This window comes from Polaribacter sp. WD7, from assembly GCF_003335085.1.
GTDB lineage: Bacteria > Bacteroidota > Bacteroidia > Flavobacteriales > Flavobacteriaceae > Polaribacter.
Map to the genome: position 1 here is coordinate 1 of NZ_QPEJ01000016.1, position 57,671 is coordinate 57,671.

Genomic DNA, 57,671 nt, shown 5'->3' on the forward strand with positions numbered 1-57,671 from the left:
AGGAAACTGCTGCTTGTCTTCGAAGGTTAATACCTGACTCTGTATAATCTAATCCTAATTTTAAAACAGGTAAGTCTCTAAAGCTTTCAGTAGCTGCGCTTTTAGATAAAGTCTTACCATTTGTATTAGATTTAAAGAATATAGATTCTGTACCTTCTACTACGTATTCTCTTTGGCTATTGTTAAATGTTACTGTACCTCCATCTGAATCACTTCCTATAAAGAAACCTTGTGCTATTGGTATGAACGCTGCTGGTTCTGTAAAGGTAAAATCTGTTACAGGTTCTACGTTTGGTGAACAAGAAACATCTCCATCTGCATCAAAGAGATTTAAATAATCTACTTCTAAATCTGCTCCTGCTGTAACTTCTATTCGGATGTTGCTCGATTGCACAACACAGCTGCTGATTGTAATCTCCTCAAAAGCACGCTCTTCTTCATTAACACCTGGTGTAGCAGGATCATCATTAACCAATACTGCTGTCCCCTCCAATACAAAGGTGCTTGTTCTTTCCAATTCATTTAGTGAATTGGTATATTCTCCAAATTGTAACGCATTGTTTTCAAAAATTTGGATGCTAACATCTGCACTTGCTCGGTATCGGATGCGCAATGAATCTGCTGCTCTTGGTATAGCACTAAAGGTAACATTAGAGCCTACAGCATCTAATAACGCTACAGATATGTTACTACCGTCATCTGTTACGTTTTCTACTGAACCGTTAACTATGGTAGCTGTTTCTGCTTCGATATCTACATCTACAGGACCACCACCACCTGCGGCTGCCAATGCACTTACACTTGCTTGTATTGTTCTAGTAGCATATCCTCCAATATAACCTGCAAATCGATGTCCGTCTATTGCTTCTGCTGTGCTTTCTTCACTGGCATGTTCCCAGAAATACAAGACTCCTGTAGTGGCGTCTAAATTATCTTCTATAAACTCTTTAACGCTTATAGCAGATGCATATGGATTGGCTACTAAGAATGACTCACTACCTCCAATTGACTGTGTAAGCGTTCCATCTTTTGGGGTTCCCATAAACGTATAGTTTTGTGGTCTTCCTGGACCTTTAAATATGAATCCTGCTATATTATTTATTGGAGGAGTACTTCTGTTTTGAAACCAGTTTGCTCTTCCTGCTCCACTAGGAGCAAAAGTAAACATCCAGTAATCTGCTAAAGAAATTGGATCTGTAGTGTTCCCATCAAAACCTCCTATAAAGTTAATATCTTTTGCTATACCTGTTGCGCCTGATCCGTTTATTACTCCTGTAAAATTAGTAGCAGTAGTTCCATCTTTTAACACATTAGCGATACTATATTGTGTAGCGCCTGCTGCATTTGTTACAGGAGAACCTATGTAGTTGTATCTAAATAAACTAGGTACGGTTGAATTCTGGTCTACCAATAATCTTCCGCCTCCAGATACCAAACTTGCAGATTCGTGCGTTTGTACCAACTGCGCTCTACTTGCTCCTGTAACATCTATCAAACGAATATCTCCGTTTAAGACAATATCATTGGTAACAACTAATAAATTATCGGTAACCCCTAAGGTATTGCTCGCATTTACTTGTAATCTTCTTGCACTTAATCTACTTGACGTTTGATTGAAATCTTGATCAACAATAACAAAACGAGATCTATCAGGAATACCATTGTTCCATACCCCTCCAACTCTTGTGGTTACATCTACTCTGTGCAATCCTAATAATGTATTGGCATCTGTATTTGAATTCACAATCTCAGAAGTTAATGGCGCTAATGCATGTCTTCCTGTAATACCATCATTTGTATCTGTAAACGTTGGTAACGCTGGGTCTACAAATACGACCCATTCTGATGGAGTATACGTCGTATTTGGTGTTAACGTTTCATCTATTCTTACAAATGAAGTGTTGTTACCAAATTCTGCAACTATATCAAAACGATTGGCAAATGAGGTAATATCTGTTAAGGAAGATAAGGTAATAATATCATTACCGTCTGAAATATTGGTTAACGCATTGTTTTCTATAACATCTGCAGTAATAGTTGGTGTAGCAGCTGTTATATTGGTAATCGCATTTGCTGTATTACTAAATAGTACAGATTGTCCTGGTGCTAGTACATTTGGAAATGTGAACGTAACATCTGGTAATACTCCTGTTTGGTCTCCCGTTCTATCTTGGTATAATTGAATGTTGATAAAATTAGGGTTGATACTTGCAGATGTACTTATGTTGGTTACTTCTATCCAACGTTCTGAACCAAATTGATATACTTGCGTAATCATAGGAACTCCATTGGCCCCTGCATCCCTATAATCTAAATCTCCAATAGAATTAAAGTCACCATCTTCGTCTCCAAGATTTGCAGGAGAAGGAGGATTAATTCCGTCGTTTACTGTACTTCCCGTAATACCAGAATCATCATTATCATCAAAATTATCATCTAAACCATCACCGTCACTATCAACACCAGATAAAACATTATCTGTGTCTCCGTTTTCAGCAATATCGTTTAAAGCATCATTATCAGAGTTGGTGTCTATATAATCTGGATTATCGGTACCATCTGTATTCTCTGGGTTTATACCAAAGAAACCACCATTTTCATAATTATCATCTAATCCGTTGTTGTTTACATCTGTAATACCTACACCTACACCACTTGGAGCAATATAGTTTCTAGTAGGTTGCCCTTCTATATTATCTGGAATACCATCATTATCTGCATCAATATCTAAGTAATCTGGAATTGTATCTGAGTCTAAGTTTCTTGGTGATTGCCCTAAACCAGCAGAACTTGGTACTCCAAATGTACCCGTAGTTGTACCTACAGCTCCGTCTGCTCGACCATCTCTATCTGCGTCAGTTCCACCAGATTCTATTACGTCTGTTATACCATCATTATCTGAATCTAAATCTAGTGAATTTGGAACACCATCTCCGTCTGTATCAGGTGCATTTGAAGTTCCATCAAAATAAGTAAATACACTAACTGGACTCGGAAAACTTGCTAATAAACATTGATTAAATGATAATGAATAAAAACGTTCAAACGCTCCAGCAATACCATCATTAACACCCATTGTAAAGTTTAATTGTGTTATATCTTGTTTTTGAAAAAATATTCTATGCGAATTAACAAGACTTATAGGATCTGCACCATTTACTACAGAACCAGTACCATCTGCAGTAAATTGAGTAACTTGATCTCCTAGTAATGCAGAAGTTGCTTGACTTACTAAGACATTAGAAGTTAATGCTTGAGAATAACCTACAATTCTATTCACTCTATAAAATTCAGTTTCAAAACTTTCACCATCAACATCTTGAAAAAAACCACCTACGTTTGGAACAACTATTGGGGTGTTTGTGTCTGCTACTACAAAGGTTACATTAAAAGAAATTGTTCTTGCTCCATCTAAAGTATTGTCATAAGAAACTCTTGGTTGAAATGCGTTAGGTAATCCTCCACCAACATTACTGTTAATATTTACCAATGTAACTCCTGTACTTTTTTCTATAATGGTAACTCTAGCATCAATATCTGTTGCAACATCATCAAATCTATAGATTGCGCCAACTTCTCCTGCAGTACCACTTTCTAATGCTACAGAATTGAACACATAATTTGAGCCAGTACAAGTTGAGGTTCCGTTTCCTGGAAAAAATTGATAAGCTTCCTCTATGTCTGTAATACCATCATTATCATCATCTAAATCTGTGGTATCTGAAAAACCATCATTATCAGTATCTATTTCTCCAAAAATATCTCTATAATCTACGTCACCACCAGAAGCAAAGTCTGCATCTTCATCACCTAGATTCGCAGGAGCTGGTGGATTATGATTATCGTTTACTGTTGAACCAGAAATTCCTGAGTCATCATTATCATCAAAAGCATCTACTAGCCCATCACCATCTAAATCTGTCAAAGCAAAAGGGTCTGCATCTCCATTTTCATCAACATCATTAATTCCATCGTTGTCAGAGTCACCATCTATATAATCTGGATTATCTGCTCCATCAGTATTTGTAGGATTTAAACCAATTAATACTCCATCTTCGTAATTATCGTCTACACCATTATTATTTGCATCGGTAATTCCTGCTGCTACTCCACTTGGGGCCACCCAATCTGCAGTAGTTTGGCCTTCTACATTGTCTGGAATTCCGTCGTTATCTGCATCAATATCTAAATAATCTGGTATCGTATCTCCATCTGAATTTATTGGCGTATTTCCAGTTCCTGCAGAACTTGGTATACCTAATATATTTCCTGAAGTTCCTACAGCACCATCTGCCCTACCATTTCTATCTGCGTCTGTGCCTCCTGTCTCTATTACGTCTGTAATACCATCATTGTCTGAATCCAAATCTAAAAAGTCTGGAATCCCATCTCCATCTGTATCTAGACTTGCCATAACACCATTTACTATTGTAGATCCATTAGCAGCAGCATAAGCTGGGTCTTGGTAATTTGGAATTCCACTTCCATTGTCTGCACTTGGGTCTGCAGTAAGACAATCTAAAGGTATGTTAACAATTGCAGCATTCGCTCCTGTTCCGAATACTGGAAAAGTACCGCTTTGAAAAACTGTACTTGCGTTCAAAGAAATTCTGTAAAAAGACGTAGCATTTTCATTACTGTTAGCACCTGTTCCTCCTGTACCAGCACCATCAAGACCATCTCCATTTGTATCTGAAAGTGTAAAGACATAAGTTCCTGCAATAGTTACAGGAAAATTTAAATCGATAATATCATCTGCGTCTGCATAAGGTCCGCCAGATTGCGAAAATCCATTGGGACCTGTTAACGTCCAGCTATTTTCATTTTCAAAAGCACCTAAATCTATAAAAACATTAATTGTTGATGAAGGAATAGTTTTACCTGAACAGTTTTCATCAAAATCTAAAATTCCATCATTATCATCATCTAAGTCTGTAGTATCTGGGAAACCATCATTATCCGTATCTATTACACCGGCAAGATCTCTATAATCCACATCACCACCGGAATTGACATCACCATCAGAATCCGTAAAATTGTCTGTTTGCGTATCGTCAAAAGCACCGTTTACGTCTGTATAACCTTGGTCAACCCCACCTGTTTCGATGGCGTCCACCAAACCATTGGTACCTACAGTTCCTGTAACTTCTCCTGCTCCGTCATTTGCCAAACCACTACCCGATTCTACGACATCAAAAATACCGTCATCATCAGAATCTAAATCCAAATAATCTGGATCTCCGTTATTATCTGTATTTTGAGGTGTTAAACCATTTGAGTCTGCTCCATTAGAATTTCCGTTTGGAGTTGCATCGTAAGCATCGTCTAAACCATCTTTGTCTGCATCGTTTCCAGAAGGCGGTATATAACCAGCAGTACTTTGCGCTTCTATATTATCTGGAATACCGTCGTTATCTGCGTCTAAATCTAAACAATTGATAACTCCGTCACCATCATCATCACTAATTACTATATCATAAGCCAATTGAAAATTTAAAAATGTGTAAGATGACGCAGTTGCTTGTCCTTCAAAAGTACTGTCTAAAATATAATCGTTGGCTGTTGCTGCTGTTGGACTTGTGAATTGAACAACACCATTTACTAAAAACTGAATTTGTGTGCCAACTCTACGAATAGCAACTGTAGTACCATCTGTAGCATTATTAGGTAATGTTGCTGCAACACCACCATTTTGAATGACTTGAATAGCTTGTGTATTCCCTCTAAATCTTAGTGCATATTCTACATCTAATCCTGAACCTGTATTGGTACCAAAAGCATCAATACCAATAACTGCATCTCTTTGTGCTTCTGTAAATGTACCTTGAAGGGTAAAACTAACTGTAAAATCTCCTGTAACACCTTCAGAAGAAAATCGGGGAGAAACTATACTGTTGCTGAAACCAGCTACTCCTGCAGTATTAGAAAAAGTGACATCATTGTCATTAATTGTAAAACCATTACCACCCTGTAATGATAGAGACAAATCTCTAGTAACCGTTCCAGTAAAAGAGTTACACCCTTCTTCTGTGTCTAAAATTCCGTCATTATCATCATCAATATCTACATCATCTAGAATACCATCATTATCAGTATCGTTTGGATTATCTCTATAATCTACATTTCCGCCTGAACCATCTGCAATAAAATCGCCATCGTTATCGCCTAAGCTGATATTGTTTGGCGTGTCAATTTCATCGTTTACATCAAAACCATCATTATTATTTCCTCCTTCAAAAATATCTAATAAGCCGTCTCCATCAGTATCTGCAGTGCTGGAAATGGTATCTGGTCTTGTTCCGTTTTCTGCAATATCATTAATTCCATCGTTATCTGAATCTGCATCTATATAATCTGGATTATCTGTATTGTCTGTATTCTCTGGGATTAATCCAAAAACACCGTTAATTCCAGTGGTTTGATATGCATCATCTAATCCGTTATTGTCTGCATCTATCATTGCAGTACCTTGCCCACTAGGAGCAATATAATTGAAAGTACCTTGTGCTTCTATATTATCAGGAATACCATCATTATCTGCATCTATGTCTAAATAATCTGGAATACCATCTGTATCTGTAGAGGTAGGTGTAACTCCTACTCCAGCAGAAAAAGGAATACCTGTAGCACCTGGAGCACCATCTGCTTTACCATCGTTATTAGCATCTGTACCCCCTGCTTCTTTAACATCTGCAATTCCATCATTATCTGAATCTAAATCTAAGGCATCTGCAATACCATCTCCATCTGTATCTCTACAAGAAGGGATATAGCTGATATCATCATATACAATATTTTCTCCACTACCACTTATAGTGATAGTGACCTCAGAGATTGGAGTAGCTATATTATAATAACCAAAGAAATTATAAAGCGAATTACCTACTGTAAGCGTGGAATTATCTATAGTATTTGTTACTTGAAGTGTACTTCCAGCATTTGCATCTACTGAATTCCATATTGTTACACCATCTATAGCAATGGTAAAGGTAGAAACACCATCACCCGTATCGTGTAAATCTCCAATATTAATACCAAAACCATAAACTGGTGTTGTAAAATTAATAGTAGTGGTATTATTTGCTGCAAGAGCTACTTGATTGGAACCTGAGTTTGGATTTGTACCAAACGAGGCACCAGCTATGGTTCCTCCGCTTAACGTAAAACCAGTGAATGTATTGCTCGCTACTGTTCCAGATCTGCCTTCAAAATTTTCTATAACCTCATTGGTTACATTGTCTAAATAATTGTTTTGCCATGTAGTTCCGTCAATAATTAAATTGGCATCCGTAAGTGCTAAAGCCTCAGAACAACCTTCAACTGAATCTAGAATCCCGTCATTATCGTTATCCAGATCACAGACATCAGAAATACCATCTCCGTCTCTGTCAGGAGCTCCTGTAGTTGCTGCATTACAACCAGGTGGCAATACTGTAATTTGTAAGTTACCTTGTTCTGAACTTACCCCTAAGGTATCTTCTACTCTAAAAAAGATTGAGGCGTCTCCTGTATATGTGGGTTCTGGATCAAAAACAATACTACCCGTGTTGGTTACCGTATATGTACCTACTCCAGGAATTACCAAAGGTGAACCTATACTACCTAGATTACTAATATCATTTGGATCTGTTAAAATTATAGTATTTGGATCTAAATTACCATCAGGATCATTTGATCCTGTTAATATATTACCGGTAAAATTTTGATCTTGATCTACTATATTTCCTAAATTATCTTGTACTGTTGGTGGGTTATTGATAGTGGTTGTAACTGGAGTACCAAAAACAACTTCACCTAAAAAACCAACAGAAATATTTCTTGTAGTATTAGGAGTAGCATTATCTCTACCCAAGGTAAAATCTACGATACTTACATTTTCATAATTTATACGTACTACAGATCTTGTATTACTCGCACTTACTCCTGTGTCCGTAACATTTGCACTTGTAAATCGAATAGAATTTGGAACTATAGATCCTGGTGCAACACTAATAATAGTTCCAGGAGGAGTAGCACCCTCTAACTGGTAACTATTGGGCACAATGACTTCTGCCCATTCTTGGGCATCTAAATCTATAATTTCTAATGTGTAATTGTCTAAAGGAAAAGGAACAGCTTCATTTAAGTTTGCATCTGCACTACCCGCAACAACAAACTCCATTTGCCAACGCACTGCTTCTCCAGCTGTATCGTATGTAATTGAAGGTTCAAATCTGTTTAGTAAATTTTGAGTAATATCTATACTCTCAACCGTAGGAGTACCTGTAAATGAGACTATTCTAAGAATAGCGTCTACGTTTGTTGGTGTGCCATTAGCAGAAAGTTCTACATCATCAACTATGTATACAGCACCTGGTTGTAAATCTGTACCTTGTACAAGTCTCTGTGTGTTTGGAAATATTGGATTTGATTGCCCAAAAAGATTTAAACCACCTAATAATAACACTGAAAAGCTAAAAACAATATTCTTTACAAGAATTCTTATTCTTTTATTATTTGTCCCCATTTTATCAAATTTGTAATACTATATAGCTACAACAAAATTTATGCTATAGATTTCTTTTTATTAATAAGTTGATTGGGTTTCTTTTATATTTAGAGCTACTTTTTTTGTTCCACACACAAACAAACAAAATTGACACCATACTAATGACATATTATTTGTCTGCAATACATGACTTAATAAAATAAATAAACACTAAACTCAAACGAAATATTCCCCCAAATACCTTCGTTATCAAATAGATAACTATAAAAAAATTATTTTTTAATCTAACAAAAGTACACATAATTTTTAAATTTAAAAAGTTTAACTTTAAAAATTCATATATTTTTGGTATAACAACTTTTATTTTGTCGGATTTTTTTTTAAAACCTTATAATTTAGTTAAAATAATAGTGTTGTCTGTTTTCATTTTTTTAATGCCTGATTATGGTAATTCATAAAAAAAACTCCAACTTTTTTAAGTTGGAGTTTTACCTGTAAATAATTGAAAAATTTATTTTCTAACAGACTTTACAATTGCTAATGCATTTTTAACATCTTGCTCTAATTTTGCATAATCTTTATTCGCAATAATTTCTTTAGATATTAATTTAGATCCCATACCAACACAAGTTACACCAGCATCAAACCAACCTTTTAGGTTTTCTTCTGTAGGAGAAACTCCTCCTGTAGGCATAATACTTGTCCAAGGTTGTGGACCTTTGATTCCTTTTACAAATTGTGGGCCGTAAATATCTCCTGGAAATAATTTTACGATTTCACAACCTAATTCTTCTGCTCTTGCTATTTCTGTTAAAGTACCACATCCTGGAGACCATAATACTTTTTTACGATTACAAGCAATTGCAATATCTTCTCTTAAAACTGGTGTTACAATAAAGTTTGCACCTAAAGCCATGTATAAAGAAGCTGCTGCACCGTCTGTTACAGAACCAACACCCATTATCATACCAGGTAATTCTGCAACTGCGTACTTTGTTAACTCACCAAAAACTTCATGAGCAAAATCTCCACGCGCTGTAAACTCCATTAAACGAGCACCACCATCGTAACAAGCTTTTAAAACTTTTTTACTTAATTCTATATCATTATTAAAAAACAAAGGAATCATCCCTGTTTCTTTCATTGCTGCTGCAACTTCTATTCTTGAAAACTGTGCCATATCTTATCTTGCTACTCTACCAGAAGCATCACCTCCCATTAATTTTTCTACCTCAGCAACAGTTGCTAAGTTTGCATCTCCTTTAATAGTGTGCTTTAAACAAGAAGCAGCTACAGCAAAGTCTAATGCATTCTGGTCATCTTCTGGGTATTTTAATAATCCGTATATTAAACCTCCCATGAAAGAATCTCCACCACCTACTCTATCTACGATATCTGTAATTTGGTACTGACGTGTTTGGTATAATTTTTTACCATCATATAAAACACCTGCCCATGTGTTATGAGAAGCAGAAATAGAACCTCTTAACGTAGTAATTACTTTTTTAGCTCGTGGAAATTTTTCCATCATTTGCTCACAAACAGATAAGAAAGCCTCTGCTTTTACATTATGGCCTTCTGTTTGTACAGAAATTCCTTCAGGCTTAATACCAAAATGCATTTCAGCATCTTCTTCATTACCTAAAACAATATCACAGTAAGACGTTAATTCAGTCATTATTTTTTCTCTATGAGCAGCATCACAAAACTTCCATAATTTAGCTCTATAGTTTAAGTCAGTAGAAATTGTAATTCCTTTTGCACTTGCAGCTTTAACAGCTTCTAAACAAACATCTGCAGCACCCTGAGAAATTGCAGGAGTAATACCTGTCCAGTGAAACCACTCAACACCTTCAAAAACAGCATCCCAGTCTATCATACCAGACTCTATTTCTGCAATTGCAGAATGTGCTCTATCGTATACAACTTTAGATCCTCTAGATACAGCTCCTGTTTCTAAGAAATAAATTCCTAAACGGTCTCCACCATATACAATTTTATCTACACCAACACCTCTTTTACGCATTTCCATCATTGCACACTCTCCAATATCATTCTTTGGTAAACGCGTTACAAAATCTACATCTACTCCGTAGTTTGCTAATGAAACTGCTACGTTAGACTCTCCTCCTCCGTAAATAGCATCAAAACTATTTGCTTGAGAAAACCTTAAAAATCCTTGTGGAGCTAATCTTAACATGATCTCTCCAAATGTTACTACTTTTGCCATTTTTAATTTAAATTATATACACTTAGTTAATTAGTTAAACGTTTAAGCAAATTTTTAAAATAAAATCAAAACTACAGAAATGAACTATTGTTTTGATTATATCAAATATCGATATATATTTGCTTTAACGATTAAGCAAAGGTATAAAATTTTTTATTATCAAAAAGAAAACCACCATAAAAGATATTGCAAATGTTCTAAACATTTCTCCCGCTGCTGTATCTAAAGCATTACACGATGACTCTAGAATTAGTGTTAAGACAAAAAAAGCAGTAAGACAAGTTGCAAAAAACTTAAATTATCAACCCAATCATTTGGCTAGCGCTTTAAGAAGTGGCAAAAGTAATTTAGTTGGTGTGATTGTGCCTAGAACTAATAGTAACTTTTTTTCCTCTGTAATTCAGAACATAGAAGAGGTTTTAAATAAAGAGGGTTACAACATTATCATTACCCAATCTAACGAATCTTACAAGAAAGAATGCGATAGTATAGATACTCTTTTGTATACTCAAGTTGATGGTATTATTGCTTCTATGGCTAATGAAACAGTTAACTTGAGTCATTTTGAAAAAGTAAAAACAAAAGGAATTCCGCTTATACTTTTTGATAGAGGTGAAAATGATTTGAATGTAGATTATGTTGGTATTGATGACTACAATAGTAGCCACTTAATTGTTGAACATCTTGTAAAACAAGGCTGTAAAAGAATTGCTCATATTGGGGGTTATAAACATACGAGAATATACAATAATAGAATAAGGGGATATATAGATGCTTTAAAAAAACACAATTTACCTCTGGACGATGAACTTCTTTTAGAAGGAAACCTAACAATTAAAGACGGTAAAGCAAAGATGCTGCAACTACTATCTTTAAAAAACAGACCAGACGCTGTATACGCTGCTAGTGATTATGCTGCTTTAGGCGCACAAAGAGTGTTGAAAGAAAACAACATAAAAGTACCTGATGATGTTGCTTTAGTAGGTTTTAGCAACGAACCCTTTACTTCTATGGTTACTCCTTCTATTACTAGTATTGAACAACATAGTGAAGCCATTGGTAAAAAAGCAGCCAATGCTTTTTTAGAACATGTTAAAAAAGATGTTGTTACACAAACATTAACGAAACACATTTTAGATGTTGAACTTATGATAAGAAATTCTTCTCAAAAAATAAAATCTCATTAAATAAGTTTCTATATTTTTAACGAATTGGTAAAACTATTCTGTTTTACAGTAGACCTACCCTTTTAGAGCTATAGTTCTTATTTTGTGTAGTGATGAACATCATATCTATATTATTTATAAAAACATAGACTAAAATTTCCATTAACAAAATCATTAAAACTATATATTCCAATAAAAATCAAATATCTAACCAAGATTTTTTACTTTTGTATGTAACCAAACTATCTATTACATGAAACAGCTTATTATTTTACTTTTACTAATCATCGCTTCTATTATTGGGTTTGGCAAGTATCAACAGTATAAAAGGTACACCTCTCCAAAAGTAACGTATCAAACTGAAAAAAAATTAGATTTTGAGTATCATAATCAAGAATTTGTTCTAAACTATTACAAGGCAATTGAAGATTTAAACAGTTATGTAATGTTACAATGGTCTGCCAACAGTATTGATGTAAGAACTCCTGAAGATGATGATCATGAAACTAAATTAGCCGTAACTAGATACTCAGAAAAACTAGGTCGAATTAAATATTATGAAACAAAGTTATATACATCTGCCCTTTTAAAAAAGGATGGATTATCTAATAAAGAAATTAAATTCTTGGAAGAAACTGGCACAGATTTAAATAGCTATAAATATCAACAAGAGGTTATGAGAATTAAAAGTATGTTTGATAACGAAAGGAAACTTTCTTACGGACAAACTGGTGCATTAATTTATGAAGTACAAAAAAAACTGGTAAAAAAAGGATTTAATATTACTGTTGATGGTATTTATAGAATTGAAACCAAAAATGCTATTAAAAGTTTTGAAGAAAAAAATAATCTCTTTGCAGATGGCCTTTTGGATATTTTAACCTTAGATGCATTATTTAAATAACAATTTATTATTATTTGTTTAGGCATAACGCATTTGTAATTTACACTCAACTATCTTAAGGAACAAGTAGGCTTATTTTAGTTACTACTAAGAAATTATATTTTGTAATCTATTATGTATTTTTAAAATACTAATCTAAGGGAGTTTGATATAAGTCTTCTATTATACAAGTGTTATTTAACTGAAAAATAGATAATTACCATTTATAACATTGCTGAAATTTAAATGTATTTAAATTGAAAGTAGCTTACGAAGTAAAAGTATAGTTGAGAAAATCTCATATCTATAGTGAAATTTCTCCATTTGAGTCGAAATAATATACTTTTTAAACAATAAAAACAGTAATTAACTGTTAATCAATATTTTTTATACCGAACTCACGTTATGTAAGTAAACTCTACCATTGAAATTAGTAAAATTTGTTTTGAGCATAAAAAATTCTGCTTCTAAGGTAGATTTTGATATGATTTTTTCATCAAAAAGCTACTATTACTGAAACTTTGAAACTACTTTAAATATTATATACAACAAGTATTTTATATTCCTAAAACACTTTTTTGTGTTAAAATTTTAAAAAAATGCGTTCAAATAATTTGAACGCATTTTAAGTTTGTATTATTTCTTAATGATAATCTATATTACTCTTTTACAAATTTAGCAGTACCAACTTTTCCTGCAGATTGATATCTTATTAAATAAATACCAGAACTTAAACCTGATATGTCTAAAGTATCTGAGGTATTATTTAGTGTAAACGACTTTACTCTTCTTCCTAATACATTAAACATTTCAACATTAGAAATTAAACCTTTAGCAGAAATATTTAATACATTGTTTGCAGGATTAGGAAACATTGCAAAACCTAGTTCTAAATTATTCTCCACACTTGCAGTAGCTTCTCTGTATAAATAAATATTATCTACATAAACAGTTGATGGTGGTGTAGCAGAATTGGTATAAATTATCAATACTTCTTTTATTTTATTTCTAGGATCTGCACCTAATGGTAAATCTAATGAAACCCAAGTTTGAGCATCTGTTGGTGCAGTTGCAACTTCTTTAATTATAGCACTAGATTCTCCTGCAGAACCATCTGGTTTATCATGATTTGACAATTTAATTTTAAAAACTTGACCTGGTACATAATCTCCTGCAATCCAAAAATCCATATGAACATTTGTCATTTCTGTAGCATCTACAACACCTTCTGCATTACCAATGTTAAAACCGATAAAATCAAAACTTCCTCTTGTTATTTTTAAAGCATTATTGCCAGCAAATGAACCTTCTTCAGCTTCTGCTCCTTCATCCCATGGAACACCATTTAAGCCAGTAGCAGTTCCGTATGAATCTCCATAAATAGAAATTACATCACTAGCATTTCTAGTTGGCGGGGTGTTAGGTGCATCTGTTGGTTCTGGATCTGCTACTGCAGGAGCTTCTACAACAGAAATATCATCTATACTGATTGTACCTTGACTGTGCGCTAAATCAAAGAAAATTCTACCATTTGTAGCAGTAATATTAGCTGGCGCACGAAGTACTTGTGTATACGTTTGCAAAGTAGTAGTCATTGGTATATCTCTTTGGTCATTTGTAAAAGGATTTTCATTTAATCCTAAACCGAGTCTTACCAACCTACCTTCTGTGTCTGATTGTGCTGTAAATGTAACTGTATAAGATGTATTGGCTACTAGAGTTATATTTTGCTGTAAATTAACTTGCCATGATTGTTCACTTGGTAAAGCACTTGCTACGTTTGCAAAAAAGAAACTATTACCACCTTCTGTTCTTATTTCTGGAGGATTTGAATGATTACTAGTCCAGCTAGTAGCACCATTAGAGAAATCTCCATTAGTAATTAATTCTTGAGAAAACCCTATTGAAGTAATCAACAAGGTTAACAATAAAGTAATTTTTTTCATGATTATGTATTTAAAACGTTATACAACAATATTAACTCTATTATGTTTAATATTAACTTTTAAGACCTCAACAAAAAACATACAGATCTAAAAAAACAAATTATTTACAATTGAAACACACAAAAACAAGTAATAGCAAAGGTTTTGGTTATTTGTATATTTATAAAAATAAATGTTAAATTTTTAAACTATACATAATTGTATAGGTGATGTATAGGTGTAAAAAGACTTAAATATGAATACGTATAGCTGATAAATTTATAAATCAAAAAAAACTCTGTAAATACTAGTATTTACAGAGTTTAACAATATAACAACTAAACTTAAAATTATTGAATTTACTTTAAAACTTCAGCTTTTCATGTTTATTCCATAGGCCCCAATACGCTCCAATATCACCTTCATCACCAACTTTCCAAGATTCATCAAAAGAAGAAAAATAAAACACATCAACATTGTCTCTAGAAGACCAAGCTTGTGTATTTATAAAATACTTAATTGCATTTTCTTCATTTGAATGTGCCTCACCTTCAGAACCTTCTTGACTAGGCCAACCTGTTTCAGTAATAATTACCTTTTTACCGTTAGCAGCACTTTTAGCTTGATCATACATATTCTGCATATGTTTTAAAGAATATTGTAGAGGGCAACCTTCCCAAAATGGATAACAATTAGACAAAATAACATCACTTACTTCAACTAATTCTGGGTGTTTTGTAAATTCATAATATGCATCTACATAACCTACAGTTATCTCTGGTATTTCATTTTTTACTCGCTTTATAAAACCAAGTAATTCCTCTAGAGTTAAATCGTTTCTATATAATACTTCGTTTCCTACAGCAGCAATATCTACATAACCTTCTTTAGCTAATTGTAGTAAAGCTTTAATTTCTTTTTCATTTTTTTCTGCATCATTACCTAACCAAGCACCTACCATAGTTTTTAAACCATGTTTTTTTGCTATTCTAGGAATATGTTCATTACCTTCTATACAAGAAAAGGAACGAATCCATTTTGTATAAGGCTTCAGAATTTGAATTCTTCTTTCTACTTGTTGCTCTGTAATGATATCTCCAGGTTTTTGACCATCTTCATACATACTAAAACAAATACCATGCATACCTTTCTGCAGTGTTGTGCGCCAAAGTAGCTTTAATTCTTCTATTGAATACCCACTAAAATCAATCCCTGTATTTGTTTCATTACCTTTAAAATTTAAAGAAAAATGATGCCCTTTTCTATATGACATTTATATTTATTTTAATTTATAACTCGCCTCTTCGTTCTACTAAAACTTCTTTAATTTCCTTTGCTCTCTTTTCATTTAAGCTATATTTCCACATTACCAATATTGCTAAAGCTGCTGTTGATGAGGGTACAATAATGTCTGCAATTCTAAGATTATTCATGGTTTCAATAGTTTGTGTTGTAGCACTAGGATCAAAACCTACAATACTCAAAATAGCACCTCCTAAAACCAATGCTATAGATTGACCAATTTTTACCATTAACCAATAAATTGCTCCAAAAGTACCTTCCTTTCTTGGCATACCGTTTTCAAGTTCATCTAAATCACAAACATCTGCCGTCATAGACATCATTAAAGTGAATAAGCCTCCCATACCAAAGGCAAAAAATGGAATTGGTAAAAATATTAACCATGGTACACCATCTCCAACATCTATACTAAACCAAGACATACCTATTGAGTTTAAAGTTGGGTCTAAAAATTCAAAAATTGATGCAATACCATTGTTTAAATTTTCTCCTAAAGAAGTTTGATTAAAACTGTTATTTAACTCTTTATCAAAACCCCACCACTTTAACACATAACCTATAATTGACAAAAAAGTAGAAATTAAAAATGCTTTTCTTTTTCCCCATTTAGTTGCCATTCTAGAAATTATGGGTATAATTAAAATTGCAGTTATTAAAGCATTGATTGTGTTGAACCATGCTGGCCAAGTACCTGCTAATTCATAACTACCATTATACATATAAAATACAATAATAAATACCCCAAATGCTGCTACCAATTGAAAACCGTTAAAAACTAGAAAAGTTGCTCCACAAAGTTTCATAAAAGGTTTATTTTTTGAAACTTGTAGAATACCTCTCCATAATTCTTTCATGTTTGATCCTAAAGTTCTAAAATTTATCTCTTGTCTATTTTCCATATTTGCAGCATCTATACCTCTACAAAATATAGCAGGTAAAACACCAAACACAATACACAAACCTCCAACTATTAAAGCCATTGTTCTTACCCCTTCTGTTTGTGTATTAAAAATTTCTTTATCAGGAATAATAACATATAACCAAGGCACTATCATCCACGCTATTTGCCCCATAATATTAGAAAATGCCATTAAACGAGTTCTTTCATCATAATCTGAGGTCATTTCGTAACCAAGCCCCACTAAAGGAGTTGCAAACATTGTATTACCTATTAAAAACAATAACTGAATTATCATCACGTGCCAAATAATGTAAGATTGTGATGCATTATCATCTATCTGCCACATTAAAAAGAATAGTATACCGCTTATGATGGCACCAACAAAAATATAGGGTCTACGTCTACCCCATTTAGATTTTGTATTGTCTGAGATAAACCCCATAATTGGGTCTGTAATTGAATCAAAAATTCTTGGTAAACCACCCAATAAACCTGCCCATAAAGGGTCTATACCCCAAGCAGTTAATAAAAAGAATTGAATAAAGACACCTAACGTTCCAGGTAAAATATTTAATATAAATTGACCTGCCCCAAATGCTGATTTTTGAGCAAAAGGAACTTTGCCTTTTGTAGATACTGTTTTTATTTTTGACATAATAATTGGTTTATTTTAATACAATAGTTTGTAATGCCTGAGCATCTATACTTATAATTACCTCTTTTTCATTTACTTGTAATTTGAAATTCTTTTTTACTTCACCTTCATTAAAAACCACTACAACAATAGAAGTATCTGGATTTTGAGCTGCAGTAACTTGTAACTCTTTATCTGTCTGATGTACTCCAATTATTTTAGCCTTTGGTCTTATAAATTTGCTAAAGTGAGCCATTGTATAATATAATGGCGTAAAATATACTTCATCATTTTCTGGATCTACAAGAATTGGAGCTACACACCAGTTTTTAAACCAATTGGGGCCTCCTTGTTTATCTAAGACCATATTCCAATCTATCCAACCATCTACCCAATTGTTTAAACACCCAATAATATCTCTGGCATATCTATTTACAGGGGCATATTTGGGGTGTAAATATTTTTCTTCTTCAGATGCCCAATCCCATCCCCAATCTGTAGCTTCTTTTTTCCAATACCATGCATCATCTTGCCATTTTGGAACTTCAGAATCTACGCATCCTTCTGTTTCTATTAAGAATTTATTTGGAGCTTTGTGGTGTGCATATTGCAAATCTTCTTCAAAAACAGCATAGGTACTCTCATACCAATGAATTGCAGTACCACTATAGTATTTTGATGAATTTTCGTCACGATACATTTCATCTACCCATTCTTTAAGTCCTGCTCTATTTTGATCATAGCCTAAAATAATTTTATCTGCATACCCTTCTTTTTCTAATTTAGGGCCTAAATGAAATTCTACAAAATCTGTCATTTCTTTAGGTGAAAAATGCATGCTCTCCCAATTATTTCCATTTCCATGAGGTTCGTTTTCTACTGTAAAACCCCAAATATCTATGCCTTCTTTTTGATAAGCGTCTAAATATTTTGCAAAAAATAGTGCCCAAGTATCATAATATTTGGGTAGTAACTTGCCTCCTATCCAATTTTTGTTGTCTTTCATCCATGGTGCAGCTGTCCATGGTGATGCAATTATTTTAAACCCTTCTTTTGATACTTTTAAAGCATCTTTTATCATCGGAATTAAATCGTCTGCATCGTCTTTAATCGTAAAATGTTTTAAATAAATATCATCTTCTACAGGAGAATAGGAGTACTGAGATAGCGAAAAATCACAAGAATTCATATGTGTTCTTGTTAACGAATAATTAGCACCTTCTTGAGAAAAATACGCTTGTAATATGGTATCTCTATTTTTTTTACTTAATTGATTTAACAAATAAGCAGAAGACTCTGTAAAAGCACCTCCAAAACCCGTTATGGTTTGAAAAGTAGTATCTGAATTGATTTCTATTGTTGATACATTCTGAGTAGATTTAAATTCTAAAATCTTTGTAAGCTTATTACCTGCCGCAGATGTTTCAAAAACCTCTACAACTAATTTTTGTGCATTATTGCTACAACTCATTACCATTGCTAAAAAAAATATCGAAAAAAAATAATTTGTTTTCATGGATTAATTTTTACCTATTGTACTCGGTATTGGGTACTAGAACTGTTTTCATTAATTCATTTTTATCTCCGTTAAACGATTTTGTAATGGGTTTACCGTTTCTTGTTAATCCTTTAAAAACTCCTTTATCAAACAAACTCCATATAGGGTATTTAGCTTCGTTTTTTAAGTTTATTAAACCAAAATGATTTTCAGATCCGTTTGGGTTTTGCGCATCTTTCCACTGCTCATCAAAAGCTTCAAAATAGAAACAAGAAATTCCTGCTTTACGGGTCCATTCTCTAAGATGTTTGTAGTACAAACCTTGTTTATATTCGTCAGAAGCTCTAGAACCGTTTACGCCATAATGCCCGCTAGAAGTGGTTGCCCAACCTGTTTCACCTATATGAATAGGCTTATAAACACCTATGCTTTTCATATAATTTTTAACGCTGTCATACTGTTGCATTGCAAATTCTTTTGCTCGTAACATAGCATTGTCTATTTTTTCTATATCAGATATGTTTTGTTGATTATCTGGTATTTTCCAAAATTCTGGATTATAATGAGAGTTGTGATATGCATAGGTATGCATAGAGACATAGTCTACTGATTTTATTAAGTTTACCAAATCTTCTGTGTGGTATGAAGCATCACCCCCTCCCCAGGAAGAAAAATCATCAGAACTGGTAATCCAAAGATCTTTTGGTAATTCTCCTTTTTTCTTTAATTCTTGCAAATGGTTTACCCATTTTAGGATTACGTTGGGTTGCACATAATAACTTGTAGCCCATTTTACCATAGCTTCATTACCTACAGCTATGATTTTTACAATATCTGAATATTGATTTGCCAGTGCTATAGCTCTTTTAATTTCCCCTTCGTTATTTGGACTTTCTATATCATGATTCGGTTCTAAACCTGTCCAAGCATATAAACAATCTATCCAAGCTCCTAGCATTACATACATCTGAAAATTTGGATCTTCTTTTTTAATAGCTGTTATTGCTTTTAAAACATTAGATGCATGAGGTAATTGAGGTTGCACATTGTATGTTCTTATTATTCTAACTCCCATAGCATAAAGAAGTTTCATATCATCTTTTAACTCTTCTATTGTGGGCTGAATGTCTCTAGAGTTTTCTCTATAACCTCCGTAGGAAATTGCTAAGTAGTTAGGATTACCTAAAATATCTGCTGCTGTCATTTCAACTTTTTGGTGTTGTTTTACTTTTTCTTTAGAGTTGCATGCAAACCATAAAAAACAAACAAATGCAGTTATTAGTACTTGAACAATTGCTTTTATAATTTTTGTTTTCATGATATTGTATTGATTACTGTCTTATAGAAACAATTATTTTTTTAATATCTCCTGATCTTTTAAATAGCTTATTACTATTATCTGTATCTAGTTTTAAATCATTTATTTCAAAACTTTTACCACCTGTATGGAATATATGTAGTTTATTTTTATCAGATAGTTGATATAAAATTGGTACCTGACAATAGGTAAATGCTAATGAATTTTTAGGAAGTGTTATTGTTTTTTTATTATTTTCTACGTTAACATAATTAAAATCTTTTGGCTTGCTTAAAAACTCTTCTTTTCTTAATAATCTCGGGTTAAACGTAACTATTCCGTTTTTTACAAATACACCCAACTCGCCAATTCTAGATAAAATATCTTCTTTTACTTGTCCTGTCATTCCTGGTTGTTGTGCACCTTTTGTTGCAGGTGTGTGCGAATAAGGATCTGTAGGAAAAGCACCATACAGTTCTGGTGATTTATGCACTCCTATTCCTTCATTAATTTCATAATAATGCTCTAACAATCGCCCAATAATCTCATCACTTTCATTGTTATGAATTGCCAACCAACAATTTTCTTGAACAGCCAACAATAATTTAGAAACCATATGCCAATATATAGACCCCAACCCTTCATAACCAAAGAAAGTACCTGATCTTCCTGTAAACGATTTATGATCAAACATTTCTTCATATACATTTAAAAGCAACTCTTTTTCTTTTGCAACTAAAGGTTGATATTCTTTTGGTAAACTCTCTAAACCATGCTTTAAAATTTCTGCGTTATTAAAGTTTCCATTAAAATGATAATTGCCTGCTACATCTTTTTCTATAATTTGATTATTTCCTTCAGATAGCAACTGTTGCAATAATTTAGATTTATTAACAGCTGTTTGAGGAACATTATTTTTATCTAAAAATCTACCCAAATTTTTGTTTGGGTATAAAATGTAACTGTATTGATCTTCTCTAAACAACGCACTTGCTTTTAAACCATCTAAGGCTGCCAGAGCTTGTTGTGAAGATAAATGACCAGAACTTAAAGCTGCTACTTGCCCTTCTAACATTTCTGACAAGTATGAAATAGATACTTCTTGATCATTTTCTACCGTCATTAAATTATAAGCATGATAAAGGTTATCTTTTCGCTTATTAGCATCTATAGTTTGTGATGTGTATTTTTTGACAATGTTAAAAAAGTGTATTAATTCTTTTTTAGAAAGCAATGTTTTTTTATTCTGAAACCCTTTTTTGTAAATTTTTTCTCTGTATTCGCTTCCTGCTTCACCCACACCATCTAAAACAGATTTTCTATCTGCGTCAGCGATATTTTTTGACAAGATTTCTTGGTTCTCTATTAAGGAAGTCAAAACTTTATTAAAAAAAGTGACCAACTCATCAGATATTAAGATATTTTCTACAGCTGAGTTAGAAACAACTTCTTCAAAAAACACAATAAAACGATGTAAATAACAGAGTGTTACCATAGAAACTCCATTACCAACTAAAGCATTATTAGCATCATTCCATTCTGGTCTTTGTGTATTCATCCAAATACCTCCTTCCGGAATAAAATTTGACACTTTTGCTAATACAGTTGCCAAAAGTTTTTCTAGCATATTTACTCTATAAATATGACTGTTAGTATCTGTTAGTAAAGCCCCATCCGCACCTATTTTTGCTCTTAATTTGTCTATTTTATGATGCAATTTATCATCAAAATCTATGGTGTCTTTAGGATTTTTGAGAGTTTCTTGGTAGCTCTTAATTTTATAAGGCACATTTGCATACACAAATACTTCTTCTGTAAAATTTTCAGATAATTTGCCTGGATAATAATTTTCTATAAATTCTAAGAATTTTAAAAGATAGATAATTTGGTGATCTCCCCAATAACCAATATAAGACCAAGGATCTTCTGGTTCTATAATTTCCCAGTCAAAACCACCTTTGGTAACTCTATAGGGATTGTAGCCATCAAAAGTAGTTGCATTTAAAAACTTATAAATCATTCCCTCTATAAACTCAGGATAAGAATGAGCTAAAGCTTCCCAGTTTTGGAAAATATCTCTCCAATTGCCTTCATAATCTAAGATTTTAGACCCGTCTATTTCACTCTGAGTATTGATCGAAAAACGATTCCAAGGTCTACTAGGATCACCATGTCTACGACTAAATTTTAACGGTAGATACTCAAAACACAATCTTTTAAAATCTTTGTCTTCATTCGTTTGTGCTTTATTTTTTAAGTAATCTACCGTAAATTTTTCTGGTAATTTTGTAAGTTTTTTTTGCTGATTTTTAAACACTTCTACATTTGCTGCAAACAAGTACTCTTTAAAATCTTCTTTTTCTATGGTGTATCCATCATCAAAAATACCACCTCTCATAATATTAAAAAGTGTGTTTGCAAAATGACGTGTATTTCTAAGTTGAATTTCACCTAATTGCAATCCGTCAGAAGCACCTACCAATTCTACCAAATGCGATGTACCTTCATCTATACTTTCTTGAATTAACTGTGATAAATTTGCTTCTTTACGAATAAGTTTAGCTAAACCATGATAATCATTTAGATCTTGATTTACATTAGCAACCAACATCCATGAAGATGATAACTTGCTTTCTAAAGAGATATTTTGTATTGTAAAATATGCTCCTTTTTCTGCTTTTACATCTATTTCTTGTTCAATGTCCTCTCCTTTTCTAAATGCATTTAACTGTCTTGAAGAACTTAAGTATATTGGGTTTTTAACTCCTAAAGACCAAACTAAGTTTGCTTTTAAAGCTTCACTTGGTTCTGCTTTATCTACTATAATTGCACTCAAAGCGTAAATGCCAATACCGGTATCTGTTTCTACTTCGCATTTTTTGTAAGCGTCAACTAAATTACTTCTAATACCCTGTATTGCAGATGTTACACCATAAGGTAAAATATTTTGAATACCATCTAAAATAGTTATCTCTACTTTACTCTCTGAATTATTAACTAGCTCAGATTTCTTTATAAAACCATACTCATTAGATGTATTCCAATGATACCTGTATGTAAGCTGTAAATCTTCGTTTACCTCTTCAAAAATAACTTTGTTTCCGTAGCTATTTTTGTATAAATTTCTTCTAATTTTATATACTCCTTCATATTTATCAGAAAATGGTTCCCAAATAAAGATTTTATTGTCTTTATGGATTTGTACAATGGTTTTACTGCCTGTTATGTCTGCAGATTCTGTAATTTTATCATCTGTATAATATGGAAAAAGAGCACTTTCTGCATCTTTTCTTCCAGCAGTTAACCCACCATTACTTGAAATAAACATCCAATGATTTGAGTTACTTACAAGGCTCATAAAAAAAGGCCTCATTGTATTACTATTGGAAATTTTGTAATACACTTCATTATCAAATTCCACGAGTTCTCCTTTAACTTCTAGAGCTTGTGTATTTGCAATATTCTTACCTAAATAAATGGTTTTCTTAGTCATTATAAAGTTATACTTAAAACATGCCTAGACATGAAAACAATATTGTTGTTTTAATTTTTGGTTATAGTAATCCGCAGAATCAGATTACTGATTTTGAAAAATTTATATTCTGAAAAAAATTGGTTATATTTTTTTAATACTTCTAACCTATATTTTATTGATACACTCTAACATAGTCTACTAACATTTTTTGAGGAAAAAGAGTCTCATCATTAGGAGAACCGGGTAAATTACCACCAACGGCTACGTTAAGAATAATGTAAAACGGTCTATTAAAAACCCATTCACCTTGGCCATTTGTTTCGTCTTCAACAGTTTCAGGTGTTATTGATTGATATAAATCTCCGTCTACGTAATAATTAATTCTATTGGGACTCCATTCTATTCCAAAAACATGAAAACCATTATCAAATCTATCATTTTGAAGTTGGTATTCTTTAGATATAGATTCACCTCCAGAATATCCAGGTCCATGAACAGTACCAAATACTATGGTTGGTTGATTTCCTAAATATTCCATAATATCAATCTCACCAATTTGTGGCCATTGTAACGTACCCCCTTCATCATCACCCAAAAGCCAAAAAGCTGGCCATATTCCTTTTCCTGTAGGCAACTGTATGCGCGCTTCAAATCTACCATGTTGTTGCTCAAACAAACCTCTAGTATTAATTCTTGCAGATGTATAAGAAGACCCCATAAAAGCCTCTTGGTTTGCGGTAATTACTAAGGCACCATCTTCTACAATAATATTCTCTGGTCTGTTTGTGTAATATTGTAATTCATTGTTACCCCAACCAGGAATGCCCTGTTCAGACCCATCACCTAAGTCAAAAACCCATTTTGTTGTATCAACAGCTCCGTTTACATCAAATTCGTCTTGCCAAATTAAATTATTAAGTGTAGTTACAGTTTGTGTAGTATCTGTTTCACAACTAACTAAAATTAAAACACTTGCGAATATGAATGTTTTGATATATATCTTGTAATTGAATATGTTTTTCATTTGTAAAACTTTAAAAGGTTATTAATTTCTGTAGAAATAAATGTTATCAATTAAGAAAGAGCCTCTGTTAGATACTAACACAAAATATCCTATGTTATTTAAATTAGGAGAGCCTGAGCCACCACCACCAGTTGGTAGTGTAAAAGCATTTAACGGAATATCTAAACCTACCCATTCTCCTTCTCTTAATTGACTGGTTGCATTAAATCCTCCTGCAGTATCATCTGTTCCTCGTAATCCATTATCTGTATCGTTAGGACCAAAATCTATAAGTTCTACTGTAAGGGCGGTTCCTGGAGGGCTTGTTAACTGAACATCTACATGAATATGTGTAAAACTAGACACATCTACAGTTCCGTCCCATCCTATACCTACAAAATTTAAATTACCATAAATTATATGTTGATTATTGTTAAAGCTAGAGGTTTCTATTTGTACACCGTTACCATTAAAAGTCCCAGGATCTAAACCTGTTACACCAGAATAAGTATCACTATAAAGAGATAAAACATTAGCTGCTGGACGCGTTGGGATTGGAGCATTTTCAAACGGACCTGTAGCCGTTATTGTTAAAGATCCTGCTGCATCTATATCTCCTATTGCTGCTGTTATGACGGCAGTACCCTCATTTAAAACAGTAATTTCTCCTGTTTCTGAAACGGTAGCAATGTTGGTGTCTGAAGAGTTAAATGTAAAATAATTAGTAGATAACTCTACTGTTTGGTTTACACCTGATGCTAAATTTGCTGTATATGAGATACCTGTAGTTTGAATACTAGAGCCAGAAAAGGTTTCTACAGTTTGATCTACTCCATTAAATATAGCTGGTTTTAATTGACCTAATGTTCCTAGTTTTTCAAACTGCATTTCATCAAACCACATGGTAAATCCAATGTTATCATCAAAAGAAGAACCTAAAGCAGGATCATCATTTTGCAAAATATCAAAGGAACCTGCAGAAAATAAAAACATTCCTTTTTCTTGGGTTAATCTTGATGCATCTGGAATAGGAATGGTTATTTTTCTCCAATCTGTTGACAATTGAAACCTTGTGCTAACAGGAAACTGATCTAATTCAAAATCTGTACCAAAACCAACTTCTACTGTAGCTGTTACTGTACCTTTTGCCCAAAATGTTAATGCATCGTAGCCAGATAAATCTCTACCAGCACCTCTATCTTTAAAAATACCCCCAATAAAGTTACCATTAGGATCACTAGGTGTTGGCACATCTATTCTTATAGAACTAGTACCTTCAAAAGCAACATCATTATCTGTACCAAAACCTTCTGTATTTGCACCAACAGCTGGGTCAAATGAAATAAAGAATTCATCTGTAAGACCTACAGGGTTATCTGTATATATAAACGGTGTTGTTGGAAAAGTCGCAGGAACTGCATTATCCGAAATCTCTCTTTCACAACTTGTAGCTATTACTAGAATTAAGCTTAAACAAAATGTGATTTTTAAATATTTATATTTTCTTGTTTTCATGTTGTTCTTGTTTATTTTCCTATGTTGATGTGAATATATGTTCTAATTTCCCACTCTGAACCGTTTGGAAACCCTACAGGACTTAATATTGGTTGGGTTGCAAATGCACTAGCTGTTGTAGTTGGTGAATATCTTGGTGAAAATTCATTAAGAGAACGCCACGTGCCCATTATACCAACCTTAGTATCTGGTAAAATAAACCAATCTGGCTTACCTAATGATGTAGATACATCTAATACTAACTGTAAAGGAAATGTGAGGTTAAAGTCTCTATGATAGTCAAAAGGTCCCCAATCGTTAACTTTAACCATTCCTGTCAATTTCATTTTATTGAAAATCATTCTTAAGTCTGCTCCACCTCTGTAAATTGTTCTCTCACTATCTCCATTAGCTTGACCAGTTCCATAGTAAAAGTTAGCTATTAGACCTAGATTTGAATGTACCTTGGATACCATTCTAGAATGAATTTCCCACAAATCTTGTGCAGGTGCAGATTGTGCAAAAGCAAAGAAAGATCTATCTGGTAAAAAACCTATTGCAGCGTCTTGAGTGGTTGGTAAATGACGATAAACAAAACCTAAATTAAATGCAAATTTTGCATCTTCTACTCTATCATTATCCCATTGATACATGTAAGTTGCTGGGGTAGGATCAAAAGTAAATAAAATTTCACCTCCTGTAGTTTCTCTGTTTCCTCCTCTAACAGAAAAAGGATCATCTACCCAGTTTCTTAACCTACCTGGAGCTGCAACTGTATTAGATATAGGATCTACTAAAGGTTGTTGGTACAAGAAGTTTGGTGCTATTTGAAATTTTCCCCCAAAATTATAAGCTATTCCTGAAAGGAAATTTGCCATGTTACCACTACCTGAATCTTTTAACTTCCAACCAGTAAAAGTTAATGTTGGATCTACACCTCCATTAGCTACCAAGCCCATTACAGAACCTTGAGCATACCAATTAAAGCCTCCTTTTGTGTAAGTTACCTTAGCTTTACCACCCCAATTGTCTTTAGATTGAATTCTATCATTAACTACTTCTCCATTATCTCTTACATCTTGATAAACTCTTCCGTTTAAGGGTCTACCTCCCCACATTGCTCCTAAAATCCATCCAAAATGATTGCCTTTCTTTTCAAAAGCTATTGTTGCTCTTTCTGTAGGTAATGCCGGAATTACACCCGATCTTGCTTGTGCTGGATCTAGAATACGATTTCCGTTTTCATCTACACCGTTACCGTTTACTATATCTCTGTGATATACTGCAGAAAAGTCTAATTTACCTAGTTTTCTTTGATATTTTAACAAAACTGCTGGGTTTGCCCCCCACCAAAGTTGCGGTCCAAATGCAGCCTTTAAGCCTTTTAAGGCTCCTTTACCGTCTACTTCTACACCTAAAATCTCTCCATTGTAAATATCTAAATTAGGACCATAATTTGCTTCTGGATACAATCCAAAAAAATCGCCTTCATATCCCCAGTGATAATGACCTGTTCTATAAAAACCTCTCATATCAAAATCTTCTGCATTCCACTCAAAAGAAGCGTTGTATACTCTTAATCTATTATTATCTGTAAGTGTTATTGGTCCGTTGGGTGAGTTGACTTGTATAGGTCTACCAACATTTTCATAAAAAATTTCATTTATAGGATTACCTGCTACATTTCCTAAAATATTAAAATTTACTTCTGCTCTCATATTGTTGGTTGGTTTACCCTGTATACCAACAAAATAAGATTGCATATGATCAAAGCCTTGTCTATCTGGAAAAGCTTCACCTGTTCCATCTGACAACTCTGGTGTTGTTATTAAAGAACCACCTGTATTAAAAGTTGTAAATTTTGCTTGTAAATTACTAATTTGTAATTTTTGACCTCCACCAACTGCTGCCTTATCTCCTCTTGCTCTTAAAACAGCATCCATAAGATTGATTTTATTAAAATGATTTTTAAAATCTTCTTTGGTACTTTTAAACGGGTTAAAAGTATGTGCTTCTTTTAAGGCATAATATGACGCTCTAGGATATAGGGTGTATAAACCCCTAATATCTGTTGGCCCTTTGGCTGCAATACCAAACCATTCTTCATTCATGTTTTTATCTCCTGTTTTGGCTTGATCTCTATTATAACCATTACTTGCCCATGAAGCCTCGGTATCATGTAAATCTGCATTTTTTCTATCGTCAAAACCTGCTTTAAACCATCCATCACTAGATTGAAAAGTAAACCCTCCTATAGAGTTTTGAGCCTTACCAAGTCCGTAGGCGTTTTCATATATCTCTTTCCAATTACTTACCATATAATGCGCTTGCATTAATTGATCCTCTTTATTATCTCTTGCATTGTATGCATCTGAACCAAATTCTGTAAATAAAATTGGTTTTCTAAACTCTTTTTTAACTCTATCAAAAGCATCATAAAAAGACTCTCCTCGATACATATTAGTACCATAAATATCTAAATCTACACATTCATCTGCTACAATATCTAAATACAATAAATCTCCATTACATATTCCTACTGGATGATTAGGATCTATTTTTTTAATGGCTAAAGCTGCTTCATTAAACAACCTATACATTGCTCTAGCTTCTGCTCTTTTGGCTTTATCTTGATCATTTATTACAATACCTTCATCTGTTTCTGCGCCTTCCCAAGTTAAGTGATAATTATTTTCATTACCCAGCATAAAAAGCAACAAACCTGGTGTGTCTTTGTACATTTTTGCCATTTTTACAGAGGCCTCTATAAGATGTTTTTTAACTTTAGCTGTCCCGTATTTAGTTTTAGGGTACCAAACACCGTCTAGGGTTAGTCCGTAGGCTCCAAATTGATGATTAATCATTGTATAGATTCCAAAATTCTCATAGACATATGTAATCCACTTTGGAGGCATACCTATATAAGTTCTAATTGCATTAACACCCATATTTTGCCATAAAGGCATTTCTTGATCTAAACCTGCTTTTATGATTTCATCTGATTTTTCCCAAAATTTTGCATCTAGCACATTGTAACCTATAGGAACATAATCCCAATTGATACCATTTACAATAAATGGTTGACCATTTACCTCTAGCCTCATACCCTTTTCATCTTGTACCACAGAAACTGTTTTGTTCTGTGCATAAGTACCTAGAGTAAGTAAGATAACTACTAATCTTAGTAAACTGTTTTTCATAATTATAATGTTTAATTGATGATGAAATTTGATTTTTACAAGCCTATTGATTGATAAGAATTTCACAGAAAATCAAAATCAAAATTCAGTGATTATTTGAATTACATAAAATTATGGCTATTTTTTTATTAAAACAATAAAAAATACCTCAACAAAAAACATACAATACAAAAAACACTACTTCACACAAGAAAATAGCTATATTTTGTTTGTTTTTTTATATGATTAAATAGACAATAAAGTAGATTGTATGGGTAATGTATGGTAAAATGTATGTGATGTTTAACAATTATATAACTTAAAAAAAATCTGTATATGTTAAAATCAATCTAATGTATTTGGTTTTGTGTTTTGAAGTTCCTCAATTATATGTTAATATATATAAATTTAAATTGACATTTTTTGGAAATCACAGAAGACAACAAGATCTTCAAGAAAGAACTAAAAAATAAAAACTGTAATGTCTTATTTATAAACTGTAGTGTTTGTTATATTTTTAATCTGATTAATTATAATGAAATAAATATAAACAAAATACCTTAATGTTAATATATTAAATCTCTAACCTGTTGTGCATTTTGAAAAATTCTGTCAATTCGAGTAGATTTTATGATTGAAATGAGTAAAATTTGTATCGAGAATAAGAATTTTTAGTTTATAAATAATAGTTCTCGATACAATTTTTCGTTCCTCAAAATCACTCGAACTGACATTTATCTAGTTTCTGCACCAAAATACACAACGGGTTAAATTTCTAGTATATAATTAGTTAAGTTAGCATCATGATCTAAATCCATTTTTTTCCTTAATCTGTATCTTTTTACCTCTACACTTCTAGGTGATATATTAAGTAATGGTGCAATTTCTTTTGAACTTAGGTTTAATCTTAAATAGGCACATAACCTGAGATCATTAGGAGTCAAATTAGGATGTTTTGTTTTCACTTTTTTTAGAAAATTTTTATCAGCGTTGTTAAATGCTTCTTGAAACATTTTCCAATCATCTGTGTTGTTTAAATTTTTATCTATAATTTTTACAACTTTAGCTACATTCTTATCTCCTCCTTCAATCAATTCTGTTTTTATTGTATTTAAAAACTCATTCTTTTTAATAATGTTCATTGTAGATGTAGCCAACTCTTTATTTTTATTTTCTATATCATTTCGTAACTTTTCGTTATTTAACTTTATTATTTCTTGAGAACTTGCTAGCTCATTTAACTCTGCTTCCTTTTTTGCTTTTTCTAATAACTCTTCTCTCTGATTTTTATAATATCTCTTAGAAATTATATGCACAGTATAGAAGGAAAATAAAGAAATTAAAACATAAATAATTATAAATAAATTAGATAGATACCAAGGTCTATTTATGGTAAAAGAATATTTTGCAATATTTGTACTTGGTATTCCGCCAACTAAACCTCTAACCTTAAAAGTATACCTACCGTATGAAAGGTTTTCATATAAAACTGTATGATTTTCTGAAGGATTACTCCACGATTTATTAAACCCCTCTAATTGATACTGGTACTTAGTGGTTAGTGCCTTTTTAAAATTAGGAACACTAAAAAAAACTTCTAAATTATTATTTTTATAGCTTAATTCTACATCATTTTGCATATTTAAGTTTTTTCTAGGTCCATCAGTTTCATAGCTTTCAATTTTATCTATGTATATATTGAATTTTTTTGGTTCTTTTATAGATTTTAAATCCATTTGTATATAACCATTTGAAGTTCCTATGATATAAACATCATTTTTTAAATGAATTATATTCTCATAACCAGATGCTGCTTTGGGTAAAGATTCTGCAATTGGTATTGTAGTAATACTAGGTTTATCACTTAATTTACCAGGAGATAAATATTTTATATAATCTCTAGAGAAAAACCATAATTTATCATTAGAAGGATTATGAACTAGTTTTGCAGAAATAAAATTTTCGTCAGAAATTAAACTACTATACAGGGTGTTTTTTTCAAACTTACCACTTTGTTTGTTGTAAAGATAAACACCTTTTCTGTTCGCATACAATATCTTATCTCTATAATTTAGAATACTAGAGTGTATGCCTTTTTCTATAGAGCTTTCTTTTTGATTGTTAATTACTTTCTTGAAATCATTATCTATTGTTAACTTAAAAACACCTTTATACTCATGGTTTACAAAAAATTCATTTTGGTTGAGTTGGACAATATATTTGCTTGAGTTATCAAATCCTTTTATTTTATCATTGTATAACCAAGAACCATTTTCTTTTTTTAGAGTATACAAACCATTGTATGTTCCTAAAAGAATTTTATTGTTATCAATTTGAATAACATCCCAAGTACCTTGTCTATTAAAAATACTAATTGCTTTACTTTTATCAACCCTAAAAACACCTGAATCATGACCACAAAAAAGCTTATCATCAATTACTTTTAAATTCCAAACTTGACCTTGAGTATTTTTGACAAATTGAAAAGTTTCCGCACTATTTAAGTTTCTATAAAATAATCCTTGATTGGTTCCTAAATAAATGGCATCTCTGTAAATAATAGAAGTATATATTGTACCCAAAAAATCACTTTTTAGGTCATACATTCTAAAAGGTGATGTGTTGTTTACGCAATCTATTCCATTATCTAAGCCTAACCAAATATTACGATCTCTATCTTCAAAAATAGACAACACCGTATTATTACTTAAATAAGAACTTTGATTTATAGAATAATTTATTTCTCCGTTTTCATTTAAATTCAATAATCCATTAGATATTGTTCCTAAAGCAAAACTTTTATTTTTAAGTAGTTTTGCACTGTAAATTGTTTTATCAGATAAAAATTTATCGGCAGGAATATTCCATTTTACAGGGGTTATCCCTTCCAAATAAAAAAAACCATTTTCTTGAGTTATAAAAAACAACTTACCTGCTTTACTATATACTTCTACTATAAGGTTTTCTTTTACTATAGCATGATTAGAAACTAGTTTTGGTTTTCCGTTTTCTATCTTAAAAAGACCTTTCCCTTCTTCTTGAAAATAAATAATACCATCTACCTTAACTAATTTATTAATTTTAAAATCAGAATTGATGACTTTAACCGTTTTAGTCTGCAAATCATATAAATAAATTCTTTGTAAAGATTTAAAAAGCATCCAACCATCAATTTCAACAATACTCCAAATTTGCTCGTCTTCTAGCATTTTTATTTTTTGGGTTTCAACAATAGAAGTGTAATATAAAATTCCCTTATTGTTCTTTTTCCAATAACCAAAATCCATATAAAAGCCCGTAAAAATTTTTTGGTCGTAAAATTCCACAGATCTCATTATTGTTTCATTAGGTGTCTGATATACTTGCCATGTAGCACCATTGTATTCTAAAAGACCTTTATTATTAGCAACGTAAATTAATCCTTTATCAGATTGTGTGATTCCCCAGTTTTGATTTTCAGCTTGATAGTCTTCAGAAAAAAAACTAATAATAGGTGGAAACTCTTGACTTACAACTAAATAATTAGTTAACAGAGAAACTATTAGAATAAGTTTATTTTTAAAATTCATATAAAAAATTAATTATTGTATGGGTAAAATACTATGTTGAAAATAAATTGAGATACAAAAATCTATTTTTGTAAAGTATATGTATAGTGAAATTTACCAAAAAAAAAACAGTTAGAAATTAAATTTTGAAAAAATTTCCTTTTACAACTTAAAAAGATTAATTTTATAAAAATTTTTTTATTCTATGAACTTTCTAAAAAAGCTTGGAGTAGCAAATTTTTTAATGCTCTTTCTATGTATTTTAATAATACTTGTAGCTGAATACCTATTTCTTAGTGGAGATAAATTACATGGTATTTTTCTTGGACTATGGGCTCCTACCTTATTAGGAGTTATGATTTACCTAAAATTAATTTATCGTGAACGCAGATAATATCATTTTATACTTATCGATATTTGTAGCAATTTGTGTTATAATCTGGGCATATTATATGATTAAAGAATTTAACAAGGTCAGTAAAGATTAGAAAATTTTCTTGTTAATTTCGCTAAAAGTTATATAACCACGCTCTTATAAATTAATATGTTCTTTCTAAAAACAAAACTTAATTTCTCTAATAAAAAAATTATTTTTGTGTTAAGCATATACCTATTCTTTATAAATAATAGGTAATACATTTGTATTTTTCTTTAACTTTTAATACTTTTACCTTGTTTTGTAGAGTAATTTACTTTATAAACACCCCTAAATAATTACTTTATGACCCCTAAATTTAAAGCTAATCTTTTTTTAGCGTTATTCTTAATATGCATTTTTTGTTATCAAATTGCGTACACTACTAATAGTAGAAATAACAGTAATTTTATCGCTTTCAACGAAGTTTCAGATTTTGAAAATTCTTTTGATGGATGGTCAAACGTTACTGGAGATATCTTAAATTGGACTAATGGATTTCAAAATACACCTTCTGCTGGTACTGGACCGCAAAACGGAGCTGGATCTACAGGAGATTACTTCATGTTTGTTGAAATGTCTGGCTTTACAGAAGGTGATAATGCATATCTTCAAAAAAACTTTGACCTCAGAGACCAACTAAATGCTCAAATTGCTTTAGATTATCATATGTTTTCTAGAGATGCTGTTGCAAACATAGGAACCTTTAATGTAAGTATCAGCGAAAATGGAGGAACTTCTTTTAACACCGTATTTACAAGAACGGGCAATCAAGGTAGTTCTTGGTTATCTCAAACTATAGATTTAAGTGCCTATGATGGTAAAAATATTATTATACGATTTGAAGCCATTAGAGCAAATAGTTGGCAAGGAGATATATCTATAGATAATGTTGTTGTTACATCTGATGATAATCCTGATGTAAACCTACTCGGTTTTAGTTTCGAAAATTCTTTAGATGGATGGTCAAATCCAACAGCTGAAGACGATTTTAACTGGCTAAATAGACAAAACATTACACCTTCTGCTGGTACAGGCCCTCAAAATGGTGCCTCTGAGGGTTCTTGGTTTATGTTTGTTGAAGCATCTAACCCAAGAATAAATGGTGATACAGCTTATTTAGAAAGAGAATTTGATTTTACAGGACAAGAGAGTATAGAAATGTCTTTAGACTATCATATGTACTCTTCTGGTCTTACTCTAGATGTAGGTACATTTAGTATTTTAATAAGTAATGATGGAGGTAATAATTATACAAATATCTTTAGTAGAAGCGGTAATAGAGGAATAGATTGGAATTCTGAAACTTTAGATCTGAGTGCTTATAATGGTCAAATAATTACCATTAGATTTGAAGCTATCATCGCAAATAGTTTTAGATCAGACATAGCGATAGATAATGTAGTTTTAATTTCTAAAAATATTACCGGAATTCCTATAACCGTAACTGCCGAACCCCAAACTAAAGAGATTGGGCAAACAGACCCCTCTTTAACATATACGATTACATCAGGAGCATTACAACCTGGTGATACATTAACAGGTAGTTTAACTAGAGAAGAAGGAGAATCCATTGGAAGCTACACAATTTTAAGGGGTACACTTAATAACCCTAACTATTCTATAACCTATATAAGTGCTAAGTTGACCATTACAGATAAAGACACCGATAGTGATGGATACTTAGATGGCGTAGATATAGATGATGATAATGATGGTATTTTAGATACAGATGAAGTTTGTGTTATTTCTGGAGCGGCATCATCTCAATCAGATAGAATAACTTTTTCCGATAATAACTTTGAGGTTTTTACAATAGGTGGCAACGGAAATGGCCTAGGATATCAAGAATCAGGATTTCAAGCAGCTGCTTTTAACAGGGGAATGAATTTAACTGTTACAGACACTAATAATGATTTTACATTTACCCCCAACAACCCTGCTCCAGGAACAGCAACATCTTCTACAGGGACATTTTCTAACGGTAGTTTAACATATACATCTAATGCTACCAATATTGCTAATAGAGAAAACTTATTTACCAGAGGAACTATTGCCGGTAGCGAAGTTGTATTTATTCAACCTTCTACAGACCTTACTCCAGGAGAAGTATACTCGGTAAATATAAACTTCAACACTCCTGTACACGCTTTTAGTTTTGATATTATCGATATTTTAGACACAGGTAACGATTTAGATCCCAACACCATACTACAATATGAAATCTTTGCTGATAATAATAGAATTGGCTATTTTCAGTATAATACCATAGGAGCTGGTAATGTAGCCACTGTAGATTTTTTTGACAATAATAATATATCTAGAGGACAAATGCTTGTTGGTGACAGTATGGAGTCTTCTATCGGGTTTATTAGTAATAATGATACGTTTTCATCAGTATCTTTAATTCATAATGTAATCTCAGGATCTCCTGCTAGTGACTTTCATTTTATCTCAAAATTTGCCTGGAGCACCCAACCACAATCCTGTTTTGCAAGTGATGCAGATTTTGATGGAGATGGAATATCAAATGATAAAGACCTAGATTCTGATAACGATGGAATTCCAGACAATATAGAAGCTCAATCCACCATAGATTATATTCAACCTAACGGTATTTTTTCAACCTCTGGTATAGATACCGCATACGGAACAGGACTAACTGCTATCAATACCGATGAGTCTGGTAATGCTGATTATGTTGATATTGATGCTGATGATGATGGTATTTTTGATATCTTAGAATCTGGAGCTGGTTTAACTGATGCCGACTTAGACGGTAAAACTGACGGAACTGTGGGTAATAACGGAATAGACAACACTCTTACAGATGATAATTATGAAGATGTAAATGCTAATATCAATAACCCTACAACCCTACAAGACACAGACGGTGATGTACTTACCGTAGGTGATGTTGACTATAGAGACTCCCAACTATCTGGTATACCTTTGGTAACGCAAATTCTTCATACATCTGCAGATAGAGTCATAGAAATTACAAACATACATCCTACAAATACTATTTTAGCAAACACCATTAAACTATCACTTTACACAAACACTTCTGGTGATCAAACAAACGTGGTTCCTAGTGCTACTTATACTGTTACATCAGATTTGGCTGCCGGAGCTTCAGTACTCATCACTAACTCTGGTTCTTCTTATACCGGACTCATAAACAACCCTATCACAAACTTTTCTGATGGTGATGATATTCTTCTTTTAACACATCCCAACGGTTTGCTTAATGGAACTACTGCTTGGAGAAACAGATACGAAACATCATTTGACATCAACAATACAACTTCTTACGTTAGAGCTGATCAAGTTCTAAGTCCAAATCAAGATTTTACAACATCAGAATGGATTGCTTTTGTTGATGATAACTTAGACCCCTATAGAGACTTAGCTTCAGGAGGACCAGAAAGACACCCTCATGACCCTTTGATATCAGAGATATCTAACGCAGACCCAAACTCTAATCTTAGCATGGGGGTTCATAGAACAAATCCTACAAGTAGAACTGGTGGTAATTGGAGTAATGGAGTACCTGATAGAACAAGAAGGGTTGTTATTGCTGAAGATTATGAAACAACCTCAAAATTAAGTGCTAAAGAACTTACAATTAATTCTGGTAGAAAGCTAACCATAAACAATAATCTATTAGTAGTTACTGATGATATTACTTTTAATGATACAAATAGCGAAATTAGACTTGCAGATTCAGCTCAGTTAATTCAAACACATAACGATGCTAGCAAAATAAACGGATCTGGTAAAGTATATATAGATCAAAATTCAGAATCACCAAGCATATATAGGTACAACTACATGAGTTCTCCTGTAGTAACTAGTGGTAATTCTTTCACTTTAAACGATGTCCTAAAAGATGGTACTAACCCAACTAGTAGCAGCTCTTCTGCTGTTGATATTAATTTTATTTCCGGTCAAGATGGAGATACAACATCTCCTATCTCTATAGCTTCTGAGTGGATATATACCTTTGCCAGTGCTGATGGTTTACTTTCTAATTGGGTGCAAAAACTAAATACAAACCCTATTTTAAACACAGATGGATTTACCTTAAAAGGTCCTGGCGCAGTTCAGAATTATACTTTTACAGGAATCCCTAATGATGGAAATTTAACCACAGCTGTAGGAGGTAATGAGTTTTATTTATTAGGCAATCCTTTTTCTTCTGCAATAAGCGTAAAAAAATTTATTGAAGACAACATTAACTCTATAAATGGTACTCTTTACTTTTGGCAACATGCTGGTGAAGTTAACGAAAGTGAAGGCCATACCTATACAGGATATATTGGGGGATATTCTACTAGAAATATTGCTATGGGGGTTGTGGCTAATGATGAGTCTTTGGTTGGTGCTTTTAACATTACTTTAGAAGCTGAAGATGCACAACTAAATTTAGCTACCACAACAAACGATTTGAGTAATGACGTTGTTCTCATTGATAATACTAATGAATCTATAACGTTTCCTAGAATTGCTAGAGGTATAGAATCTTTAAAAATAACCTACAGATCTTTAACTGGTAAAAACCTAACATTATCTATAAATGGAATCGAAAATCAAGTTGTAAACTTCCCTACTCAAGCAAATTACACTGTACTAGACATACCCATATGTTTAGAACAAGGCAATACAGTAACATTTTCTTCTAATGATAATGATACTATTTTTATTGACAATATGATTTTAGAAGATGATGATGGGCAAATAAGTTGCTCCTTTACATCTGGTTCAGGTTTTACGTATACAGAACCTGGAGAATACATCCCTGTTGCCCAAGGTTTCTTTGTTGGTGGAGATCAAGATGGAGGTCCAATTGTTTTTAACAATAGCCAAAGAGAATATATACAAGAAGGCACTCAATCTGTATTTTTTAAATCACAAAACAAACAAAAACAAAATACACTTCCGGTACTTAAATTAAGTATGGAATATAGAGCTGATGACACAAAATTGGTACGTCGTCAAATAGGTATTTCTTTCAACAAAAACAATTCTTTTCATTATAACAACGGTTATGACAGTCACATGTTTAATTTAAATAATACCGATTTTTATTGGAAATTTCCGCAAGACAACAATGCTTTATATGTGATTGCTGGAATCGGTGAAATTTCCAAAGATTTATCTGTTCCATTAGAAGTTGTTGTCGATAAAAACCTATCAATAACTTTTCAAATAGACCAATGGAATTTAATAGAACAAGAGGTGTTCTTATATGATAAAATTACTGATCAGTATTACAAAATGAATGATGAGCTAGTAAAAATAACACTAGACAAAGGAACGTATTCAGATCGTTTTTTTATCCGTTTTTACAACCAAAACAACACATTAAAAGTTGATAATTATCTAGCCAATAGTATATCTACATATTATAATAAAGCTAGTAAAGAAATTATAGTTAAAGTTAACAAAAGTATTGAAATAGAAAAAGTAAAACTATTTTCAATATTAGGTCAAGAGATTGGTTCTTGGAAACTTGAAAATACAAACTTAGATTACAAAATTAAAACGAATACTATAGCTCATAATGTATACCTAGTTAAAATAAATACAGACAAAGGAAGTATCACCAAAAAAATAATTATTAACTAATTCTATCTCGTAAAAAAAATATTAAACATATCGTTCAATAACTATTAAAATTTAAAAAATCCCCTAATGATAAATTTTATAAAAGCATTAATTATAATGCCTCCTCCCCCTGCTCCAGGACCTCCAGGTCCTCCAGGAAACCCTAGCTTACCCATAGATACTAATATTATTATGTTAGTTATAGTGGGATTAACTTACGGAATATACAAACTCATTCAAATACAAAAAAAAACACTGAAAACATATTAAAATTTGAATATAAACCATAATAGCCTCAGATTAAACAAACAGTTTAGTTTGAGGCTACAGCGCGTATAAAATTTAAACTTTTAAAAAAAATATATAAGACGATACTATGACTACCCTAAGCTTATTTATTTTATTTTCTAAAACTACTCTTCTTATGTCGAATTTATAAAGACTAGAAAACGTCTATTTCTGTGTAGCAGCATCTAATCCTTTATAGAGGAAAGTACAACGCTACGATATAATTAAATAGTAAAACTTTGTTCTTGCCTCTTTAAATTCAATTTGTTAAAACCTATAAAAAACAAAAAAGCTTCACATTTCTGTGAAGCTTTATGTGAGCCCTGAAGGATTCGAACCTTCGACCGCCTCCTTAGAAGGGAGGTGCTCTATCCAGCTGAGCTAAGAGCCCGTATTTTTTAAGTTGTTACGACAACTGTGTCGGGGTGGCAGGATTCGAACCTGCGACCTCCGCGTCCCAAACGCGGCGCGATAACCGGGCTACGCTACACCCCGAGTGCAATTTTAGCGGAGAGACAGGGACTCGAACCCTGGCGACCAAAAAGGTCGACAGATTAGCAATCTGCTGCATTACCACTCTGCCACCTCTCCCAATTTCTCAAACTCGATGTCTGAAACAAAAATTGCGAGTGCAAATGTAATATTACAAAAACAATTTAGCAAGATGTTTTTAATCTTTTTTAAAGTTTTTATTCTGGATACTCTACTCTTAAATGGTAGATGTTCATTAACTTCTTTTTAATCACCTTTTTAATAACTTGTATCTCTCTTAAAGTAATGTTCGAATTTAAAAATTGATTATCTGCCATTTGTTTATCCGTTATTTTATCAATTAAATTACTAATTGACTGAGCTGTTGGTTTTTTCAAGCTTTTAGACGCTGCTTCTGCAGCATCACAAATCATTAAAATGGCTGTTTCTTTAGAAAAAGGGATTGGACCTTTGTATTGAAAATCTTTAATATCTATCTCAGCTTCTGGATTCTGCTCTTTTTCTTTGATATAAAAATAGTAAGTAGAACTAGTTCCGTGATGGGTTCTTATAAAATCTATTATCCTATCTGGTACATTATATTTTTTTGCTATTTCTACTCCTTTAATAACATGGTCTGTAATAATTTTAGAACTATCTACAGGGGATAAATCATTATGAGGATTTACTCCTGTAGATTGATTTTCGGTAAAGTATAGAGGATTTGACATTTTACCTATGTCATGATAAAGTGCACCTGTTCTTACCAACATAGAATTTGCTCCAATCTCATTGGCGGCGGCTTCAGCTAAATTAGCTACCTGCATTGAATGTTGAAATGTTCCCGGAGCTTTTTCATTAAGTTCTCTTAGTAATCTACTATTAGTATTAGATAACTCCAACAGTGTAACATCAGAAACTAATCCAAAAACTTTTTCATAAATATAAATGATGATTAATGACAAAAATGATAGTAATCCATTAGCTCCAAACATCACAAAATAAGTCCATTTAATTTGAGTAATATTTCCTTCTTTTATTATTGAAAATGCAAAATAGGTTAGCATGTATATTAGTGTTATTTGTGCAACAGAAATAAATAAACTAGCTCTTTTATAAAGTTCTGAAACGGTAAGTATTGTAACAATACCAGCAATAATATGCAAATAGATAAACTCAAAACTGTCTGGTACTATATAGCCCAACAATAAAACTGTAAGCACATGAGTAAACAGTCCTAAACGTGCATCAAAAAAAGCTTTTAAAACTATAGGTAAGATACTCAAAGGAACTATATACAAATAATCAGAATTATATTTAATGACCAATGTTTGTATTAAAATCATTAAAAAAACATTAAAGAAAATAAAAGTCACTTTATTATTATTCTCATAAATCTCTACTCTGTATTTTTTTAAAAACAACAGTAACATTAATAATGCTAAAGAAACTAGAATGGTATAACCTAAAATAATCCAATTATAGTTAGACTCTGTCCAAACCTTTGATTCAGATTCACTTTTAAGAGAGTTCAGAATAGCTAATTTTTTTCCTTCAACAATATCTCCTTTTAACACAATTAATTCTCCAGAAGATACTTTTCCTTTTGTATACGATATATTTTTTATCTCGTTATTAACTACTTTATTAGTAAATTCATCATCATAAGAAACATTAGGATTTATGATTTCTGATAATAGTTCTAACCATATTTTTTTTCCGGTTCTGTTTTCTAAAGTATTTAGATTTTTTGTAATTAACTCTAAAACTTCTTTTGAGGTATAGAAAGATTTAAATATCACATCAGACACTTCATTTTCTTTTCTAAGGGCTACTAGTTCATCTTTACGAATACTCTTTTCTTGACTTACAACATCTAAAAAACCTCTACTATAAACTTTTTCAATCGTTAAATTTCCTATTTTTATAAAGTCTTCAATTTCCCTAATTGATAAAGAATCTGAGGCTTTAACACTGTTTATCCTTTTCTTATAATTTGACTTAACATCATCAACAGCATTAATGTTAAATGAGAAATATTTTTTTGCATTTGCCTGTATTTTTTCTTTCTCGTTGTTAATTTCTTCATCACTTTTTTGAACAGCAAAATCAAAAGGAGCATATAAATTATCATACTTCCATAATTGTCCGTTACTAAAATCGTACTTGAATTGTCCTCCTTTAGGAAATAAATAAACAATAGCTACAGAAGTAATTAAAAAGAGAATTACTTTATAAATAATTGTATTATTTTGATAGAGCTTATTGACTAAGTTACTCATAGAATTTAGGTTATAATAACAAACTTACCATAAAAATACTTAGGTCAAAAATTCAAACTCAATAATAAAACTCAAATTGATTAAAATTAGTTAATTTAGCGTAGATTAGAAATATACCTTAAACACTTTAAACATATGAAAGAAGTTGTAATTGTATCCGTAGCCAGAACACCTATTGGTAGTTTTATGGGAAGTTTATCTACTATACCTGCTCCAAAATTAGGTGCTATTGCCATAAAAGGCGCTTTAGATAAGATTCACCTTTCTGCTAATATGATTCAAGAAGTTTTTATGGGTAATGTGGTTTCTGCTGGTTTAGGGCAAGCCCCAGCAAGACAAGCCGCAATTTATGCTGGTATTCCTGACACTGTACCTTGCACTACTATAAATAAGGTTTGTGCATCTGGTATGAAAGCGATTATGCTAGCAGCTCAAACAATTCAACTTGGTGATGCAGATATTGTTGTTGCTGGTGGTATGGAAAACATGAGTAGTATTCCTCATTATCAACATGCTAGAAAAGGCTCTAAATTTGGATCGATTATGATGGAAGACGGAATGCAAAAAGATGGTTTGGTAGATGTTTATGACAATGTAGCTATGGGGGTTTGTGCTGATGCTTGTGCTACTAAATATAGTTTTACTAGAGAAGAACAAGATAATTTTGCAATAAGCTCTTACAAGAGATCTGCAAAAGCTTGGGAGGATGGTAAATTTACTGATGAAATTGTACCTGTAGAAATACCCCAAAGAAGAGGAGAACCTATTATTTTATCAGAAGATGAAGAGTATAAGAACGTTAAGATAGATAAAATACCAACACTAAGACCTGCTTTTACAAAAGATGGTACAGTTACTGCAGCCAATGCATCCACAATTAATGATGGAGGTGCTGCTTTGGTTTTAATGTCTTTAGATAAAGCAAAAGAGTTGAACCTAAAACCGCTTGCAAAAATAAGAAGTTACGCTGATGCTGCACATGAACCAAAATGGTTTACTACAGCACCTGCAAAAGCATTACCAAAAGCTTTAGCTAAAGCTGATATTTCTATTGACGATGTTGATTTCTTTGAATTAAATGAAGCTTTTTCTGTAGTTGGTTTAGCAAATATGAAAATTTTAGGATTAGAAGATAAAAACGTTAACGTTAATGGTGGTGCAGTTTCTCTAGGACATCCTCTTGGGGTTTCTGGCGCAAGAATAGTAATTGCATTGACTTCTATTTTAAAACAAAATAATGCCAAAATTGGAGCTGCGGCTATCTGCAATGGTGGTGGAGGTGCAAGTGCTATAGTTATAGAAAGTCTAATATAAATAAAGACTCTTTTATATGCATTATGGTATCTGTAATTTAAGTATTGCTCCTTTAAGAGCTACACCTTCAGATAAATCTGAAATGATTAATCAGGTATTGTTTGGAGAAACTTTTACTATACTTGAAAAAGAAGAAAACTGGTATAAAGTAGCTTTAAGTTTTGATAATTATGAAGGCTTTATAGATAACAAACAATGTTTATTGTTATCTGAAAAAGATTTTAATAAGACAAACAATTCTAAAACTTACTATTCAGGAGATATTGTTGAATACATTTCTAATAAAAACCAACTTTACACAATACTTTTAGGATCTAACTTACCGCTGTTTGCGAATCAAAAAATTCAAATTGGTTCTGATTCTTATACTTTTGAAGGAAACTTCTTTTCTGAAAAATTAAACAAAAAAGAAATCTTAAGAAAAGCATTTCTATTTTTAAATAGTCCTTTTTTATGGGGAGGAAAAACTCCCTTTGGTATAGATTGTTCTGGATTTACCCAGATGGTTTATAAACTTTGCGGGTATTCTTTGTTAAGAGATGCTAATCAACAAGCAACACAAGGAGAAGTTCTTAGTTTTATTGAAGAAAGTGAACCTGGAGATTTAGCTTTTTTTGATAATGATGAGGGTGAAATTGTTCATGTTGGTATCATATTAATGGATTATCATATTATTCACGCATATGGAAAAGTAAGAATAGATACTCTAGATCATAGCGGAATTTTTAATCATGATTTACAAAAGCATACCCACAAATTAAGAATTATCAAAAAAATTATATAAAAAAACACCAAGCTTTCACTTGATGTTTTTATATTAATGTTATTTTCTATTGTTTACTTCTCATTTCTTTAAAAACAGGTCTAAGCGCATCAGCTTTTTCTGTCATTTCTAAAGTATCGTAAATATTTAATAAAGTTCTTACACTATCATAGTTTCTTTCTAAACTATCTGCTTTTTCTAAATATGGTAACGCTTCTTTATACAAAGCTTTTTGTTTTGCCGCCAATGCATCGTATTTTTTAAAATTAGATAGGTTTTTATTCATCTCTTCTACAATGGCCTGTTCTCCTGCTAAAATTGCAATTGCATAGTTTAACAACGCATTTTGGTAATCTGGCTTTAACTCTAAAGCTTTACCGTAGTATTTTTTAGCTTCTTCCATTCTACCTTCATTTTGATTTACTACTCCTAAATTAAAAAATAACGTAGGATTTGTAGGATCTAATTTAGTAGCCTCTTGCATCAACTCTCCAAATTTATCCATTCTATCTAATTCAATATACATTTGAGCTTCATTCATAATTAAGTTAACATCCTTAGGGTCTGCTTTTCTTGCTTCTCCTAAAGCTTCAATGGCTTTTTCAGGATTACCTTGATTTACATAAATGTAACCAATATTTTTTATGATATCAGCTTTTTTAGAAGTACTAATTTCAAAAGTTGGCTTTTCATGAGTTCCTATTTTAACATAGGTTTCTTGATTTTTTTTAGAACCAACATTTTCTTTTTGACCATTAGCTTTGTTTACTGCAAAGTAGGTAGTTGCAATACCTGTATATCCTAAATCTTTTAATTTAATATAGTGTTTTAAAGCTGTATCATAATCTTTTACAATAGAAGCACTAGTAGCTGCATTAAATAAAGAAGCAGTATCTTTTGGATTTAACTTATAGCTTAATACAAAATTTTTAGCTGCTTTTTTATAATTTTTGCTATTGTAATCTTCAATTGCTTTATTGTTAGCTACAGTTACCAAATCGTTAATTTTGGTTCTAGCCTCTTTGGTGTATTTAATTTTTCCTGATGCTTTTTCTACTTTTATTAATTTTTTATATGCAGCAGCAGATTTAGCTAGATTAGATTTACTGTAAGCAGAGCCTTTTAAAAAGTAATATTTTGCTTTATACTTTTCTTCTATCGCATCTTCATTTTTCTCTAATTTACTTACAAGAGACTTCGCCTCTTTAAAATCAAGTTTTTTTACAGCCTTTTCTATAGCCTTTATTTCGTCTTTTTGCGCAAAAATTGTTAATGAAAACAATCCTAATGTAAGCGCTAATACTTGTTTTTTCATTTTGTATTAATTATTAATTGTTATTCTTGAGTTTCGTTAGTGTTGTTTTCAATTTCTGTGCCATTTTCTATTTCTTCATCTTGAGCATCCTCATGAACAACCTTAGCTACAGCTGCAATACTATCTTCATCTTTAATGTTGATTAATTTAACTCCTTGTGTTGCACGTCCCATAACACGTAGATCTTCTACTGCCATACGAATCGTTAAGCCAGATTTATTAATTATCATCAAATCATTAGAATCATCTACATTTTTAATTGCCACTAAATTACCTGTTTTTTCAGAAATATTTAACGTTTTTACACCTTTACCTCCTCTATTAGTAATTCTATAATCCTCTAAATCAGATCGTTTCCCGTAACCTTTTTCAGAAACAACTAAGATATTGCTTTCCATATCGTTTACAGCAACCATACCTATTACTTCATCACTTTCATTTTGCAGCGTAATTCCTCTAACACCAGATGCTGTTCTTCCCATAGGTCTTGTTTTTGCCTCTTCAAACCTAATGGCTTTACCTGATGCTAACGCTAACATTACTTGACTATCTCCAGTTGTTAATTTCGCTTCTAACAACTCATCTCCTTCTTTAATGGTAATAGCATTGATACCATTAGTTCTAGGACGAGAATATTGTTCTAAAGAAGTTTTTTTAACTTGACCTTTTTTAGTTGCCATAATTACATAATGGCTATTTACATATGCTTCATCTTTTAAGTCTTGAGTTACCAAAAAGGCTTTAACTTTATCATCTTGCTCAATGTTAATCAAGTTTTGAATAGCTCTTCCTTTTGTGTTTTTACCTCCCTCTGGAATTTCGTAAACCCGCATCCAAAATACTTTTCCTTTTTGAGTAAAGAATAACATGTATTGGTGGTTTGTACCCACAAATAAATGTTCTAAGAAATCTTCGTTTCTAGTCGTAGCTCCTTTTTGTCCTCTTCCACCTCTATTCTGAACTTTATATTCATCAAGATTTGTTCGTTTTAAATACCCTGCATTAGAAATGGTAACAACTACCTTTGTATCAGGAATCATATCTTCAATACGCATATCTCCCCCAGCATATTCTATCGTAGATCTACGCTCATCTCCATATTTTTCTTTTATATGAAGTAATTCATCTTTAATGATTTGATAACGTCTAGGTTCATTAGCCAAAATATCTTTCAAATTAGAAATAGTTAACATAATTTCTTCATATTCAGCACGCAATTTATCTTGTTCTAATCCTGTTAATTGACGTAAACGCATCTCTACAATTGCTTTAGCCTGAATTTCTGTCAATTCAAAACGTTCTATCAATTTTTCACGAGCTTCATCTGCATTTTTAGAACCCCTAATTAGGGCAATAACTTCGTCGATATTATCTGAAGCTATGATTAAACCTTCTAAAATGTGTGCTCTGGCTTCTGCTTTCTTTAATTCAAATTCAGTTCTTCTTACAACAACCTCATGTCTATGATCAACAAAATGATGAATTAATTGTTTTAAATTCAACTGCTCTGGTCTTCCTTTTACCAATGCAATATTATTTACACTAAATGACGTCTGTAATTGTGTGTATTTAAACAGTTTATTTAAAACAATATTAGGTATTGCATCTCGCTTTAAAATATACACAATACGCATACCGTTTCTATCAGACTCATCTCTAATATTAGAAATACCTTCTAATTTTTTTTCATTTACCAAGTCAGCAGTTTTTTTAATCATATCTGCTTTGTTTACTTGATACGGAATTTCAGTAACAATGATACATTCTCTTCCCTTAACCTCTTCTATATTGGCTTTAGCACGCATTACAATACGTCCTCTACCCGTATGAAAAGCATCTCTTACACCATCATAACCATAAATGATTCCTCCCGTAGGAAAGTCTGGAGCTTTAACGTGCTGCATTAACTCGTCAATTTCAATATCTCTATTATCAATGTAAGCTACAGTACCATTGATAACCTCAGTTAAGTTATGAGGAGCCATATTAGTTGCCATACCTACAGCAATACCTGAAGCACCATTAACCAATAAATTAGGAATACGTGTTGGTAAAACTGTTGGTTCTTGTAAAGTATCATCAAAATTTAAGGTGTGATCTACAGTATCTTTCTCGATATCAGATAACATCTCTTCTGATATTTTTTGCATTCTCACCTCAGTATAACGCATTGCAGCTGGAGAATCTCCATCTACAGAACCAAAATTTCCTTGGCCGTCTACCATTAAATAACGTACACTCCAATCTTGAGCCATACGTACCATAGAATCGTAAACAGAAGTATCTCCATGTGGGTGATATTTACCTAAAACCTCACCTACAATTCTTGCTGATTTTTTATACGCTCCAGTTGCTTTAATCCCTAATTCGTGCATACCATACAAAACTCTTCTGTGAACTGGTTTTAGTCCATCTCTTACGTCTGGTAATGCTCTTGAAACTATCACTGACATCGAGTAATCGATGTATGCAGATTTCATCTGCTCTTCAATGTTAATCGGAATTAACTTTTCTCCGTCTGCCATATATTAATTAAGTTAGATTATTTCACTTTTTTTAAAACAAGGCAAGATACTATTTTCACATGTTTTTACAAAGATTTTAAGAAGAGGAATTGACTAGAGTTATCAACATTTTTTGATAATTTTTAACAGCATTTTATATGGCTGAATTTCTACATTTTTATATATTAGTAGTGCAGTCAAACTGTCAGTCTATTTTGTACTGGCACTTTTTTTGTAATGAAACAACAAAAAAAGGACTACATTTATATACATCAATATAGAAAGAAAGAAATATGGACGATAATTTTTCACCAAAAGTAAGAGATGTGATTACCTTCAGTAAAGAAGAAGCTTTACGTTTAGGTCATGAATTTATAGGAACTGAGCACCTTTTGTTAGGTTTGATAAGAAAAGGAGAAGGGAAAGCAATAGAGATATTAACAGCATTTGATGTTGATTTAACTTTATTACGTAAAAAACTAGAGCAATTAAATCCTGCAAATCCTACTTTGATAGAAGCTGTAGACAAACCAAGTTTACGACTAACAAGACAAGCAGAAAAAGCACTAAAAACTACTTTTTTAGAAGCTAAATTATATCAAAGTGATGCCATAGACACAGCACATTTATTATTATGTGTTTTAAGAAATGAAAATGATCCAACTACAAAGTTAATTCATAAATATCATGTAAATTATGATGAAGCCAAAGCTTTATATAAACAATTGCATGTAGACGAAGTAGATACAGATTTACCAACAAACCCTATTGCAGAAACACCTTCTGATGATGAGTTCGCTTCAGAAAAATCGAGCCCTTTTGAACAATCTCAAAAAGGAAAAACAGCTAAAAAATCTAAAACACCAGTGTTAGATAATTTTGGTAGAGATTTAACGGCTTTAGCCGAAGAAGGAAGGTTAGACCCTGTTGTTGGTCGTCAAAAAGAAATAGAGCGCGTTTCTCAAATTTTGAGTCGTAGAAAAAAGAACAATCCAATGTTAATTGGAGAACCTGGTGTGGGTAAATCTGCCATTGCAGAAGGTTTAGCTTTGCGTATTGTAGATAGAAAAGTTTCTAGAATATTGTTTGACAAGCGTATTGTTTCTTTAGACTTAGCCAGCCTAGTAGCGGGTACAAAATACCGTGGTCAGTTTGAAGAACGCATGAAAGCATTAATGAATGAATTAGAAAAAAATGACGATATCATTTTATTTATAGATGAGATTCATACCATTGTTGGTGCTGGAGGTGCAACAGGATCTTTAGATGCTTCTAATATGCTTAAACCCGCCCTAGCAAGAGGTGAGATTCAATGTATAGGTGCAACTACATTAGACGAATTTAGAACAAATATTGAAAAAGACGGAGCACTAGAGCGTCGTTTTCAAAAGGTGATAGTAGACCCAACTTCTGTTGAAGAAACCATACAAATATTACACAATATAAAGTCTAAATATGAAGAACACCACAATGTTGATTTTACGGATGATGCTATTGAGGCTTGTGTAAAATTAACAAATAGGTATATGACAGACAGGTATTTACCAGACAAAGCTATTGATGCTTTAGACGAGGCTGGTTCTCGTATTCATATTACCAACATAGTTGTCCCTAAACAAGTTTTAGAATTAGAAGCTCAACTAGAGTTGATTCGCGAACGCAAAACTAAAGCTGTAAACGGACAAAAATATGAAGAAGCTGCAAAGTTGCGAGATGATGAAAAGAATATGGAAGCTGCTTTAAACTCTGCACAAAACCAATGGGAACAAGACTCTAAATTAAATAGAGAAATTGTAACAGAAGATAATGTTGCGGAAGTTGTATCTATGATGACAGGAATTCCTGTAAACAGAGTTGCAGAAGCAGAAAGTCATCGCTTACATGAGTTACCAAGCATGATTAAGGGCAAGGTAATTGGTCAAGACATTGCTGTAACTAAGGTTGTAAAAGCCATACAAAGAAATAGAGTTGGCTTAAAAGACCCTAACAAACCAATTGGTTCATTTATATTTTTAGGGCAAACTGGTGTTGGTAAAACACAGTTAGCTAAAGTTTTGGCAAGAGAATTATTTGATTCTGAAGATTCTTTAATTAGAATAGATATGAGTGAATACATGGAAAAATTTGCCATTTCTCGTTTAATTGGAGCCCCTCCAGGTTATGTAGGTTATGAAGAGGGAGGACAATTGACAGAGAAAGTACGTAGAAAACCTTATTCTGTTGTTCTTTTAGATGAAATTGAAAAAGCACATCCAGATGTTTTTAACATGCTATTACAGATTCTTGATGATGGCCATATTACAGATAGTTTGGGTAGAAAAATTGATTTTAGAAACACCATAATCATCATGACTTCTAACATTGGCGCAAGACAATTGAAAGACTTTGGAGGCGGTGTAGGTTTTGGTACAGCTTCTAAAAAAGAACAAGCTGATGCTCATGCTAAGTCTGTGATTGAAAGTGCCTTAAAAAAGTCTTTTGCTCCTGAATTTTTAAATAGAATTGATGATGTTATTGTATTTAACGCTCTTGAGCGTGCTGACATCCATTCTATTATAGATATCGAATTGGATAAATTGTTATCTAGAATTTCTGATTTAGGTTACACATTGCATTTAAGCGATACCGCTAAAGATTATATAGCTGATAAAGGTTTTGATAAGAAATATGGTGCAAGACCTTTAAAAAGAGCTATTCAAAAATATATTGAAGATGCGCTGGCGGAAGAAATTGTAAATTCTAAACTTTCTGAGGGAGATACAATCACCATGGACTTGAATGAGAAAACTAACGAGTTGACCATACAGATTCAAAAAGGTGAAAAGAAACCAGAAAGCAGAACTGAAACAGAGAAAGAGTCCTAAAATTCTTTATACTAAAAAAAAAATCCCAAACAATTGTTTGGGATTTTTTTTTGATTTTATTTGTAATTTTCTGGCAACTTTCTGCTTTTTGTAAGCTGCTCAAAAAGATAACCAATCTCTAATAATCTTCTTTCAGACAGCGGTTTCCCAATAAAGGTTAAACTTATAGGTTCACCCGTTTTTTTGTATCCCATTGGAACGGTTAAGGTTGGGTATTTAGATACGGCTGCTATTCCTGAATGGTAATTGTTAATAGATAAGATAGCGTCTAAATTTTCATTGTTTAACGATGCTAAATATTTTTCTCCTTCACCTTTTAAATTTTCTTTTACAATTTCTAACTCTTCTAATGTTGTCTCATCTTTCACTATTCCATCAAATAGCTGTTGCCCATAAGGTGCTCTTAACAAACTATCTTTTAAGTTAAAATCTACTACTTCCTTTACACTCTTAACAGTTACTGCCTTATCTGCACTGTTTGCTAAATATTTAGGTAAGTCGTATTTCATATCAATATTAAGGAGGGTTAAAAATCCATTAAACGATATTTCTGGAGGAGTAATTTCAACAATTTCTGCTCCTGTTTTCTTTAATAATTCTATATTTAATGCGTAAATAGAATCTGTTAAAATGGGTTTTAAAACTCCCAATTTTACACCTTGCAACTGGCGCTGAAATCCATCTCCTAAATACGATTCTTTAATTTCTTTTGAAGCAGCATCACTAGTATCATACCCTAACATAGCGTCTACGAAAATGGCATTATCAATGACTGATTTGGTCATAGGACCAGGTGTATCTAATGTAGTTGAAATGGGTACAATTCCACTTCTGCTTAAAACCCCAATAGTTGGCTTAAGACCTACCACTGAATTTTGACTTGATGGAGAGGTTATTGAGCCTGATGTTTCTGTACCTACAGCAGCAACTGCATAGTTTGCCGCAACAGCAACACCACTTCCTGATGAACTACCTCCTGTTTCAAATTTTGCTCTTCCGTAAGGATTTAGAGTTTGACCACCAACAGCAGAGTACCCTAAAGGACACCCCGAACAAAAATAGTATGCCCACTCACTTAAATTTACTTTCCCTAAAATTAAAGCGTTATTTTCTTTTAATTGTTTTACAATAAAGGCATCGTCTGTTATATTATTTTGTTTAAGTGCTAAAGCACCTGCAGTAGTAGGCATCCCTTTTGTATTGATATTATCTTTTAACAAAATTGGCATACCGTATATTGAAAATTTAGAAACCTCTTTTTTATTTTTATCCAACTCCCTTGCTTCTTTAATTACATTGGGGTTTAATGATATGATAGCATTTAATGATTTTTTAGGATCGTTTTCAAACTTTCTAATTCTATACAAGTAGAATAATGTTAGTTTTTCATAATTCAATTTTCCTTCTGTAATGCTTTTTTGAAGCGATGGAATGTCTTGTTCTAAAACAAGTGGTTTTAAGCTTTGATAATCTTGTTCAGAAAAATAAGCCAAATCTTCTTCAAAAGGTTTAAAAATTGTATTAAGATCTAAAACTTTAGACTGAAACAGTACAAATTTCATTCTTGGGTTTTCATGATCTTGTTGCTGCTCTATATCTTTACTCTCGTCATATTTTTCAAAGACTACCGGCGGTAATTTTTCTTTTGTTTGACAAGAGATTATAATGATAAAAAAACTAAAGAGTACTATTATTTTTTTCATGAGAGTTGTATTTACTCTCAAAGATAAGAAACAAAAAACACCTTTTTAAAATTTAAAAAGGTGTTTTTTACTTTTTGTATAATTGTTTATTACTTAAAAAAAGAGTCTACGAATTCTACTTTATTAAACACTTGTAAATCATCAATACCTTCTCCTACACCTATGTATTTAACAGGAATTTGAAATTGGTCTGAAATACCAATAACCACCCCTCCTTTTGCTGTACCATCTAGCTTGGTAACTGCAAGCGAAGTAACCTCTGTTGCTTTGGTAAATTGTTTGGCTTGTTCAAAAGCATTTTGACCTGTAGAACCGTCTAAAACCAATAAAACATCATGTGGTGCTTCTGCTACTACTTTTTGCATAACACGTTTAATTTTGGTCAACTCGTTCATTAAGTTTACTTTATTATGCAAACGACCTGCTGTGTCTATAATAACCACATCTGCATTTTGGTTTACTGCAGATGTTAAGGTATCAAACGCAACCGAAGCAGGGTCTGACCCCATTTCTTGACGAATGATAGGTACTTCTGTTCTGTCTGCCCAAACTTGCAACTGATCTATGGCTGCTGCCCTAAAAGTATCTGCAGCACCTAATACCACTTTTAAACCTTGTTTTTTAAACTGAGCTGCTAGCTTACCTATAGTGGTCGTTTTACCTACTCCGTTTACACCAACTACCATTAGTACATATGGCTTTTTATGCTCTGGTATGGTAAATTCGGTTTCATTACCTACATTTGTTTTAGAGAGTAAACCTGCAATCTCTTCTCTTAGAATTTTATTTAATTCGTCTGTACCAACATATTTATCTTTTGCTACTCGTTCTTCTATTCTTTCAATAATTTTTAGGGTTGTAGCTACCCCAACATCTGAGGCTACTAAAACTTCTTCTAAATTATCTAAAACATCCTCATCTACTTTAGATTTACCTGCAACAGCTTTTGTTAATTTACCAAAAAAACTTTCTTTAGATTTTTCTAATCCTTTATCTAAAGTTTCTTTTTTCTCCTTTGAAAATATTTTTTTGAAAAAACTCATTTTTTATATTTATAGTCTTGTATGAAATACTCTAAAAAGTATGCCATAGGTTTGGTTAGGTCAGATTGTCATTAAAATTGCTCGCGTTAGGGATTGAGGCTTTGTTGGAGCTCTTTTTTGGGCAAAATGGAATTTTGCACAAAAAAAGCGACTGCCGAAAGCGCGACCTAAAAGGGAACGCCCAAAAATACGGAATTGTTGCACATAAAAAAAGCTACTCTCAAAAAGAAAGTAGCTTTAATATATTGTATAGTAAGGTTTTACTTTTTTGCTAAAAAGTCGTTAACCTGTGAAGGATCCATAATTGCTTCTACAAACATGTAAGCTCCTGTTTTTGGAGATTTTACCATTTTTATAGCTTTACTTAATCTTTTTGATCCTGTTTGTAACGATGCTACTGATTTCTTTGCCATTGTCTAAATGTTTTAATCTATGTGCTCTGTTCTGAGTTCTAGATAGTTTAATTATTTAATTTCTTTGTGAACAGTCATTTTCTTTAAGATAGGATTAAATTTCTTAATCTCTAATCTGTCTGGAGTGTTCTTCTTGTTCTTAGTTGTAATGTATCTTGATGTACCTGCTTGACCTGAAGCCTTGTGCTCTGTACACTCTAAAATTACTTGAACTCTATTACCTTTTTTTGCCATCTCTGTATAATTTTATAAGCTTGAGCTATTATTTTGTTAAAAATCCTTTAGCTCTTGCTTCTTTTATAACTGCAGAAATTCCTTTCTTGTTAATATTTTTTAAAGCAGATGCAGATACTTTTAAAGTAATCCATTTATCTTCTTCTGGAATGTAAAAACGCTTTGTCATTAAATTAGCGTCAAACTTTCTTTTTGTTCTATTTAAAGCGTGAGAAACGTTGTTCCCAACCATTGCTTTTTTTCCTGTTAATTCACAAACTCTAGACATCTTCTTGACAGTATTTATAGTGTTATCTCTAAACGAGGTGCAAATCTACAAATAATTCTAATTCTGAACAAAAGTATTTTAAAAATTTTTATAGTATTTCTCTTTGTAAAATTTCTAATGATTTGCTTACTGTTCTGTGAATTACTTTTTCTCTTGGTTGTCCAAAATTAAAGGCTTCTACAATCTCTTTTGTATGTGATACCAAGGCTATATATACTGTACCTAAACTTTTATCATTACTATCTGATGTAGGACCTGCATTTCCAGTTACAGCAATGGCATAATCTGTTTTTAGTTTTTTTTGTGCTCCTTTTGCCATTTCTAGTGCAACTTCTGCGCTAACTGTGCTGTGTTTTGCTATAGTATTTAAAGACACGTTGAGCATTTCTTTTTTTGCTTCTGCTGAATAGGCAACAAAGCTTCCTTTAAAATAGGCAGAAGAACCTGCTATAGAAACTAAAGTGGCTGCTATTTTACCCCCAGTTAGGCTTTCTGCTGTACAAATTGTTTTGTGTTTCTTTTGCAACAAGACTCCTACTCTTTTTTCTAGAGAGCTATCATCGTCTAAACCTGTTATAATTTCTGGAATTAGTTGGTATACTGCATCAATTTTTTGTTGCAACTCTTGTTCTAAAGCCTCTTTATTATCGCCTTTGGCGGATAAACGCAAACGAACTTTACCAAAAGAGGGTAAATAGGCTAATTTAATGTGTGGTGGTAAATTGTCTTCAAATGCCTCAATTCTTTCCGCAATAGTGCTTTCTCCTTGTCCGTAAGTCATTATTGTTTTATGAATAATAAAAGGTAGTTTAAATTGCTGCTGAATTCTTGGTAAAACTTGATTCGTAATTAACCCTTTCATTTCATAAGGAACTCCTGGAAGTGATACAAAGACAGTTTCATTTTCATAAAACCACATTCCTGGTGCGGTACCAAAATGATTCATTAATAATGTTGCTTTAGAAGGTAATTCTGCTTGATATTTTTGAATTTCTTTAAAAGGATGATTCATCTTTTTGAACAATCCTTTTATATGTGCAATTACTTCTGGATATTGAATGAATTTATCGTCATTAAAAAATTGGGCTATTGTTTTTTTGGTGATATCATCTTTTGTTGGACCTAAACCACCTGTTACAATAACAATATCTACCCTTTCTTGAGCTTCTTGTAATGCGTTTAAAATATGTTGTTTGTCATCTTGAATAGAGGTAATTTGATAAACAGAAACCCCTATTTTGTTTAATTGTTGACCAATAAATTGAGAGTTGGTGTCTACAATTTGACCGATTAAAATCTCATCTCCAATCGTTATAATTTCTGCTTTCATTGTTTTCCTATTTCGTCTACTTCTTTATGTTTTATTTTCTTTTTCTTTTTCCACATAAAATTTAATATTTGAAATGATAAAAACACAAAGATTAAACCCGTTATAAATGACATGAATTTAATATTAGTGTAGTTTCCATTATCAACATCTACTAATAAAAAAAAGTTGTAAAGTATTAGAGATATAAAGTAACTTATTACGAAAGTAATTACACCTGATATACCGAATAACCATTTATTTTTCTCGTAATTTTCAGCAAGTCTGTAAAAATAAAAACCAATATAAAATATAAAAATATATAAAAGATACTCCAACTTACTTGCCTATTTCATTAATATCTAAAGATGCTGTATTTTTTTTCTTTATTCTTTTTCTTATTAGTGTAAAAACTATGTAAGAAACAATAATACTTACTAAAATTGAAAAACTTTTATGTTCTGAGTAACTTTGTGTTATTGTAAAATTATTAAAGTAACCGTATACAAATAAATATCCTACTCTTATTCCAAAACAAAGTAAGAATCCAAAAATGAAATATTGAATCTCATTTTTTTGATACCTTTTTGCCAAATACACAAAACAAACACCTATAAAAACTGAGGTTACAATTTGAATTAGAAAACTAAGCAAAATTATTTTACTTTAACCTGAAAAGCTTCTCTGCCTTCTATGAGACCTTTTAATACATTATTTTCGGAAACTTTACCTACTCCTGCTGGTGTACCTGTAAAAATAAGATCGCCTTTTTTTAATGTAAAATATTGAGATACATATGCAATCAACTCATCAATCTTCCACAGCATCGCATTGGTGTTTCCGTCTTGAACAAGTTCATCATTTTTAAATAATTGAAATTTTAGATTCTCTAAATCGAATTGTTCTTTAGCATAAAACTCTCCCACTACCGCACTTCCGTCAAACGCTTTTGCTTTTTCCCAGGGCAATCCTTTTTCTTTACATTTTTGCTGCACATCTCTTGCTGTAAAATCGATTCCTAAACCAATTTCATCGTAATATTTATGTGCAAATTTAGTATCGATATGCTTCCCTACTTTATTAATTTTTACCAAAATCTCAACTTCGTAATGAACATCGTCTGAAAAAGGAGGAATAAAAAATGGATTTTTTTTGGGTAAAATTGCCGAGTCTGGTTTTAAAAATACCACAGGGTGCTCAGGTCTTTCATTCGCTAATTCTTCTATATGTTTTGCGTAATTGCGCCCAATACAGATTATTTTCATATTTAATTACTAATTTTAAATTACGAATTACGAAAATTATATTCCAGATTTTAATTCGTAATTATTCATTCGTAATTCTTTTTATTCTCCTGCTTCCGGAAAAACAATTGCTCTATTTCCTGATACAATAATTTGATTATTTAAATGGCATTTAACTGCGGTTGCCAAAACTAATTTTTCAATATCAGCACCAATTCTTTTAAGGGTTTGCGTGGTACTTTCATGCGTTACTGGTTTTACATCTTGCTCTATAATTGGACCTTCATCTAAATCTTCAGTTGCGTAATGTGCTGTTGCTCCAATTAATTTTACACCTCTTTCATACGCTCTTTTATATGGATTTGCTCCTTGAAATGCTGGTAAAAACGAATGATGTATATTTATTATTTTATCTTTAAAATGATGTATAAACTCTGAAGATAAAATTTGCATATATCTTGCCATCACCACCAAATCAACCTCATTAGCCTCTAAAAGTTTTTTAACCTGTGCTTCTTGATCTTTTTTGGTGTCTTTTGTAACTGGTAAATGATAATAAGGCACGTTAAACATGTCTGCAACGTATCTTAATTTATCATGGTTACTAATTA

The 57,671-nt window shown here is 32.2% G+C and carries 31 protein-coding genes and 3 tRNA genes (1 of these 34 running past the window's edge); 7 read left to right on the plus strand and 27 right to left on the minus strand.

What is annotated here, in order from left to right:
- The 3 genes from DUT90_RS04110 to DUT90_RS04120 all read right to left on the minus strand — a co-directional run.
- Positions 1-8,506: S-layer family protein (locus tag DUT90_RS04110; RefSeq protein WP_114425666.1), on the minus strand; the 8,506-nt coding region annotated here is incomplete at its 3' end.
- A gap of 493 nt (positions 8,507-8,999) precedes the next feature.
- Positions 9,000-9,668, minus strand: coding sequence for a bifunctional 4-hydroxy-2-oxoglutarate aldolase/2-dehydro-3-deoxy-phosphogluconate aldolase (locus DUT90_RS04115; RefSeq protein WP_114425668.1), 669 nt, complete (start codon positions 9,666-9,668; stop codon positions 9,000-9,002).
- Between the two features lie 3 nt (positions 9,669-9,671).
- Positions 9,672-10,718 (minus strand): sugar kinase, encoded by a 1,047-nt coding sequence (locus DUT90_RS04120; RefSeq protein WP_114425670.1) that lies wholly within the window; start codon positions 10,716-10,718, stop codon positions 9,672-9,674.
- A gap of 155 nt (positions 10,719-10,873) precedes the next feature.
- Between DUT90_RS04120 and DUT90_RS04125 the strand changes: the two genes are divergently transcribed.
- A complete protein-coding gene (locus DUT90_RS04125) occupies positions 10,874-11,905 on the plus strand; it encodes a LacI family DNA-binding transcriptional regulator (RefSeq protein WP_114425672.1) in 1,032 nt (343 codons plus the stop codon).
- A 232-nt stretch (positions 11,906-12,137) separates the two neighbouring features.
- Positions 12,138-12,788: a peptidoglycan-binding protein gene (locus tag DUT90_RS04130; protein WP_114425674.1), complete on the plus strand. Its 651-nt coding sequence runs from the start codon at positions 12,138-12,140 to the stop codon at positions 12,786-12,788.
- 638 nt (positions 12,789-13,426) lie between these two features.
- Here DUT90_RS04130 and DUT90_RS04135 read toward each other — a convergent pair.
- From DUT90_RS04135 to DUT90_RS04180, 10 genes are all read right to left on the minus strand, one after another.
- Entirely contained in the window at positions 13,427-14,713 is a 1,287-nt protein-coding gene (locus DUT90_RS04135) for a T9SS type A sorting domain-containing protein (RefSeq protein ID WP_114425676.1), read from the minus strand.
- Between the two features lie 343 nt (positions 14,714-15,056).
- On the minus strand, positions 15,057-15,965 hold the full coding sequence (locus DUT90_RS04140; RefSeq protein WP_114425678.1) for a glycosyl hydrolase family 17 protein: 909 nt from the start codon (positions 15,963-15,965) through the stop codon (positions 15,057-15,059).
- 16 nt (positions 15,966-15,981) lie between these two features.
- Positions 15,982-17,550, minus strand: a complete 1,569-nt coding sequence (locus DUT90_RS04145) for an MFS transporter (protein WP_114425680.1) — start codon at positions 17,548-17,550, stop codon at positions 15,982-15,984.
- Between the two features lie 10 nt (positions 17,551-17,560).
- Positions 17,561-19,045, minus strand: coding sequence for a glycoside hydrolase family 30 beta sandwich domain-containing protein (locus tag DUT90_RS04150; protein ID WP_114425682.1), 1,485 nt, complete (start codon positions 19,043-19,045; stop codon positions 17,561-17,563).
- Between the two features lie 10 nt (positions 19,046-19,055).
- Positions 19,056-20,345 carry a glycosyl hydrolase family 17 protein gene (locus DUT90_RS04155; RefSeq protein WP_114425684.1) on the minus strand — a complete coding sequence of 430 codons (1,290 nt, stop codon included), beginning with the start codon at positions 20,343-20,345 and terminating at the stop codon, positions 19,056-19,058.
- 13 nt (positions 20,346-20,358) lie between these two features.
- Entirely contained in the window at positions 20,359-23,817 is a 3,459-nt protein-coding gene (locus DUT90_RS04160; protein ID WP_114425686.1) for a hypothetical protein, read from the minus strand.
- A 154-nt stretch (positions 23,818-23,971) separates the two neighbouring features.
- Positions 23,972-24,823 carry a family 16 glycosylhydrolase gene (locus tag DUT90_RS04165; RefSeq protein ID WP_114425689.1) on the minus strand — a complete coding sequence of 284 codons (852 nt, stop codon included), beginning with the start codon at positions 24,821-24,823 and terminating at the stop codon, positions 23,972-23,974.
- Positions 24,824-24,844: 21 nt separating this feature from the next.
- Positions 24,845-26,317 (minus strand): glycosyl hydrolase family 16, encoded by a 1,473-nt coding sequence (locus DUT90_RS04170; protein WP_114425691.1) that lies wholly within the window; start codon positions 26,315-26,317, stop codon positions 24,845-24,847.
- Between the two features lie 11 nt (positions 26,318-26,328).
- Positions 26,329-29,496, minus strand: a complete 3,168-nt coding sequence (locus DUT90_RS04175; protein WP_114425693.1) for a glycosidase — start codon at positions 29,494-29,496, stop codon at positions 26,329-26,331.
- A gap of 746 nt (positions 29,497-30,242) precedes the next feature.
- A complete protein-coding gene (locus DUT90_RS04180; protein WP_114425696.1) occupies positions 30,243-33,044 on the minus strand; it encodes a triple tyrosine motif-containing protein in 2,802 nt (933 codons plus the stop codon).
- 700 nt (positions 33,045-33,744) lie between these two features.
- Between DUT90_RS04180 and DUT90_RS04190 the strand changes: the two genes are divergently transcribed.
- Positions 33,745-39,069 carry an MBG domain-containing protein gene (locus tag DUT90_RS04190; RefSeq protein ID WP_114425700.1) on the plus strand — a complete coding sequence of 1,775 codons (5,325 nt, stop codon included), beginning with the start codon at positions 33,745-33,747 and terminating at the stop codon, positions 39,067-39,069.
- Positions 39,070-39,135: 66 nt separating this feature from the next.
- Entirely contained in the window at positions 39,136-39,318 is a 183-nt protein-coding gene (locus DUT90_RS04195; RefSeq protein WP_114425702.1) for a hypothetical protein, read from the plus strand.
- Positions 39,319-39,653: 335 nt separating this feature from the next.
- Here DUT90_RS04195 and DUT90_RS04200 read toward each other — a convergent pair.
- From DUT90_RS04200 to DUT90_RS04215, 4 genes are all read right to left on the minus strand, one after another.
- Positions 39,654-39,727, minus strand: a tRNA-Arg gene (locus DUT90_RS04200).
- Between the two features lie 29 nt (positions 39,728-39,756).
- A tRNA-Pro gene (locus DUT90_RS04205) sits at positions 39,757-39,831 on the minus strand.
- Positions 39,832-39,844: 13 nt separating this feature from the next.
- Positions 39,845-39,927 (minus strand) — tRNA-Ser (locus DUT90_RS04210).
- A 98-nt stretch (positions 39,928-40,025) separates the two neighbouring features.
- Positions 40,026-42,089: an HD family phosphohydrolase gene (locus tag DUT90_RS04215; RefSeq protein ID WP_114425704.1), complete on the minus strand. Its 2,064-nt coding sequence runs from the start codon at positions 42,087-42,089 to the stop codon at positions 40,026-40,028.
- A 135-nt stretch (positions 42,090-42,224) separates the two neighbouring features.
- On the opposite strand from DUT90_RS04215, the gene DUT90_RS04220 reads away from it, so the two are divergent.
- Positions 42,225-43,403, plus strand: a complete 1,179-nt coding sequence (locus tag DUT90_RS04220; protein WP_114425705.1) for an acetyl-CoA C-acyltransferase — start codon at positions 42,225-42,227, stop codon at positions 43,401-43,403.
- A 16-nt stretch (positions 43,404-43,419) separates the two neighbouring features.
- A complete protein-coding gene (locus DUT90_RS04225) occupies positions 43,420-44,187 on the plus strand; it encodes a C40 family peptidase (RefSeq protein WP_114425707.1) in 768 nt (255 codons plus the stop codon).
- A gap of 46 nt (positions 44,188-44,233) precedes the next feature.
- On the opposite strand, the gene DUT90_RS04230 is transcribed toward DUT90_RS04225, so the two are convergent.
- Entirely contained in the window at positions 44,234-45,481 is a 1,248-nt protein-coding gene (locus tag DUT90_RS04230; RefSeq protein ID WP_114425709.1) for a tetratricopeptide repeat protein, read from the minus strand.
- Positions 45,482-45,501: 20 nt separating this feature from the next.
- Positions 45,502-48,006: a DNA gyrase subunit A gene (gyrA, locus tag DUT90_RS04235; protein ID WP_114425711.1), complete on the minus strand. Its 2,505-nt coding sequence runs from the start codon at positions 48,004-48,006 to the stop codon at positions 45,502-45,504.
- Between the two features lie 272 nt (positions 48,007-48,278).
- Here gyrA and DUT90_RS04240 point away from each other — a divergent pair, with 272 nt between their 5' ends.
- On the plus strand, positions 48,279-50,849 hold the full coding sequence (locus DUT90_RS04240) for an ATP-dependent Clp protease ATP-binding subunit (RefSeq protein WP_114425713.1): 2,571 nt from the start codon (positions 48,279-48,281) through the stop codon (positions 50,847-50,849).
- Between the two features lie 56 nt (positions 50,850-50,905).
- On the opposite strand, the gene DUT90_RS04245 is transcribed toward DUT90_RS04240, so the two are convergent.
- The 8 genes from DUT90_RS04245 to purU all read right to left on the minus strand — a co-directional run.
- Positions 50,906-52,552 (minus strand): amidase family protein, encoded by a 1,647-nt coding sequence (locus DUT90_RS04245; protein ID WP_114425715.1) that lies wholly within the window; start codon positions 52,550-52,552, stop codon positions 50,906-50,908.
- An 89-nt stretch (positions 52,553-52,641) separates the two neighbouring features.
- Entirely contained in the window at positions 52,642-53,595 is a 954-nt protein-coding gene (ftsY, locus tag DUT90_RS04250; protein ID WP_114425717.1) for a signal recognition particle-docking protein FtsY, read from the minus strand.
- Between the two features lie 260 nt (positions 53,596-53,855).
- On the minus strand, positions 53,856-54,008 hold the full coding sequence (locus tag DUT90_RS04255; protein WP_114425719.1) for a DUF4295 domain-containing protein: 153 nt from the start codon (positions 54,006-54,008) through the stop codon (positions 53,856-53,858).
- A 51-nt stretch (positions 54,009-54,059) separates the two neighbouring features.
- Positions 54,060-54,242 (minus strand): 50S ribosomal protein L33, encoded by a 183-nt coding sequence (rpmG, locus tag DUT90_RS04260; RefSeq protein ID WP_015480565.1) that lies wholly within the window; start codon positions 54,240-54,242, stop codon positions 54,060-54,062.
- 28 nt (positions 54,243-54,270) lie between these two features.
- A complete protein-coding gene (gene rpmB / locus DUT90_RS04265; protein ID WP_114425721.1) occupies positions 54,271-54,510 on the minus strand; it encodes a 50S ribosomal protein L28 in 240 nt (79 codons plus the stop codon).
- 88 nt (positions 54,511-54,598) lie between these two features.
- Positions 54,599-55,840 (minus strand): competence/damage-inducible protein A, encoded by a 1,242-nt coding sequence (locus tag DUT90_RS04270; RefSeq protein WP_114425723.1) that lies wholly within the window; start codon positions 55,838-55,840, stop codon positions 54,599-54,601.
- 632 nt (positions 55,841-56,472) lie between these two features.
- On the minus strand, positions 56,473-57,081 hold the full coding sequence (locus DUT90_RS04285) for a fumarylacetoacetate hydrolase family protein (RefSeq protein WP_114425729.1): 609 nt from the start codon (positions 57,079-57,081) through the stop codon (positions 56,473-56,475).
- 81 nt (positions 57,082-57,162) lie between these two features.
- Positions 57,163-57,671, minus strand: partial view of a formyltetrahydrofolate deformylase gene (gene purU, locus DUT90_RS04290; protein WP_114425731.1) — the 3' portion only. Its footprint extends 361 nt past the window's final position; only the last 509 of its 870 coding nucleotides appear in the window; its start codon lies beyond the right edge, outside the window — the gene reads right to left on this strand; the stop codon is at positions 57,163-57,165.

What these genes read in the sequence shown, in the direction of transcription:
- DUT90_RS04175 (WP_114425693.1), bottom strand. Translation starts at nt 29,496, where the DNA reads ATGAAAAACAGTTTACTAAGATTAGTAGTTATCTTACTTACTCTAGGT.
- DUT90_RS04145 (WP_114425680.1), bottom strand. Translation starts at nt 17,550, where the DNA reads ATGTCAAAAATAAAAACAGTATCTACAAAAGGCAAAGTTCCTTTTGCT.
- DUT90_RS04255 (WP_114425719.1), bottom strand. Translation starts at nt 54,008, where the DNA reads ATGGCAAAGAAATCAGTAGCATCGTTACAAACAGGATCAAAAAGATTA.
- DUT90_RS04285 (WP_114425729.1), bottom strand. Translation starts at nt 57,081, where the DNA reads ATGAAAATAATCTGTATTGGGCGCAATTACGCAAAACATATAGAAGAA.
- gyrA (WP_114425711.1), bottom strand. Translation starts at nt 48,006, where the DNA reads ATGGCAGACGGAGAAAAGTTAATTCCGATTAACATTGAAGAGCAGATG.
- DUT90_RS04270 (WP_114425723.1), bottom strand. Translation starts at nt 55,840, where the DNA reads ATGAAAGCAGAAATTATAACGATTGGAGATGAGATTTTAATCGGTCAA.
- DUT90_RS04245 (WP_114425715.1), bottom strand. Translation starts at nt 52,552, where the DNA reads ATGAAAAAAATAATAGTACTCTTTAGTTTTTTTATCATTATAATCTCT.
- DUT90_RS04155 (WP_114425684.1), bottom strand. Translation starts at nt 20,345, where the DNA reads ATGAAAACAAAAATTATAAAAGCAATTGTTCAAGTACTAATAACTGCA.
- DUT90_RS04140 (WP_114425678.1), bottom strand. Translation starts at nt 15,965, where the DNA reads ATGTCATATAGAAAAGGGCATCATTTTTCTTTAAATTTTAAAGGTAAT.
- DUT90_RS04120 (WP_114425670.1), bottom strand. Translation starts at nt 10,718, where the DNA reads ATGGCAAAAGTAGTAACATTTGGAGAGATCATGTTAAGATTAGCTCCA.
- DUT90_RS04230 (WP_114425709.1), bottom strand. Translation starts at nt 45,481, where the DNA reads ATGAAAAAACAAGTATTAGCGCTTACATTAGGATTGTTTTCATTAACA.
- DUT90_RS04170 (WP_114425691.1), bottom strand. Translation starts at nt 26,317, where the DNA reads ATGAAAACAAGAAAATATAAATATTTAAAAATCACATTTTGTTTAAGC.
- DUT90_RS04115 (WP_114425668.1), bottom strand. Translation starts at nt 9,668, where the DNA reads ATGGCACAGTTTTCAAGAATAGAAGTTGCAGCAGCAATGAAAGAAACA.
- ftsY (WP_114425717.1), bottom strand. Translation starts at nt 53,595, where the DNA reads ATGAGTTTTTTCAAAAAAATATTTTCAAAGGAGAAAAAAGAAACTTTA.
- DUT90_RS04160 (WP_114425686.1), bottom strand. Translation starts at nt 23,817, where the DNA reads ATGACTAAGAAAACCATTTATTTAGGTAAGAATATTGCAAATACACAA.
- DUT90_RS04180 (WP_114425696.1), bottom strand. Translation starts at nt 33,044, where the DNA reads ATGAATTTTAAAAATAAACTTATTCTAATAGTTTCTCTGTTAACTAAT.
- DUT90_RS04150 (WP_114425682.1), bottom strand. Translation starts at nt 19,045, where the DNA reads ATGAAAACAAATTATTTTTTTTCGATATTTTTTTTAGCAATGGTAATG.
- DUT90_RS04190 (WP_114425700.1), top strand. Translation starts at nt 33,745, where the DNA reads ATGACCCCTAAATTTAAAGCTAATCTTTTTTTAGCGTTATTCTTAATA.
- DUT90_RS04195 (WP_114425702.1), top strand. Translation starts at nt 39,136, where the DNA reads ATGATAAATTTTATAAAAGCATTAATTATAATGCCTCCTCCCCCTGCT.
- DUT90_RS04225 (WP_114425707.1), top strand. Translation starts at nt 43,420, where the DNA reads ATGCATTATGGTATCTGTAATTTAAGTATTGCTCCTTTAAGAGCTACA.
- rpmG (WP_015480565.1), bottom strand. Translation starts at nt 54,242, where the DNA reads ATGGCAAAAAAAGGTAATAGAGTTCAAGTAATTTTAGAGTGTACAGAG.
- DUT90_RS04220 (WP_114425705.1), top strand. Translation starts at nt 42,225, where the DNA reads ATGAAAGAAGTTGTAATTGTATCCGTAGCCAGAACACCTATTGGTAGT.
- rpmB (WP_114425721.1), bottom strand. Translation starts at nt 54,510, where the DNA reads ATGTCTAGAGTTTGTGAATTAACAGGAAAAAAAGCAATGGTTGGGAAC.
- DUT90_RS04240 (WP_114425713.1), top strand. Translation starts at nt 48,279, where the DNA reads ATGGACGATAATTTTTCACCAAAAGTAAGAGATGTGATTACCTTCAGT.
- DUT90_RS04130 (WP_114425674.1), top strand. Translation starts at nt 12,138, where the DNA reads ATGAAACAGCTTATTATTTTACTTTTACTAATCATCGCTTCTATTATT.
- DUT90_RS04135 (WP_114425676.1), bottom strand. Translation starts at nt 14,713, where the DNA reads ATGAAAAAAATTACTTTATTGTTAACCTTGTTGATTACTTCAATAGGG.
- DUT90_RS04215 (WP_114425704.1), bottom strand. Translation starts at nt 42,089, where the DNA reads ATGAGTAACTTAGTCAATAAGCTCTATCAAAATAATACAATTATTTAT.
- DUT90_RS04165 (WP_114425689.1), bottom strand. Translation starts at nt 24,823, where the DNA reads ATGAAAAACATATTCAATTACAAGATATATATCAAAACATTCATATTC.